This window comes from Spongorhabdus nitratireducens (assembly GCA_947387575.1).
In the GTDB taxonomy this organism is placed as follows: domain Bacteria; phylum Pseudomonadota; class Gammaproteobacteria; order Pseudomonadales; family Endozoicomonadaceae; genus CANDOC01.
This window is the reverse complement of the sequence record CANDOC010000008.1, coordinates 230,193-287,863: the sequence shown is the minus strand read 5'-3', so window position 1 is coordinate 287,863 and position 57,671 is coordinate 230,193. Positions and strand designations below refer to the sequence as shown.

Here is a 57,671-nt window from a genome sequence, read left to right as displayed (position 1 = left end):
ATATTCTGGAGGTCAGCACAGCTGTCAATCAGCTTCAGGTAACGGGAGCCGGGGGCTTTTCTCTGCCACAAAAAACAACGGTGCTCTATAGCGGAGATCACAATCCCCCTGCTAATCCTCTGATTAATGTTACCCAGACACTTACAGCCAGTGCAGGCTCAACAGTTGAGACAAAAGCCGCTGATAAGTCGGCTCATCAGGAAATTCAGGCTGCGGGCAACAAAACTGTAGTCGTTGCCCGTGCCGCAAATATCGTCGGGGGAGAAAACATCTCCGTTCGTTCATCTACGGTGTTGCTGGATGCTACCAAAGATCTTCAGGGTAATGAGTTGAGGGTTGTTTTACAGCCTAAAGCCTCATCCGATATATCCAGAGATATTGTCGCTGCAGGTACATCTGACAACCATACAACAGCATTTATCAAAGCTTATGAAGCCGTCATGGCTTCTACCGACAATCGCTCAAACCAGGCATTCAATATATTGAATGTTGACAGCCAGGCTGTGAAATCAGTTGCCGATGCAATTGCTCCGGATGACAGTGTGGCAGTGCCTGAAAGCACTCTACACCTTGGCAGGCTGGCAATAGACAGTGTCGCGCTGCATCTCGATGAAGAATCCGATATATACAGCTTCCATCAGCCCAAATCTGTTTATTTTTCTGACTGGGATGTTCAGCAAAGCAGTAATGAAGATTCAGAAGATAAGAAATCAACCGCCAAAGGAGGCTTCTGGGCACGGGTCATAGGGAGTCAGGCCGGACGTGATAGCCATGATGGCTTTTATGGCTATAAGACTGAGATCAGGGGTGTGACTATCGGTGCTGATACCGGCTCCGGCAAAGACTATATCCTTGGCGGAGCTCTGACCCATGCAACGTCAGGGATTGACAGTAAACAGTCCGGACGAAAGACAGACACAACCAGTTATCTCGGTACACTCTATGGTGCAATGAAAACAGATTATGGCTTTACCAGTGCCATGTTGAATTATGGTTTTGGTCAAAATGAAACCAGAAAATGGCTTGGTGGATCAAAAGTGACGGGTAATTATGATAGCCACCAATGGGGAGTGAATCTGAAAACCGGTTTTAATTTTACCCTGGGAGAGAACTGGGTCTGGAGACCGTTGACGGCACTGAACTGGCAAACTGTGTCGTTTGATAAATACAGGGAAAAGGGCAGTACTGGTCTGGAACAGGAAATCAAGGCCGACCGATACTCTGTGCTTGAGCTTGGAGCCGGTGTTGATATGAAAGGCAGCATGTCGTTGGGAGATGGTGTGTTAATACCATCGGTCAGCCTGATGGGATGGTATGGCTTTGATGGGCGCAAGAACGGCGTTGAAGGTCGTTATCTGATTGGTGGTGACGGCTATAAGCTGAATGGTCCTCGCCGTAAACGCTGGCGTTACCAGGGTGGTATCGGCGTGGACTATATGGTGAATGACCAGCTCCGGGTGGAGCTGGATTATACACATGACCGCAGTTCAGGCTTCAAGGCGGATAATGTGAGCCTGAAGTTGCGGTATGATTTCTAGAACAGTTTTCTATTACCGATAGTAAGTCTTAGATCTCTAGTAATAGTTTTGCGGTATGAGTGCATCACCGTCACACTGCAGTGTGAATGTACTGTTTCCTATACAACGATCCAGTCCCAAAATAGCATGAATCGCCAGCACATATTCAAGGGCATCTTCCCGATCTTTAAAGATCACAGTTCTTATAAATGGATCCATAACAAACGTTTCTCCTTCCGGAGAAGTGTAGATATGAATACTATAAACTCTGGGAATGACAACAAATTCCAGAAGCATTATAGGCTTCCTGTTTGCTCCGCCAGCTGTAGTTGCTGAGAAATTCGATGGAGTACAGAATTTACTTGCAGCAGAGTCCAGAGTTTTAAGGATTACCGTCTTATTTGACTCAGACAGCCTATAAACATCCCACTGGTTTTTAAAATAACTGAAATTGCAACCAACTTCAGTAATGCCTGTATTATCCAGTGACTGCTCGCCATGCTTGACTCGAGTGCGTTCACGTCCACCCTCTGATTTTAGCTGCATTGAAACAAATTCAAGCATGGGGCAGGAAAGTGCCTCAAACCCTTGAGGGCTGGCGATTACTCTGGTCATGAGCATTAGCATCTCATCAGATTCCAGCTCAGTTCTTTGCAGGGCACTGAATTGAATGATCTCCGGGAATGCTGATGCCTCATCATATTCCTCCATACTCAGGCCTCGTAAAGAACCTGAGTATTGTTCGGCGGTATATTCCAGAAAATTCATTACTCCAGTTTTTTCTCTTAAATATTTTTGGAACAAATCCAGTAACTGTCGGTATATATCTTCAGCAGCTGCGTAAGTATTATTGATTTTATCCTGTGGTATCGGATCTGAATAGACACCTCCGGTTATGCCTGATATGTCATTACCAGTAGAGGCAAGTAGAGCCATTTTAAGCTCGATATCACCGTCACCTAATAAGGACCTCATATTTATGAGTTCGCCATTGGCATCCTCAATATGCCTGATCGCATTAAGAATTTCTCTTATACGTCTAAGTGCATCAATTAGCAGATGAGCATAATCAACACCACTTTGGACTCGTTGACTTGTATAGAATGGTAATGCTGAGGAACTGTTCACAGGCTCATTTACTGAGCAGCTAAAAACATACTCACTTGGGTAACTGCTCCATGTATTGGGCATTCCTCTAAGCTGCACTGAGAAATGACCTTGAGCAAGCGCACGAATAGCTGACCTTATTTTTGGTACAGTATCAGTCATTTCTTGAACTTCAAGTTGTATTGCAATCAGAGCATCTGCGTGATTGTTCTGGGTAATATCCTGTACTGTTATTTCCTGTACTGTCATTTCCTCTACCGCAGGAGAGTCGAAGTGAACAGGCTGACTTGAAGCCACAGGAGGCTCAGATGCTTTAAACTTTTTTGGTATTGATTTTAGAAACTTATGGTATTCGCAGTGCCTTCCTTCATTACATTGAGGACAATAAAATTTAATACCGACATGTCGCCCTATTTTTCCCGCTATTACGGAGCTACTTGTTGATTGAGGCTTGGCTCTTTTTCTGGGACTCACTTTTTTGGAGCAAAACTCGCAACTTGGAGATGCTTGATAGTCTTTATCTTCTACCAATAATTGCTCTGTTTTTATGTTATGTTGTGTCAGACACTGCTGGCATAAAAGCATCGAGAAGGCATGAGAAGAAATAAGCAGGCCAAAAATTATTGAAACTGATTTTTTTGAATTCCTGATTAAACTCCATTGGTACATCTGCTAACCCTCCGGCATACGATCTTGTTTATTTTGATTTCAATAAGTTCTTGTAATAAGACATTGTGTGATTTGGTTTGTTTTCGTAATTTTGGGGTTTTAATATTCGTTTTTAGAATAAATAAAATCAGGCATATTCATTAGAAAGCGGCTAGGCTCTTGAATTTAGGCTGAATCAGGCTTGAGTTGATGTCATTACTGGAATCCAAATTAAAACGGCATACTGTGTTGCCAACGGTTAGACAGTTATTTGATCCTCAGTCGAGCACCTATAGCTATTTTATTACGGAATCTGTTCATAACTGGGCTGTGATTATTGACCCTGTGCTTGCCCATGTAGATTCCTATCTGGAACTTTGTGAGCAGCAAGGCTTGGAACTTCATGGGGTTCTCGATACCCATGTTCATGCTGATCATATTACCGGAAGTGGTCGTCTCTATGACCTGACCGACTGTGATGTTGTTATGGGAGGAAACTCCCATGCTGAAGGAATAACAAGAATACTGAAGCATGGGGAAGTCTATTACTGTGGTCGTTTGGGGTTAACCTGCCTCCATACCCCCGGGCACACAGCCGAGTCGTGTGTTTACATGCTGGCACATGAAGGCCAAACCTGCCTGTTTACCGGGGATACTCTGTTGATTAGAGGAACCGGGCGCACTGACTTTCAGGGCGGAGATGCCGCAACCCAGTATCACAGCCTGTTCGATATTATTCTTCAATTGCCGGACGAAACGCTGGTATACCCCGGGCATGATTATCATGGCCGCAGTGTCAGTACGCTGGGTGAGGAAAAACGACACAATCCCAGATTACAGGTTGCCAGTGAAGCTGAATATGTGAACCTGATGAATAGTCTGGATCTGCCTCCGCCTGCGATGATAGACAAGGCCGTGCCTCTGAATATGTTGGGCGGGCGGGAGGCTCATATTAGTGAGGTAGATGAAAGCCCACTGCTGGCGATCAGTCGGGACTAATTGCCAGCAGTCGGGAGATATCGCAGACCGTTTTAGCAGGAATTTACCAGTGCCAGACCTGTTGATATTTATCCAGAGTTCCGGCGAGCTGCTCCCGGTGGACAAGGTGTAAACCATCCATCAGCTCTGTGGGCTCAATGCCGCGGTCAGTCAAGTCTTCCTGCACAATATAAACATTTATATCTTTATCCATCATCCGTTGCAGATCTGCTGCAATTTCCGGAGGCTGGGTTTGTTTGAAGTGGCCGATATTCAGACCTGAAGCATCCTGACTTCGGACGCCGTAGCTGACAGCATTGCCCTGTAGCAATACATCAATATTAGCGCCGGCATTGGCCATGGCCTGAGATAACCAGAGAATAGTATCGTCTTGTTCTTCCAGTGTGGCACGATAAGCCGTTTCAATAATATTCAGTACTTTCATCATATCTTCCTGGCTTTTTCTGGTGGTTTCCTGGCTTTTTCCTTAGTGACTTCCTTAGCTGTTTCCCCACGATCAACAAGTGGGAATAACCAGTGTATTGTCCGCTGTCTGAGCAAACTCCCAGAAGTCGGCTGGCGTCCCTCGCCGAGTGCCTTCAATGGATTCGTTCATGCCACGCTCATCGACACATAAGCCACAATTTACCCATTCCAGACTTCCACCTTTCTGCTCTACTGTTGTCTTCAGGGCACAGACCCATTTGCGGGGAAGCGGGTGATTTTCTTCAGCGGCATCACGGCCATGAACAGCATTAGGGTGTGCCTGCTGATGGATAAATGACAAGCCGACAGCACCTTCATAGGCAAAAACTTTCAGGTGATAACCCCGGTTGGCTGCAATATCAAGCAGCCTGAAGGCGGTTGTAGTTCGCGCATTTTCAAAAGGGGCATCCATCAGGGCAAAGTTCAGGGTTTTTCTTTGCTCACTCATAGCTTCACTCCTTTAAATCAGTGCCACATGACTTTGTGGCCTTCAGCCATACGGTCAATTACGAAGTCGAGGGGAGCAGCCTGAACACAGGTATTCATATGGTCAGGTGCAATGCCTCGCTCCCGCAGGGAAAAGTCATCGGCCATAATTTTTACGCCGGCATCTGAAACCAGTTCCAGTTGCTCGAAACTGCTGGAATCTCTGGCTGGAAATACGCCGTTCTGAACCAGAAAAAGCGTGACATCATTGCCTTCCTTTACAAGATCTATTGCCAGCTGATGAAACCGTGAACAGTTATTTTCAAAAGGGTCGCGGGACTCTATCAGCAGATAAGCAGACATGCGGATATACCCTGTTAGTATTGGAAACTAAAAGGTAGTCAAAGAATCACTGTTATGTATTACTGGCGAGTAAAGGCAGGGTTGTTCTTGTGTAAAAATCATGTGAAAAAGAATATTAGTGCAGCAGCAACTCGTGCTGGCCACCACGTAATTTGAAGCCAACCCTTTGCAAATACTGGGCATGTATGTCATTGCCGGCATCCGATACCAGTCGTTTGATACCCTGATCGCGGAAGAAGTCGATATTATCCCTGAAAATAAATTCTCCGGGCTTGAGATCACGGTACTCTGGTAAAACATAATCCAGAGTGACTTCCATTGTTCTGCTGTCGATCTTGCGACCGATAAAAACCCCGGCCAGGGACAGGTTTCTGTGAATCATCATGGCGGTATAGGAAGAGTCACGCAAAATGCGAAAAGTTGGGAAAAATGTTCTGATTTCTTCCTGGTGTAATTTCAGAAACTCTCGAATATAAACATCATTTACCGAAGCAGCCAGCATGCGAAAATGTGTTTTTTCGGTATAAATTTTCCACAGATAAAAAATATTGGCGCAGCAGATAAAGTAGTTGAGTACGGCTACAGGAGGCGCACCAATCATCACCCCATAGGTACCAAAGCAGAAAGCGCCTGTCAGATTCATCCAGCGCAGCCTGATAATCGAACTCATAGTAAGGCTGATACCGGTGATGATAGAGGCGGCATAGCCAAACATTTCAAGCCAGTTAATGCCTGTCATGGCTTTGCTCCCGAAGGGTAGAGGTGACAGATAACAGAAGGCTGGAGTAGGGGCGGCTCCTGCAGTCCTGGCCATTATGATTAAACAAGATAGCAGGAGCCGATTCATAAAGGGGAGGGTTGTAGATAATTAGATAATAGCGGCCAGACGGCTTCCCTGATCGATAGCTCGCTTGGCATCCAGCTCTTTGGCTTCATCAGCTCCGCCAATTAGATGCACCTTGATGCCCGACTCTAACAGTTCCTGCTCCAGTTCCCGCTGTGGGTCCTGTCCGGCACAGAGGATGACATTGTCGACCTCAAGCACTTTGATTTCTTCTCCCTGACGTATATGCAGACCGTGATCGTCTACTTTCAGATACTCAATATCATTCAGCATCTGAACGCCCTTGTTTTTCAAGGTTGCCCGATGAATCCAGCCGGTGGTTTTGCCGAGATTTTTACCAACTTTGGACTTCTTGCGCTGACAGAGGAAAACGTCTCGTGGGGATGCAGCAGGTTCAGCTTTTACACCTTCAACACCACCACGTACGTCCAGATTGACACCCCACTCCTGCAGGAACGCCTGTTTATCCAGACTGGTAGACTGACCTTCATGGGTGATGAACTCTGCGACATCGAAACCGATACCACCGGCGCCGATAATGGCTACTTTCTTACCGACAGGTTTTTGTTGTTGCAGCACCTCAAGGTAAGACAGTACCTTCTCGTGATCTATACCCTCGATTTCAGGTGTGCGGGGCATGATCCCTGTGGCGAGAACAACCTCATCATAATTTTCGGGTAGCAAATCACTGGCACGAACTTTCTGTTCCAGTTGCAGGTTTACGCCACTCTTTTCGACCTGCTTACCGAAGTAGCGCAGGGTTTCATAAAATTCTTCTTTCCCGGGTATCTGCTTGGCGATATTAAACTGACCACCGATTTTGTTAGCTGCATCAAACAATGTGACCTGGTGACCGCGTTCAGCAGCAACAGTTGAGAAAGCCAGTCCGGCCGGGCCTGCTCCCACGACTGCAATTTTCTTTACGGGCTCTTCGGTTTTCAGCGGGATATAGTTCAGTTCCGTTTCATTACAGGCTCGCGGATTGACCAGGCAGCTGGAGAGTTTCATTTCGAAGGTATGATCAAGGCACGCCTGGTTACAGCCTATGCAGGTATTGATTTCATCTGCTTTACCCGCCTCTGCCTTGGCAACAAACTCGGGATCTGCCAGAAACGGCCGGGCCATGGATACCATATCGGCTTCGTTCTGGCTCAGTACTTCTTCAGCGATTTCCGGCGTATTGATACGGTTGGTGGTGACCAGCGGAATAGATACTTCACCTTTCAGCTTGGCGGTAACGCCGGTGAAGGCTGCACGGGGTACCATAGTAGCAATGGTCGGGATACGGGCTTCATGCCAGCCGATACCGGTATTGATAATGGTGGTTCCGGCTGCCTCTACAGCTTTGGCCAGTTGCACGATTTCATCCCAGCTACTGCCGCCTTCAACCAGATCCAGCATGGACAGACGGAAGATAATAATGAAATCAGTGCCGACTTTTTCCCGGGTGCGGCGAATTATTTCAAGCGGCAACCGAATCCGGTTTTCGTAGCTGCCACCCCACTGATCTGTGCGCTGGTTAACTCGTTCTGCGATGAACTGGTTAATCAGGTAGCCTTCAGAGCCCATGATCTCGACGCCATCATAACCGGCACTTTGAGCAAGGCTGGCACAGTTTACGTAGTCTTCGATCTGCTGCTCGATTTCATCAGCACTCAGTTCGTGAGGTTTGAAAGGATTGATAGGGGCTTTTACTGCGGAAGGACCAACACTTTTCGGATTATAGGCATAGCGACCGGCATGCAGAATCTGCATACATATTTTGCCACCTTCCCGGTGTACAGCCTCGGTAACGATCTTGTGAGCCTCTGCTTCCTTCTGTGTCGTCATCTTGGCGGCTCCCATCGCAACCGCGCCTTCAGCGTTAGGGCCAATACCGCCTGTGACGATCAGGCCTACTCCGCCGCGAGCGCGTTCGGCATAGAAAGCTGCGAGGCGTTCAAAGCCACCGGGACGTTCCTCCAGACCTGTGTGCATAGAGCCCATCAGAACCCGGTTTTTTAATGTGGTGAACCCCAGATCAAGGGGAGCAAGAAGGTGTGGATAAGTTACCTGAGACATTTTTATTCTTCCGTTATCTCGTCAAGCTGGTATGGCTAAAACTTACCGTTGGCTTGAACGGGCAACAATGACCGCTTGGAACAAAGTCATGATCAGTCAGAGCGGGTACCCAAAGTGCATCGATATAAAAAAAGCTGTTTCTCGGGATTTTCTGCCAGAATTGGAACATTAATCTCTCCGGGCTGTGCCGGATGCTGAATTTTAAATAGAACAGCCCGTTGTCCTCTTGTTATCGGGAGTAAGGGATAAGCATGGGACGATTTCTTGCCATACTGGGCTTTGCCCTGCCCGTCTGGGGGCTGGATCTGTTTAAGGCCATACCGGAGCAATATGAGCATATGGTCTGGTGCGGGCATCAGGTTCCGGATACTGATGCTGTCGTCGCTGCTATTGGTGCGGCTGAACTTTATGGCGGGCAAGCAGCTATTGCAGGAAAACTCAGCGCGGAGACGCTGTTTGTCCTGAAGACATGTCGGGTAGAGCCTCCTCCCTTCCTGAAGGATGTCACTTTCAAACAGGCTGGTCTGATCGATTTTAACCAGATTGCCCAGTTACCTGATGGTATCCGTCAGGATCAGGTAGTGGCGATTATTGATCACCATGAAACCGCCAGTGAGACTATCAATACGCATGGGCCGATCAGTATCGATATTCGCCCGTGGGGAGCCAGTTCTACCATCGTGGCTGATCATTTTTTCAAGCAGGGTATTATTCCGGTTCGGGAAACATGTTGTGCACTGCTGGGCGGAATTCTGTCAGATACGCTGACTTTCTCCAAAACCACTACAACCGAATATGATCGTAATATCGCCGCCAAACTCGCCAAAATTGCAGATGTTAAAGATCTTGAAGAGTTTGGGCACAGTATGCTGGTTGCCAAATCGGATCTGGACAAGCTTCCGGCGGCGGATATCTTGATGACTGACTACAAGCGTTATGTGGTTAAGGGTAAAAAAGTCGGTTTTGGTGTTGCTGAAACACTGGATGCCCCGGCACTGTTAGCCCGGAAAGATCAGTTTTTGAAAGCGCTGGCAAATATAAAAGCCAACCAGCAAGTTGATTTTATCTTTTTCTCTGTCACTGATGTGAAGCGACAGTGTGCAAATATTTTGGGGGTGGATGCTGAAGATAATAAAGTGATACAGGCTGCTTTTGATAAGAGTGCACCCGGAGAGTGGGTGAGATTGCCCGGCCTGACGTCGCGTAAAGTGCATTTAATGCCCCGGATTCGTCAGATAATTGAAGCGTTTTGATGCTAAATAACTCGCTTTAAAAATAAAAATAGTGTTGCACCAAAATCCTGTTTCTATAACAGTCAGCCTTAGAGCCTGTTCACAATCTTATCGTGGGCTGCAAATGCCGATAAAAACCTCAGGTGCTCCGCTTTTCCTCGTTACATAGCACCACTATGCGCCTCGAAAAATCGAAGCACCTGAGGTTTTTCTCAACATTTTCACTATCCACGAAAGATCATGAACAGGCTCTTAGAATAAATTACTTCCTGACCAGGTCTGCTGGCAGGATACACTGCCGGAGCTGTATATCATGGGGCTGGGGAAAATTGCACAGGGCTTTTTGCTGCCACTGATTGAGGCGAGTGAGATTCCGGATGACAAACTAACTCGATTATTGCAGCGCAATGCACTGTCTGAAATTGACTTCAGCCAACCAGAACAGTGGGTATCTATCACCCGTTACATGAAGCTTGGGCAGGCACTGATTGAGTATGGCAACTGCCCTGAGATTGGACTTGTGGCTGGCTCAAGGAGTGGGCTGCAGGGGCTTGGTTTTGTTGGCTCTCTTGTTATTACCGCACCCACCCTGAGGGCGGCTTTGAAAGATCTTGTGTACTTTGAGAGGCTTTACTCCAGCTGCATTCGAGGACAAAGCGTATTTCGTCAGCTGGATTTGCAAGGGAGTCTGCAACTCTACTCAATCAAACCTTACAATGAATACAACCATTTCATCGTGGATTATGTCCTTAGTCACTGGTATCACCTGAGTGTACTGCTAACCGGAAACGAACGTGTTGTTGCACAAGTAGAATTTGAATTTCCGGCACCGCCCTATGCTGAAATGTACAGTAAATTTTTTCATTGCCCGGTTTACTTTGGGCGACCGCATAACCGACTGTTGATTAGTAACAGCGGACTGGATCAGAAATGTCTTTTGGCTGCACCGGCTGAGCATCAGCTCTACTTGGAGCTATGTGACAAAGCCTTACTGCAAGTTGGGCAGGATGACAGCTGGGAATCCCGAACCATGCGAGTGTTGTCGGGTATGCTGACGAAAGAGTCTGCCGGTCTTGAAGGCGCAGCAAGGGAACTACGTGTACCCTCCTGGACGCTGAAGCGAAAACTGCAGGAAGAGGGAACCAGTTTTACTCAGGTTCATGATAAAACACGCCATAGCCTTGCTGTAGCTCTGTTGAAAGAGTCCGGGCATGCTATTTCTGAAATTGCCTGGCTCACTGGTTTCTCTTCTACTGAAGCTTTTTCCCGAGCCTTCAAGCGCTGGACGGGCCTGTCACCTGGCGAGTTCCGGCGGCAGGATGAGTTTGCATCAATTCGTTTATGATGCACCGGGTGTGCCGTCAGTAAACTTCTGCTCCTGATGAGCTGAGGAGATCAGAAAGAGCTCATTGCTTTTTATGGCTTTCCGAAAATACCCTTCAGCGCCATAACGGTTTGGTCGACGACCAATCAAACGTTGAAGTTGGACTCGAATCATTTTTTTCAGCTTCTGCGGGCGCTTCAGGTCATGCATCATTTCCAGTGCATAAACCTTGTCTTTCTGTTGCTCAATTGTCATTGGCCAGGAGACAACACTATAAATTGAAGGTTTTAATTCCATACAGGGAGGAACGCCGCCAATGGCATGCTCGGGTCCAAAAGGAAACATATCTGTGGTGTGATAATGGTTGGCGTAGTGAAGGATTTTTTCCGGTTGTACGGCTGCTTTTGAAAGTGCTTCATAAAGTGCATAGGAGCCATAAATATGATCGGGATGTTTATCTAGCTCGGTTAAGGGCGTAATAATCACTTCAGGCTTAATGGCATCAATCAGCTCTGTCAGATCCTGCACCAAATTGCTCCATGTTGGCTGTCCGTTCTCATCTGAGCTTAATTGACGGGAATTGTATTCCCTGAACAGTCGGGTATCCGTCAGAGAGGCTGTCAGAGAAGAAAAGGGCTTATCTGGCGCTGAGTGCATGTCTTTCAGGCGTTTGCAAAAGTAGCCAAGATTGATGCAGTTTTCCTGTGGTACTTTGCCCCACAGAGGAACGGCAATGCTGTCCAGCGCCCTCAGACGACCTTTGAGGCGAGAAGCCTGATCTGGATTCTCGTATACGTGCTGGAAATGCTCCATTTGTATCTCACCTGCAGTCAGCGTCACGATATGTACATCGCTCGACTGGCTGTACAACCCGAAGGCTGCAATTTCTGCATCGTCAGCATGCGGGGAAATAATCAGCATCCTCTTTTTAGAGTAATCGGGATGCTTGAACCCCAGTAACTTGGCGTCGAACTTAGATGCTTTACAATGCTTGAAGTCCAGCGAAATACTGTCGCCACTGTTCAGTGCTTCGGCAAAGCAGGAAAGATTCAGGTAACGTAACCCGTTGGTTCTGCGCTCAAGATATTGCCGCTTCTGTTTATTTCTAAAAGAAATAACTATATAGGGATCAAACCAGTAACCGCTGATGGTTGTTTCCAGGGGTAGGGCAAGAAGCCAGGTTGAGCATTTGAAGGGCGGATCTATAGAGACTTGATCTGTTGGCGTTGATTGGCAATAGTCTGCCTGAAACTGATATTGATAATCGCTGGATGGCAGGTAGAAAAGATGATCGGCATCCAATAACTCATAAAGAGCATAAGCAAACAGTAGAATGAGTAATCCAAGCTGAATACTAAAATATGCAGTAATTATGCTGCTACAGCATGCAGATAATAGAAGTACTTGTACCAGTCTTCTCTGCTTTAGCTTTTTATATTGTAGAGACTTCGCTGTCTGATTTTTATCTAAGCCAGCCATTACAGTGTGACTTCCTTGCGTCTTTTTCGGTTTTTAAACCGGATGCTTCCACAGTGAAGTATAGACACTGGCTTTTATTATGAAGTGAATTCGTTTTACGTAGAGTAAACAGGGATACGGGAGCACCAGCGATCCTTGTATGAACGGTCCGATCGACCAAAAGAAAACCGTAGCTCTTTTTCTTTTCTGATTGCTTCATCTTCTAATGTTTTGGTATTCAGGTAACTTAGAATACTGCCGGGGCTATAGCTGGAGTAGTCCGGCTCAATGCCACCATTAATATATTCACAGGAAATCCACTTTGGAGATTCAACTTTAAGTATCCATTGCACTGCAATTGCTTGATCGCATTCGTTGAAAAGTACATACCCTGTTTGTAATGGACGTACTTTCTCTAAAAATATTGTGAAATACTCATGTCCTTTAATATTGAAGCCCCAGCGTCGGAAAAATAATGATGTATAAATATTGCTGAATTCGGCTGCTGCAAGATCGGCTGCTGAACGATAGTAGCCCCCGGATTCTTCAAATAACCGGAGTTCCCGGCGTTGATTATATTTGAATTTTTTAGACAGGCTGTTTTGTTGATTGGGCTGATGGCTACGAGCAAGGCTTAGACATGTTTGTCCCATAGACTTTATATTTGAAATACCATCCTTGTGCAGTTGAGAAAGAAACTGCCCTTTAAAACGAAGGTTAAATTGATGATGAGGGCTCAAAGGTAAAATAACTTCTGCATTGCCAGTATCAATGACTCTTCCCTTTCCGGCTTTCCTTAACGGGATTTTTGAACCAGCCAAATATTTCCCCCAAAGCGGTATGGCACCAATCAAACAGCTGTTTTCATATTGAGCCAGATAGCGTAACGGCATTCCTGTTATGGCCGAAACAGCCTCAATAAAATCAGGATGAGTAAGAACACTGCAGCCAAATTTATTACATGCTTCTCTATATACCTCAGGCCGGACTTCTTCCCACTTGGCCTCCCTCCAGACTTTGAGCAAATCCATTATTTAACCATTCATTCATTTGAGTTGCTGGTGCTTTGATACGGTTTAATGAAGCTAAGTTCCCAGAATTGCTTGCGTATTGCGTGGTCAGAAAAGTAGTCCACAACCCTTTTCATCATTTCAGGCTTTAAATTCTCTCTATCACTCAGAGGCAGGTTGTAAACCATGCTCATTTTTTGTGCCATGGTATCGACACAGCCAAATGGAGCCAGGAAGCCGGTGTTGCTGACAACTTCAGGTGCGCCGCCACAGTCTGTTGCTATTACCGGAACCCCCGCGACCATGGCCTCCAGCAGGACCATTCCGAAGGGCTCCCGGTCTGAACTCAGGGTAAAGCAGTCAAAAGCACGGAAATAGCGCCAGGCGTCTTCGACCTTGCCAAGAAATTGAACATGGTCACTGATTCCAAGTGTCCAGGCTTCATCTATAAGGCTTTTTTCAAGTCTGCCCTGACCGATAATGACCAGTTTGCTGTCGGGAAGATTTTGATAACAGGCAGCAAAGGCTTTCAGAAGCGTTGACTGATCTTTATCCGGGTGCAGGCGACCAACATTGGCAAATATAAAATTGTCATTATCCAGCCCAAGCTTCTCTCGCGCGGCACTCCGGCTATACAGTTGCTGGATGATGCTTCCGTAATCAATTCGGTTATAAAGGGTCTGGATTTTTTCTTTCGGAAAATCAGGTAGATAACTGCGGATATCATCTCTGACAGAGTCGGAGTTTGCTATCAGGTTGATTCGGTCTTTATGCCATCGGGCATGCCAACGGCGACTGTACCGGGAATAATCACCAAATGCATGAAACACCCCGACCAGAGGCAGGCCTTTGATATAACTGGCGATGTAGAGCGGTTTGAAACGGTGCGCAATAGCAAAGCTGAAGCTGCGGTGACGACAGATTTCTCGTAACTGGCGAATCTGCTTTATTTTCAGACCTCTGACATCCCGGGAAGTGTTTTCAAGAAAAATAACCTCCCCTCCAACAAGGTCGACCACTTGTTGGTTTTTTTCTCCTGTCAAAAAAACAGTTACAACTTTATAAGGTGTTCCTTCGAACAAGGCTGCATATTGGCGGGCAACATCCGCGAAAGGCATACCGTATCCGTGGCAGAACTGTAACACGTGTTTTTTTTCTGCAGACACATTATAAACCTTGTAATGCTCAGGATTTTTGTTAATCAAGAATTAAGATAAACCAGAGATGCAGTGGGTGCTAGTTGAAATGACTTGGAGCGGGGTTCTATTTATGCGTTAAAACACAATAAATATATACGTCAGTTGACTTTTTTGTAGTAGAGTTCCAGTGTGAGATGAAATTCCTGATGGCTGGAGCAATCCGGGGGGATTGTAAAAACAACAATAAATAAAGCACCAAAATCCAGCTTTGGTGCCTGCAGGAGCCTGAAAGAAGCCAATGCTCTTTCAGCTCGGTTCAGGGATAAAAATAATGAAAAACAAACCAAAAATCGCTCTCGCAATCTATCTGGCTGTTGCAGCCTCAACCGCTTCAGCGCTCGACCTGAAGCCTGATGCCATTGCTGTGTCCTATGGTAAATATACCGAAGCATTTCGAAGTGACTTGCCCGCAAACCTTGAAAATACCCGTCTTAGCGTTCGCTGGGACTGGAATAAAAACTGGCAGCTAAGCGAAAACTGGAGTGCCGGTGGGTATTTCGATCTGGGGTATAGTCAGTGGCGCAGCCGGCTTTCACGAAGTGATAACCCTTCTGACGGAGCCGAAAAAGTTTGGCAGGTTGGATTTTCTCCAGTACTACGACTGAACTATGAAATGAATAGTCTGGTCACACCTTTTATCGATCTGGGAGCCGGGGTGAGTTACCAGTCAAAGAAAGATATCCAGAAAGAGAAACCAACAGACCTGAATATGGGAACCCATGTTCAGTTCGAACTGAGAGGCATGGCAGGCCTGAAGTTTGATACAAGCCTGCCATTTGAAGTGTCAGCGGGTTTTATGCACTACTCGAATGCTGATCTGAACTCGGATAATGAAGGTGCGGACTTCTTTATGGTCAATGTTGCCTTTCCATTCTGAAGCACAGAGTTAAACCTTCGTGGGTCGAATATGGCTCCAGCTATATTCGACCTTTATAGCTGACCTGATAGCTGCCATCACTTTCAGGCTTGCCGAGATAGCTCAATCCACGTTGCAGCTGCTTGTCGAGGTTAGCCTGGGGGGTAAGTTGCCCTTGCAGCTGATAACTGCTGCGACTGAGCAGATTCAGTTTCAGGCTGGAAGTAACTTCATCCGAATTCTGGGTGAGTTTTGCCGCAAGCTTACCGCCTTCACAGCTCAGCTCCAGCTTTCCCTGCCCCAGGTTTACCGATCCAAACTTGCTGTCTACTACTAGGTTCTGCAGTTGACCCTGACCGTCGAAGCTCTGGCAGCGACCATTCCAGAAGCGCCACTCATCAAGGGTTAACCGGATCTGGCCATCAATATTAATGGGCAAGCGGTTGCCCATCAGTCGAGTCAGTTCCTGACCACCAATACGCCCTTTGGTATTCAGAATGGCTACTTCGCCTTCACTGATCTCTATATGCGCATTGAGGGACAGTTGAGAGCGGCTCTGCCCCAGCTGCAGATCAAGCCCGATTTGTCTGTCGAGCGGTGATACTGATGTCAGTTGCCAGCGGGGCTGGGGGAATGTCTTGCCCCTGAAGGTGATGCGATCAGCGGAGCCGGACCAAAGGGTGCCATCAACACCTTCCAGCTGAACTCTGGCTGTCTGTTTGGGAAAATAAGTCTGTGCTTGTTGCCATAACACTGCAGCTGGCACCTGAAAGATCAGAGATGCTGTGAAAGCAACAAGTGCCAGCAGAGAGAGCAGAATTGCCTTTTTCATCAGTAGTCTCCCTCACGGCTGACCCGCAGCTGTTTGATTTCAACCATACCGGATTGTGCTGTCCTGCCCAGTTCAACGGTTTCAATCACAATACCGTTGGCTTTCAGTGTTTTCAGCCAGGTCAGCAGATCGGCAAAGCGAAGCGTATCTACTTTAATCTGAAGGCTGTTCTGCTGCTGGCTCAGGCCTTTAACCGGAATTCCTGCTTTGGCTGCTAGTTTGCTGACCAGGGCATCCAGTGGCTGGTTAGCATCAATCAGCGCCTGTTGGTTGCCGCTGATAGTGCGCAGTTGAACTATTTCTGCCGCAGCGGCAGATGCCTGTTCAAAGGTGGAGCGGCTGTTCTGCAGCTTTTGATATGCTTGCTGCTCGGCCTGTTGTACCGGTTTGATAATCCCGAACACAACAGTCCATATCAGCAGCAGGCTTCCGGCCAATGCGAGTAAAAGCCGTTCTCTGGCAGCCAGACCATGCCAGTAATTGGCAAACTTTTGTTTGAGCTCGATTACCGGTTGCAGGTTTGAAGTTGTCATGATTTTTCCTCACCGATAATCAGCACGCCGGTTACCTTGTTCTTGCCCTCTGATTCCAGCTGTTCTAGTGAATCGAGCCGGACTTCCCTGACCGCAGAAATACGGTCACGCAGGCTGGTAAAGCTGGCCATGGTTTCAGCTTCTGCCACGATGCGCAGCTGTTGACGGTTATGGTCATAACCAATACTGACCGGAGCAATGGCCTTCTGTCCCTGCAGCTCCATGGCGAGATGATTCAGATGATCCAGCATGCTGGCCTGTTCAGTCTGGTTTCCTCGCAGTTGTTTCAGCGCTACTTTCATTTGCGACAATGGACGAATAGAGCGTTTGCCAGGGAATGTCTGTTCAAAAATGGCCTGCGTTTGCTGCTGGTAAGCATCTGCCTGCTGGTTAAGTTGCCAGGTGTTGAACAGGGTTGATCCAATCCATGTGGCACTGATCAGTACTGTGGCTGCAATACTGATGCCCCAGGTTTTGCGCACTTTGGTCCATGCTGAAGCTTCTCTGGCGGGTTCCCATTCGCCCTGCAACAGGTTTGCTTTCTGTCGTGTCATGAGATCAGTCAGCTGTAACCAGTAGCTTTGCTGGTCAATGTTTGTCTGCTCTACAGCGCCTTCGGCCTCAATATCACCCAGATACAGCGCAAGCCAACTGTCATCACAGGTCGCCCCCTGCCATTGTCCATGACGAATAAGCCAGCTTTGATCATCACGCTGAAGCAGAGAGCATGGTTGAATAGCCGTATCTGTTGGTTCACTCAGCGGCAAAGTCAGGGTTTCCGGTAACCACTGGCGGCTGATAATACCGGCGTTACTCAGCCATTGTTGCCATTGCTGCATCCGGTGTTTATCCACAACGGCCAGATTGAGCTGCTCTCCTTCTCTAGACAGAACTGCAATATGAACGGTATCAGCATCGCTACCAAGATCTTCTTCCAGTCGCCAGGGAAGGGATTTAAGGACGGCCTGATTCAGGCTGCCGGGGACATGCAGTCGGGTCAGGGTTACGTGTTCCCCGGGCACCATCACAACTACACGGTTTTGGTTGCATAGATCAGAAAGCGTGTGCAGTTCTTCAAGTGGGAGCGAGCCGCGGGATGCTTCTGACTGGAACCATACGACAGGTTCTTCAGGGCAGGAGGGCAACCGCAGCACTAGCAGGTTGTTATTGGACATATTCATCATATTTCTCCTGTCCGGCGGCGTATAACAGACAGTTGGTCTTTTTTGTCTCGTACCAACAGGCTGCGCATATGGGTCTGTGTTGCTCCAACCTGGATTCGGGCATCAAGTTCAAAATAATGGCTGTTAACCGTCAGTAATTTACTGACATCGGTAGTGTTGGCATTACTGAGCAGGGGCTCGGCCAGAAACTCTTCCACTGAACGCCAGCCGTCACGGGGGCGCTCCTTGAGAATATCCAGCGCTTGATTAACCGAGATCTGATTCAGAAAAACAGCAGCCAGCAGTTCCGGCTGGTTCTCGGGAATGGTGTTGATATTGATCTTCAGCTCGGCGACTGGAATGGTGCAAAGCGCAGGCATCACCCTGTGGATAACCTGAGGTGTTACCCCCAGCACTGCCCGCCATTCGCTTTCATCCCGCATCAGGGTATTACCAGCCAGATAGGGGACAGGTAGAGCCAGATAATCATTGTCATCAGCTCCGCCGGGGCCGGCAGGCTCGGTCGGGCTGTAGACCCAGTCACGGGTAGCATCGGCAATGTTGTGGTTATCGATGTTGTAGTTATCCAGCAGGGCTTTCAGAATCTGCAAGCTTTGCAACTTGCCGGTACCTTCTTCCCCGGCGGCGGCAAGGCTGTTGAGGTTAAAACAACTCTGCAAATCCCGAATACGGCCGTCGAGTTTGCCCTTTTCCAGTGGAAAGTTTCCCTGCTTTTTCGACCAGTACTGATCAAGATGAATGATGTTCTTGTCATCTTTAAAGTCCTGTTTCAGGACTTTCATCACCAACTGTTCGGCAGAAATCTGATACCACCAGGCCTGCTCCCGGTTCTGTAGGCCTTGGGTCAGGCGGGTTTGACGTTGCAGGCTTTGCGTTATGCCTGCAGCCAGCAGCACTGCCAGCGTCAGTGTCAGCAGTACACTTAGCAGAGCAAGTCCGCGCTGCTTACCGTTGAATGGTTTATTCTTGAAAAGTTTATTGCTGCTAGGAACTCGCATTCTGTTCGCTCCACTGTCCGGGAATCAGAATACGACGCTCGATGACTGAATCGTCGTCATCAGTAAAAATGTTGTGGGTATCAGCATCCTGCATAGTCATGCGCAGCGCTATTGCGGCTGGCCAGCTGTCTTCCTTTAAGGTGTCTTGCCACTGACCGGAATGCTGTTTGTCGTCGATATAATAGAACCGGAATTTCAGACTGTTGAGGCCGGATAATAACGGCTGATAATCAGGCTCGGTTCCCGGTTGTGCATCAAGCACCCGGTCATAACCTCTTTCCAGCTGGCCATCGTACAGCCGGTAGTACACTCGCTGCAGCTCGGAGCGGGGCAGACGGGATTCAGGATTGATCCAGCCGGCGCGTACAAAAGTCAGCCCCTGATCATCGGAATCCAGAATCTCTCCGGCAAATATGGCTTGCTTTGATACTTTGCCGTTTATTCTGACGCCACGACTGACAATTTGTCGTATATCCTGCTTGATCACCATATAGGCATAGTCCATGGCTTCCAGCTTCTGCAAATGTTCACTCTGAACATTGCGGGCATTGACGACTGTATTCAGCACCTGCCAGGAAGACATGCCAATCAAGGCAAAAATTGCCAGTGCCAGCAGCATTTCCAGCAGGGTAAAGCCCTGGCTGGATGCAGGCTTTCGGTTTGATCTGGATATAAGACTACACTGGCTCATGGCTTCAACATATGGCTCTGAAGCATGGCGAGTGCTGCCTGCCGGTTGTCTTTTGTAGATCGTACTTCGACTTCAATCATGCGCAGATCATCAGACACCGTCTCAACACTGCGGCTGCGCAAATACCAGGTTTTTCCTGCCAGTTTTACAGGCCGGGTACGCCATTGCATCGGGGGCCATTGCTTTGACAATTGATGGGATAAGACAATATCGGTCATGGCGTTTTCGGCTACCCAGTATGCCGGGCGTTTGTCTGCCAGATAGCGGGTATTGCTGATGGATTCCCTTACCATGCCTACAACAGACAGACCGGCAATGGCCAATACCGCCATTGCAACCATAACTTCCAGCAAGGTAAAACCGGGTTGGCGCTGTTTGGGGCGACCGGGTCTAGGCATCAGCAGCGACCTCGGTACCAATCTGGCCGGTTTCTTCCAGAGTGATTTGTCGACATAACTTGCGGCCGGGCTTGATGCAGAAACTGACCTGCACAGGAGAGATTTCACCACTGCTCCAGAACACGATATCCGGTGACTTCTTTTGGTCGGGTGAGTGACTGAACAAAGATTCCGGTTGGCTGTTCTCTGTTGGCTCAAGGTCAAAGGTCACCGGTGTCCATTCTGCCAGCGTATGGTCGTCAGACTGTTCCAGCTCAATGGCTTCCTGCCAGAAAGAATCACCCGGGGTAATGGCAATTGAAATATCATCAGGTAGCGCCGCTGCTTTAAATAAGCGGCTCTGGTTTATCTTTTTCCACTGTCCGTGCTCTACAGACAGAAAATGATAACCGTGGGATTTGTTTTCAACAGCAATACCCAGGCTGCGCCCTTCTATCAGTGCCTGCTGACGAGCGGCTCTTGCCAGTGATGCAAACTTGTCAGCCTGCTCTTGCAGTTGAGCTGAGCCGCTGCCGGTGGGCAGGCTGGGGATGATCAGACTGGCTGACAGCCCCAGCAGCATCAGTACCAGCATGATTTCCAGCAGGGTAAAGCCCCGGGAGTGGGGCAGCCTTGAGTGAGGCATTGAAATTACTGATCCCAGTTACCGATATCCTGATCGGTACCCGGCTGGCCGTCGGCGCCAGCAGAGAAAATATCGATCGGACCATATTCACCGGGTGCCTGCATGTGATAGTTGTTGCCCCACGGATCGGTTGGCAGGCGGCGAATATAACCGTTATCACGCCATGCTTTAGGTTCAGGGTAACCGGAAGGTGTCTTTGCCAGTGCTTCCAGTCCCTGTTCGTTAGAGGGATAAAAGCCATTATCCAGGTGATACATTTCCAGCGCATTTTCCAGCGCTACAATATCGCTGATGGCTTTCTGGCGGTCAGCTTTGGCTTTATTGCCCAGAACGTTGGGAGCAACCAGGCTGGCCAGTACACCCAGAATCACAATAACAACCATGATTTCCAGCAGGGTAAAACCCTGCTGGGTACGGCGTGCCTTTAAACGCTTTGAAGACAGGTTTCGCATAAACAGAAACTACCTAAATAAAAACTATCATTCTCTGGCCGGTTAAACGCCGACCAGACTATTCAGATCCATCATCGGGGTAAGAATGGCCATCACGATAAACAGCACCATGCCGGCCATCAGGACAATCATTGCCGGGCCAAAGATGCCCAGTGCGATGTTGACCTGATCCTCAAATAACCGGTCCTGGGCATCTGCAGCCCGTTCCAGCATCGGAGGTAATTCTCCCGAACGTTCACCACTGGCAATAATGTGCAGCATCATGGGAGGAAACTGGTTGCTGTTTTCCAGTGCCGTCCATAATGCGCTGCCTTCCCGAACCTTTTCCGCTGCAGCTTTCATCTTCTGACGTATAAAGCTGTTACCCAGCACATTGGATGAAATTGACATCGCCTCGACCAAAGGCACTGTGCTACTGGTCAGAATGCTCAGGGTACGGGCAAAACGGGCGGTTTCCACCCCGGAAAATACGGCGCCAAACACGGGCAGGCGCAACATTATCCGGTCATTTGTCAGGCGGCGTTTGTCGTTACGTAACAGCCTCTGCCGAATAACGAGCAGCATTAACACACTGGCCAGAACGTACAGTCCATAACCCCGGACAAAATCACTGGCAGAAATCAAAGCAAGTGTCATGCCCGGCAGGTTCTGTCCGGCATATTCAAACTGTTCAATAACGGTGGGGACAACCGTGGTCAGCAGTGCGGCAACCACTCCGACAGCAACCAGCGTCAGAATGGCCGGATAGATCATGGCCTGAATCAGCTTGCTGCGGATCTGCTGACGTTGCTCGGTATAATCTGCAAGCCGCTCCAGAATGATATCCAGATGACCGGACTTCTCACCGGCTGCCACCATGGCACGGTACAGGCCGTCAAAGACTGCAGGGTAGGCTGCAAGGGCGTCCGCCAGTGTATGACCCTCAAGTACCCGTGTACGAATCGCCTTTACCATGGCCTGAAGGTGAGGCTTGCTGATCTGGCGACTCAGAGCCTGAAGACACTCTTCCAGCGGAATGGAAGCTGCAACCAGTGTCGCCAGCTGGCGAGTGATCATGGCAACTTCAGCAACACTGGCTTTACGGGCAAACAGTTGCCGGCCGCCTTTGCTGGTGGCAGAAGGATTACTGGCTGTTGCCGGTACGACCTCAACCGGGGCCAGCCCTTTTGACCTGAGTTGCTGGCGCAACAACCGGGGAGAGTCAGCTTCCTGTACGCCCTTGCGGGTTTTGCCTTTGGCGTCGAGCGCCGTATAGGAATACAGCGCCATCTATCGATCCCGGGTCACACGCAGGACTTCTGACAGGGTGGTAATACCTGCCAGTACCTTGTTGTAACCATCCTGCTGAATAGCAGGCCACTCATTACGGATAACAGCTTCTATCTCTGACTCGCCGCTACCGCTGTGAATCAGCTGGCGAATGTCGTCATTAACCAGAAACAGTTCGTAAATTCCGCTTCGGCCCTTATAACCGGTATTTCGACATGAGCTACAGCCTTTGGCCTGCCACAGTGGGCGAGTGTCACTCGGCAACATATTCAGCCGTTGACGTTCGGTATCAGAAGGCTGGTAAGGTTCACGACATTCAGTACAAAGAGTTCGTACCAGACGTTGCGCCAATACACCCAGCAGGCTGGAAGAGAGCAGGAATGGCTCAATCCCCATGTCCCGCAAACGGGTAATGGCACCAATAGCGGTATTGGTATGCAGGGTGCTGAGCACCAGGTGACCGGTCAGAGAGGCCTGCACTGCGATTTCTGCAGTTTCCAGATCCCGGATTTCACCGATCATGACCACGTCAGGATCCTGACGCAGCATGGCCCTCAGTCCGCGGGCAAAGGTCATATCGACCTTGGGATTAACCTGGGTCTGGCCAATGCCTTCCAGATCATATTCCACCGGGTCTTCCACGGTCATGATATTGCGACCGGGTATATTGATTTCACTGATGCCGGAATACAGCGTGGTACTTTTACCGGAGCCTGTCGGCCCGGTCACCAGTAGAATGCCATGAGGCTTCTGCAGCTGTTCCCGAAAACTTGTGCAGATCTGGCTGGACATTCCCAGTCGGCCCAGCTCAAACCGGACGCTGCTGCGATCCAGCAGACGCATTACAATCCGTTCACCATGGCGGGTTGGCAGGGTAGAAACCCGCACATCAACCGCTTTACCACCGAGACGCAGGGAAATTCGGCCATCTTGTGGCACCCGCTTCTCGGCGATATCGAGTTTCGCCATAACCTTGATTCGGGATACCAGTAGCGCCGCCAGCTTACGCTGGGGACGCAGAATTTCTCGCAACACACCATCAACCCGGAAACGGATAACCAGCTGATTCTCAAAGGTTTCGATATGGATATCCGATGCACCATCACGAATGGATTCGCTCAGCATGGCGTTGATCATGCGGATAATGGGTGCGCCGTCGTCTGCTTCCAGCAGGTCTTCACTATCAGGTAGTTCTTCTGCCAGAGCCTGTAACTCTTCATCACTGCCGATATCATTCATTAGCTGTCGTGCAGATGAAGAGTCCTGCTGATAAATAGCTGCAAGCCGGGTTGCGAACTCATCCTCTGGCAGTTTTTTGACACTAAAAGAAGTGCCCAGTACCCGGCGCACTTCTGCAAGGATTCCTGCCTTGGGATTTTGTTCGCAGCAAAGTACGGGAGCAGATAGGTTATCCCCATCGCTACCCGTGTAGTCGACAAAAACTCTAAACCGGTTGGCGAACGGGAAAGGCAGAGGTCTTCCTTCTACCCGGGATGTGGCCGCTTCCATCAGCTATTACTCTCGCCAGGAAATACTGTGTCAGCAGGATCATACAAACCGCGGGCAGCGGCTGTTGTCGGCGCAGGCTTGATTTGCTTCTTTTCTTGCTCCTGCTTCAGGTTCTGCATCAGTTCTTCAGCCTGGGTCATCTTCTTGGGCAGAACCGGTACATCGTGATCTGGCATCATATTGATGCCTTTCTCATTCTGAACCAGCTGCTCGGCACGAATCAGACTGTATTTGCTAGCACTGACGGCTTTGAGCATATCGTCATCACGAATAATGGTGGGACGGATAAAGACCATCAGATTACGCTTGGTCTTTTTGCTGGAAGTAGAGCGAAATAATTGCCCAACATAGGGGATGTCACCCAGTAGCGGAATCTTGGAGACACTTTCCTGAACGTCGTCGTCAATAAGGCCGCCGATAACAACGGTATCACCGCTGCGCACCATAACCGATGTTTTAACCTGACGGGTCGAGAAGGTAACGTCGACAGGGGTACGACCATTAACCTTTGATACTTCCTGTTCGATATCGAGACGAACTGCATCGCCCTCGTTGACCTGAGGAGTAACCTGCAGTTTTACACCGACCTGACGTCTTTCAATGGTCTGGTAAGGGTTATCGTTGTTACTGCCTGACGTTGAACCGGTCAGAGTAGGGACTTCGTCACCAACGATGAAAAAAGCCGGCTGGTTATCGAGAGTCATCAGGCTTGGTGTAGACAGTACATTGGACTTGCTGGAGGTGGAAACCGCCTGCAACAGTGCGGCCCAGTTACCGGAAGTGACCGCAAACGCAGCGCCTGAAAGTCTGCCCAGAGCGCTGGACAAGGCGGAGTAGTCTCCATCCTTGTCCGGTGTCGTCTGGGTTATAACGGTGCCATCACTTTTGGTCGTGGTAGTGGTTGTTCCTTTTTCACCTCTTGCCTTGACTGCAGCAGCAGCGATTTCACCAATGGGTACAGTGGAGCCGTCCTGAAACTGGATAACAGAACCGTCCTTGCTGGCCAGCTGTAGTGACAGATTAATACCGTCACCCTCACCGACTTCAGCAATAATGGCTTCAACCATGACCTGGGCACGACGAATATCCAGTTCGTTAATCAGGCGCTCCAGAGTATTCATCAGCTCCATCGGCGCGGTGACAACCAGAGCATTATTCTGCTCGTGAACCTCGATACTCACCTTGCTGCTGGTTTTCTTGCCGGCAGCGCTTTGCATATAGGATTCTGCTGCACCTTCCAGCACGGGTTCCATATCCTTGGCGCGCGCATAGCGCAGATAAAATACACGGCTGTTACCGGCACCGACTGCCCGTTCGGAGTCCAGTTGCAGAGCCAGCTTTTTCATTCGGTCAATCTTGACGGCGCTGCCGGACAGAATGACCTGATTACCCTGTTCGTTGGCTACCACGGTGGTCAATGTGTCAGTTTTGCCCAGGTATACACTGGTCAGAATCCGGGCCATTTCCTGTGGGGAAGTATGCTGCAGGCTGACAACTTCAACTGATTTGGCGCCGACCTGATCGATGCGCTCAACAATGCTGACCAGACGCTCGATATTGGCTGCCCGGCCGGTCATGATCAGAGTGTTTGAAGGATTGAAGTTAACGACAGCGCCATAAGTTTCATTCAGCTGTCGCAGAATCGGAGACAGTTCTCGCACGGGTACGTTGTTAACCGGCAGTACCCAAGTAATCAGGCGGTCATCGGCATTTCCGGTATCAGACGTCAGTGGAAGTGCAGATGTTTTACTGTCCTTGTTACGAACGACTTTAAGGATATTGTTCTGTTGCTCCAGAACCGCAAAGCCGTGAACCTCCAGTACCCCAAGGAACAGCTGGTAATACTGCTCTTCGGTCAGCTCGTCATAGGAGCGAACAGTGATTTTACCTTTGACGGCCGGGTCAATAATGATGGTGCGACCCAGTGCGGCACTGACGGTGTTGATAAATTCACCGATATCTGCATTGTTGAAACTGGCAGCATAGCCGGCAGCCCAGGACGGCAGGGTAAACAGTAGCGAAGCCAGCAGGCAGCCTGCACGCAGGCCTTTGATAAAGGGAGCTTTTATTTTCATAGTGACAGTTCAACCTGATGCAGCATTCCTTCACGCTCAACCGTCAGGTCGACTCGTTGCAGGGTGTCAATATTGTTAAGAATCTCAAGAACTGAGGCCGGATCTTTCAGGTCATGGCCATTCATTGCCACAACAATGTCATTACGCTGTAAGCCCGCTTGCTGGAAAAGTTCCGGATGCTTTTTCGGATTAACCCGGTAACCGTTACGTACCGGAGAGATGGATATCAGTTCAGTGATTTTCTTTGGGTTCTGCGCCAGCTCTTTCAGGGAAGACGGGCGATTATTAACCTGAAGTACCGTTGATGTTTTCTGGTTGGGATAAAGCATCAATGCTTGGTCTTTACCCTCAACCTGAACAATCACCCGGTCGGGATGTATGGCGATGACTTTGGCCTGTTGCGGCCTGATGGTTTCACCGATGCGGTAGCTACGCTGGGATCCTCTGTTCTCTACAATAGCGAGTGCATGTTGTGGATTTGGATGGGCCAGTAATCCAGTTAGACGCAGAGGCAGGCGAGATCGGGGAATTGCTGCTATATCGGCCTGCTTGGCGGGTTTGACTGCAACAGCTTTTGGCGCCGCGCCAAAAAACTCGAAACTATCAAGGGCCGGATAGCGGGGCTCACTTTTAATATGAGTACTGGAAACAGACGCCAGATTATTGACACTGCTGGTCGCCGGTTTTTCAGAAAGGGTTTCGAATACCTGCCAGAACAGCCCTGCCAGCAAATACATCAAAACTATAATCAGCAGGCATTCAATGACGGTTGCCAGTGATTTCTGTTTTGAAGCAAGCCAGGTCATGACACGACGGTATTCGGAGTTATCAAGACGTGTCATATCAGAACCGGATTTTAGAGATAAGGGGGCTGTGAGAGGCGCACATAAAATGGTCTCGTCGAAACAGGCGTCATCAAATCATGCCAGGCTGTTGTTAAATTGTTGTGATTAGTAAAACAGCTCGATCAGGCGAAAAATATACAGAAATGCCGTAGACAAAAGTAAATAGCTGACAATGTACTGACATTTCACGCAAAAGTTCGGGATTAGAACATTTATCAGCATAAAAAAACAGCCACCCAAACGGGCTGAGTGGCTGTCAATAGGGGTTTACCAAATGTAAGGCATCTGGCTGTTAATTAACGCTTTTTACGACGCAGACCCAGCAGGGACATCAGACCCAGAGCCAGCATCGGGAAGCCGAAGCTGCCGCCATCGCTGCCACCGCTGGACGGAGGGGTCGGTGTCGGAGGTGTCGGCTCGGAGCTCAGATCAACATCAATGAGTACCGGATCGTGGTCGGAAGAACGGAATGGAGAGTTGGCATCTACCAGCTTGGCGAACCATTCACGAGAGCCGTCTTCAGTTGTTTTCAGGTCAACAGTCTTGCCATCTCGGCTGCGGTAAAACTCGTCATTGTAATCCTGACCGCGCAGTTCCATAGCGTTGATGGACCAGTCATACACCTTCTTGACTTTACCTGCCAGAGAGGGGCTGCCGATTGCATGGTCCAGAGCTCCGGTCTCACCGCCATACACGTATGAAGTCGGGTTGGTACCGGCCAGGTTGGTGTAACCCAAATGGTAGTCTGTTGCTACAGCGCTGTAGACGTTGCTGTCATCGCGTACAGACTTTTCGATAGCACGGTTGCTGTCGTCTTGAGTCAGAACCAGAACCGGATCTTCCTTGGCGTAAGCATTCAGGTCACCGATGATCAGGACATCATCGTTAGCATGTTCCTGCTGCAGGAACTTGCCCAGTGTTTCAGCTGCAGCTACACGCTGACGGTTACAGTTGCCCTGACCAAACTTGTCTTCAGGGTCTGCCAGACTGTTACAGTTTGAACCCTTGGACTTGAAGTGGTTGATAACAACAGTAATTTCCTTGTTATCACTCTTCTGTTTGAAGGTCTGGATCATCGGCGGACGATGCTTGGCAGTTGTTTCATCGAACGGGTATTCAGTCAGAATAACCGGATTGCCAACTGGCTCTACAGCAGCCTTGTTGTAGATGATGGAAACCTTGATCACGTCACTACCGATGAACTTCTCAGTAGTCTGAACGAAGGCGTAATCCTTGCCGGTAGCCTTTTCAGAAGAAGCATTCAGTTCGGTTACCAGGTTATGGATAGCACTGGTGTCATCCCAACCGTCGTTTTCCATTTCCAGAATACCAACAACGTCTGCTTCCATGCGTGCCAGAGCGGTCACGATCTTGGAGCTTTGACGCTTGAATTCTGCTTCAGTGTTGGCACCACGAGAGTTGCCCTTGTCGGACTTGGCCCAGTCAATGGTACCGTCTTCATTGCGGAAACCATTAAAGTAGTTCAGTACGTTGAAGCTACCTACACGCAGCAAACCTGAAGCAGGAGAAGCCGGGTTTTCAACGCGCGGATGGGCGCTGCTGTCGACAGTAATGTTGCCAGCAGGAATCAGGCGGTAGCTACCGAAGCCCTGACTGATAATGCCTTCCATTCCGGAATCAATGCGGTCACCAACACGTACCGGGTGCTGGGAATCCAGATCTGGCAGGTAAGAAATCTTCGCCAGATACTGACGGGAATCGCCGTCATCAATGATCAGCTTGTTCTTGTCGTTACGGGCCTGCTCGTCGATAGCGGCCTGGCTGCCAGCCGGGTTTTTGTTGGTCGGCTTGTGCAGGTTGCTACCACTGGATACAACGAGGTCGGCGTAGCGGTTCAGGTTGTACATTTCGGTGACAAAGAATGCTTCGTCATTCTTGCCGTCGCCGTTGCCATCTCCACTCATCGGGTTCAGTACAACGTTCATGCTTTCGAGGGCTTCGAAATTGCCATCGGCCGGCATGTTTACAGTGGTTTGCGGTACAGTTTGACCAGTTGCACACTGTTTGTATCTGCCATCTTTAACGTCAGTCAGCTGGGTTACGTCGTAACGTTCTTCAACTTTACCCTGAACGGTGACACGGTCACCTACAGCAGGCTTATTCTTGGCATCGTATACACGGACAGCAACAGATGTGCCTTCTGCATCACCTGAACCACGTACCTGCTCGATGTAGTACTGATTGTACAGAGTGCGGGTAACAACACCTTCAACCTGTACGTAGTTGCCTTTTTCCGGAGATTCAGCACTGTTGCCCTGAACGGCAGAAATACGCAGGGTGGATGCGCCACAGTCAACAAAGTCGGGAATTTGTGGGCCAGTGCCCTGTTCGCCTGGCTTGAAGCCAAAACCAAGTACATCAGTCTTGTCCTTGGTTTCCCACTGAGTAGCATCATATTCTGTTGCCGGTGTCAGGCCGTCAGTCTTACGGGACAGAACTTTGTCTTTACCAAAGTCGACATCACCGAAAACACCCAGGGTATCCACAACACTGTTGTCGCTTACAAGCTGAATTTGCAGCGGGTCATCACCACTAAAGTTGGCAACACTGTTGGTAGTGTCAGGTGTTACACCTTCAATGTCTTTATTAACAGCAACAACGTAAGTTTTGCCTGCTTCCAGTTCACCAGTGAGAGTCAGAACAGTTTCTTTTGTCTTGTCGCCATTGGTGAACTTGACCACTTTGTAGTCAGCCAGGTTAATTTTGGTGGATCCACTGTTGTAAAGCTCGAAAGCTTTGTTATCGGTGCCTGAACCTTCAACGTATTCGCTGAAAATCAGCCCCGCACTGGCAGCAGATGAGGCAGCCATTACGGCTGTGGCCAGCGCGCTCAGCGCCAGTTTGTGTGTGGTTTTCTTATTCAGCACAAAAAACTCCGGAATTGTGCGGCATAGCAAAATATCAACTCCACCGAGAGGGGTCGGGATATAAATACCAATGGAGCGATGTAAACTGGCGGGTGATACTACGTGTTAGAAAATGTAAGGAAATTGCTTTGTGTCAGTAAGCTGGGAACACTTTCTGTTAACTCGCACCTTCATTGATGAAGGTCAATTTTTTACGGTCTTTTCCGGACACTTTGTGCATCTGAGCCCGATACATTTAGGGCTGAATATGCTTGGTACAGCTTTTGTTGGTCTGATTAATCACCGTTTTTTATTCAGCCGCTGCAGTGTTCTGGCGGTTTTGTTTTTATGCCTGTGGGTCAGTGCCGGTATTTTAATATTGAACCCGGAGATCTCCCGGTATGGTGGTTTTTCCGGCGTGCTGCATGGCCTTTTTGTACTGGCTTTTTTGCTACAACCTGCATACAGCAAGGGCTGGAAGATGCTTCTGACTTTGGCAGTTATCGCCAAGGTTTTTTCTGAACAAACCGGTTTATATGATGTTTCTTCTCTTGCTGGCAGTATTGGTGGCAGGGTGGCAATTGATGCCCATATGTATGGTTTGGCAGGGGGCTTGTTGTTGTACTGGCCAATGAAATTAGCTCTCTTTGGCAGGGTAATTGTCTGTAAAGATTTTGTCAGCTCGGAGCTTTCTAAGTAACAACATACTGACACATCTCATAAAAAAGCGACAAAGATTACGTATAATGCCCTTCATAAAACGAACGTTTCTGTGCTTGAAATAACTTTTTCGATCATAGGGGGAAGGTGTTTTCTGACTTCGGAAGCTTTCGTTTTTGTTTGATATTTGTCCTGTGTCTTCTGCCCCTCCAAGGTCCTGTTTTGAAGAAAACCCTGATTGCTGTACTGGTTGGCTCTGCTGTAGCCCTGATGTCCGGCTGCGACTCTGACGATAACGATAGTCCTGCTCCTGCTAAAGTTACTGCCCAGTTACGGGTAATGGAAACATCTGATATTCATGCCAATGTCATGGATTTTGACTACTACAAAGGCCGTGAAGATATCACCATTGGCCTTGCCCGCACCGCAGCTGTTGTTGCGACAGCCCGTGATGAAGTAAAAAATGCCGTATTGGTGGATAACGGTGACCTGATTCAGGGTAGTCCGATGGGTGACTTTGTTGCTGCTGAATTCAAAAAGGGTAACGAATTCAGTGTTCATCCGGCACATAAAGCCATGAATACCATGGACTACGTGGTAGGTAACATTGGTAACCACGAATTCAACTATGGTCTGGATTTTCTGAAGAAAGCCATTGATGGCGCTGATTTCCCCTACATTAATGCTAACGTTATCTGTGGCAAGGGCTGGGATTGCTGGGGCAAGAAGGAAGGCGACAACCTGTTTACGCCTTACCAGATTGTAGAAAAAACCATCAAAGACGACGCAGGCATAGATCGCACTATTAAAGTGGGTTACATCGGTTTTGTTCCGCCGCAGATTCTGATGTGGGATAAGCAGAATCTGACTAATGATGATGGCTCAACCAAAGTCACTGTGCTGGGCATTCAGGAAGCAGCGAAAAAGTTTGTACCTGAAATGAAGCAAAAAGGTGCTGACCTGATCATCGCTATTCCGCACTCAGGTGTTGGTACTGCTGAGAACCCGTCCGATGTGACCAGTGAAAACGCGACCTATGCGCTGACTCTGGTTGATGGCATTGATGCCATTATGTTCGGCCACAGCCACTCTGTATTCCCGGGTAAAACCTTCTCCGGCGACAAATATGCAAATCTGAAAATGGATTTGGAGAAAGGCACCATCAATGGTGTACCTGCAGTTATGCCAGGTCGCTGGGGTGACAATATGGGACAGGTGGACTTCCAGCTGGAGCTGGTTAACAACAGCTGGAAGATCGTTTCCGGTACTGCCAAAGCCCGCTCTATCTATGAAAAGAATGAACAGGGTCAAAAGGTTGCAACTGCTGATGTAACCGGAAAGCAGCAGGTTGTCGACGCAATTCATGGCATCGTTGAAGCTGACCACACGGGCACATTGGCTTATGTGGACGCGCCGATCGGCAAGTCCGATTACGACATGTATAGCTTCCTGTCTCTGGTTCAGGACGATCCAACCGTACAGATCGTAGCTGATGCCCAGATTGCCTATGCCAAGAAGAACCTGGATAAAAAGTATGCCGCACTGCCAGTACTGTCTGCTGCTGCACCGTTTAAATCCGGTGGTCGCCACAGCACTCTGGCGGATGCTGATTCCTACGTTCAGGTCGCCAAGGGTAATCTGAGTTACAAGAACGCAGCTGACCTTTACCTGTACCCGAACACTGTCGTTGCCCTGAAAGTGAACGGAGCTCAGGTCAAGGACTGGCTGGAATGTTCTGCCAACCAGTTTAACCAGATCGATCCGGCCAGCACCGCTGCGCAGACCCTGATTAACTGGGATGGTCACCGGACTTATAACTTCGATGTTATTGACGGTGAAAAGGTTAATGATCAGCCCAGTCTGACCTACCAGATTGATGTAACCCAGCCGAGCAAGTTCGATGGTAGCTGTAAGGTTGCTAATGCCGGCGCCAGCCGTATCGTTGACCTGACCTGGACCAAGCCGGACGGCACCAAGGTGCAGGGCGATGAACTGGCTGCACAGGAGTTTATTGTTGTCTCCAACAACTACCGTGCGTTTGGTGGCAAGTTTGCCGGTACCGGTGCAGAGTTTGTAGTGCAGGAATTCCCGGATATGAACCGTGATGCGGTAGCGGCCTACATTACTGAAGAGAGTCAGCCGAATAGCGGTGGCTCCTATGACAGCAGCGTTGACCCGCGTGCGGATAACAACTGGAAGTTTAAGGTGATTGAAACCAGTACAGCACTGGATGTCCTCTTTGAAACCCAGAACAGTGATCTGGCCAGCCAGTTTGTAGAAACCTACAAGGCTCGTCCGATGACTAAAGTGGGTAAAGATGAGCTGGGCTTTGCCCGCTATCAGATTGATCTGAAAGCGGGTAGCTGATCAGGCAATAACCAGTGATTAAAAAAAGGCGTCTTCGGACGCCTTTTTTAATGGAATGTTCTGGCTCGGTATCATTTCAAATGCGTTTTTGATTTATTTTTTAAAAGTGAATTTTTATTCGAAATAAGCCTCCAGGTTGAATTGTATTTTTTATTTTTAGTTCTCGTGGTTTTTTTTCAAAAAATCGTATTTTGGGAGGATTTAATTAAAAAATTTTTTTGCCGAATGGTGAACGTTATATTTGTTAATGCTTTGCCAAATGCTTTACAAGCAGATTAATCATCTATATCTAGTTTAATCTGGCTTCTTTTCCACTTTTACCCAAGTGTTCAAATTTAGCCTTTAAGTGAATTTAAATAACAAAATAATAAGATACGATGATTATGAAAAAAGCTGCCCTTACCATGGGGCTTGCACTCCTCAGTCCATTAACCATGGCAATGAATGATGCAGGACTCTCAGAGACCGGAACCAACAGGTTGATTGTGAAGTATGCATCGAATATTAGTAACGACAGTTTAATGTCGAATCAATCGCTGGAATCAGCAATCGGAGCCAGAGTTCTGAATGTCCGGGCAATGGCGAACGGCTCAAAGGTGCTTGATCTTGGTTTGCGCAAGTCCAATGAAGAAATGCGCCAAATCGCCAATGAAATCCAGAACCAGCCGGGCGTGCTTTATGCCGAGCCTGATTACATTATGAAGCCGCAGGCGGCACCTAATGATACCCAGTACAGTAATCAGTGGCATTATTTCGAAACCGCGGGTGGTATTAATCTGCCGGCAGCATGGGATATCACCACAGGTTCATCAGATATAACTGTTGCGGTGATTGATACCGGTGTTGTGAACCATAGTGATCTGGCAGAAAACCTGCTGCCGGGTTATGACTTCATCTCCGATGTTGATGTATCCCAGGACGGCAATGGCCGGGATAGCGATGCCCGTGATGCCGGTGACTTCACTCCGGCCGGTGCCTGCGGTACCAATCCTGAAACAGGCCAGCCAGAACCTCCGCGTGATAAGAGCAGCAGCTGGCATGGTACCCATGTTGCCGGAACCATTGCTGCCGTAAGTAACAATGGTCAGGGTGTGGCTGGTGTCAGCTGGACATCCCGTATTCTGCCGGTTCGAGTGCTGGGGCGCTGCGGTGGTTATACCTCTGATATTACCGATGGCATGCTTTGGGCTGCCGGTCTTTCTGTACCGGGTGTTCCCAGTAACCCGAATCCGGCCAAAGTGCTGAACCTCAGTCTGGGTGGCGGGTCTCCATGTTCCCAGACCTATCAGAACACCATTAACCGGGTTCGTGCCGCGGGAGCCACCATTGTTGTGGCTGCTGGTAACTCAAATGACAATGCAGACAAGTTCTCACCTGCCAGTTGTGATGGTGTTATTACCGTAGCAGCCAACAAGCGTGATGGCGGGCGATCTTACTACTCCAACTATGGTGGTTCTGTTGACTTGGCTGCACCGGGTGGTGAAACCATTGTCCAGACCGATGGTATTCTTTCTACGCTGAACAGCGGAAAGAAGCAGCCGGAAGGCGATTCTTACGCTTACTATCAGGGAACCAGTATGGCGGCCCCGCATGTCGCAGGTGCGGCATCTCTGATGTACGCAGTCAATGGTGACCTGACCCCGGATCAGGTTGAGAGCATGCTGAAGTCTACTGCCCGCTCGTTCCCGTCTGTGAGTCAGCGTCAGTGCACAACAGCACTGTGCGGTACCGGTATTATGGATGCCGCTGCAGCGGTTACTGCTGCACGCGATGGTGATGGTGGCACTCAGCCGAATGATTCCGTTCTGACCAAAGGTGAAGCGAAAACCGGTTTGAGTGGTAGCAAGGGCGAGTCCCTGACATTTACCTTTGACGTGCCAGCAGGTGCGACCAATCTGTCATTCGTAATGAGTGGTGGCAGTGGTGATGCTGATCTTTATGTACGACACGGTTCAGCACCTACGACATCGTCCTATGACTGCAGATCGTGGGCTTCCGGTAACAACGAAACCTGTAACAGTTTCTCGTCTCCGAAGTCGGGAACATGGCATGTGACCGTCAGAGGTTACACCAGTTTTAATGGCGCCAGTTTGATTGCGGATTATGAGGAAGGTTCTTCCGGGCCATCTGAAGTTAAAGAGTTTACCAACAACCAGAGTGTTGCCATTCCTGACAACAGAAGCTCCGGTGTAACCAGTACCATCGATAGCACCTATACAGGGCAAGCTGGAAACATTACGCTGGGTGTCAATATTACTCACACCTTCCGCGGAGATGTCAAAATTGTGCTGATTGCACCCAATGGCACTGAGTATTCGGTGAAAAACACCAGTAATGATTCGGCGAATAATATTGTCGGAAGTTATCAGGTAAATGCGCAGGGTGTTTCTGCCAACGGGACATGGAAACTGAAAGTGAGTGATCATGCCTGGAGAGATACTGGCACACTGAATAGCTGGAGCTTGAGCTTCAACTGATCAATTGCAAACTGAGGCTGGTGACCGCAAGGTTACCAGCTCGGAGCATACTATGAATAAAAATATATTGGCTCTGCTGCTTGTTTTTTGTATTCCGTTTTTTCTTGGAATGAAGGAGACTGAAACGAGCGCTCCACTGAAACGCTGGGTTGTTGTGTTCAATGAAAAGGTGGTTGATTGTCGTCAGGAAAATCTGAATAGAATTGTTTTGGAATACTTTAAATCAGTTCAACTATCAATCATCCGGCCATATCAGAATTGTGGCTTGATCATCGAAATTCCGGGTCCAGAATCAGTCTTGGAAGACTTGCCTGAGGAGTTTCTTTTCATGGAACCTGATCAGAAAAATAACATTTTAATCCGATAAGCTACTGGTAGCTTTATATTCAAGATAAGCTTGGATGAGCTGGTTGAAGGAATTGATCAACCAGCCATAGCGGAATAAAGGTTTACCAGGAAAATAGTCTTCTTACTGGATCTGCTTATATTTTTTATTTGCTAACGATAAAACCTGATCTTGACATCTCTTTAGTTAGAAAAACAGGCTTGTCACTCTTACTCTCCCAGGTCAGTTCATAGCTATGCTTTTCAGCTCCAAACTCGAATGTGCATGTAATTTTTTTTTGAAAAGCTGGCGCCACTTTGACTCGAAGGTCGCACTTATTTCCTGGGAAAGACCAACCGAAGCTCATTGTATCTACAAGGTAGAATAGTGCGTTTGTGCCTGTTAATGGGGATGTATCACCATATTTTACAGGTTTTTTGCTTTCTAACTCCTGATTGAACAGCATTCGGCATATCAACAAAATAGCTGAGATCTCGTCTTTTCCGCGCTCATCACCGACATCTGAATGAAAGCAGAAAGTTGAAGGCCTCAACTGAGGCGAAGGCACTAAAACTGAGATTTTTCCTTTTCCTTCGCTTTTCTGGTCTCCACTTACAGTCCAGCCAACCTCGAAGTCTGAAGGCTCTACAGGCGTTGCGGTATCTTGTGAGGAAGTTGCTTTCTGTTTGATTACAGGTTTTGTACCTAAGGCTAAGTGACGTTCTGTACCTGTGTTTGTATTTTTGAAAGTCAGTTTTTTTTCCCAAGGCAGGTTTTCCAACGGAACAGCAGCATCTGCTGATGTAATGGTTAGTATTACTGCAAAGCTGATCAGAAAAAGTCGGAGTGCTTGTATCCCGGACAGTGTGAAAAATTTCATACGAACTAGGTTCCTGATGAAATCTGGAATTGGCAGCATAGCCAGAGACTTTCAGTTTCGCATGATACTTTTTCAGGGATCCGATAAAAGAACTGATAGCAAAAACAAGAGGTCTTACGTGACCATCAAGCAGCAGCGGGTAGATCACAAATAAACATATGCCCGGGCTGGTGAGTAATAGCCCAGTCGATGGATTTGTTAAGAAGTGCATGGCGTATAGCCATCTGGGCGGTTACACCACAAGCCCAGTAAACAGGGGTCTCACTCTTCCTTATTGATACCGGCTCACCAAAATCCGGCCTGTCCAGACTTTCGATACCCAACTGATCAGGAGAGCCAATAGCAACAGGTTCACCATGAGCGTAAGGATAGCGTCGGGTCAGATTAATAACCTGCTGCAATACCTGGTGTGGAACAGGGCGCATAGAGACCGTCAGCGGACCGCTGAAAATACCGGCAGGCTGCGTTTTGCGATTGGTAACAAACATTGGAACGTTGGTCTTTTGCTCGATATGGCGTGGGATAATGCCGAACCGGATAAGAGCATGGTCAAAAGTAAAACTGCAACCTGTCAGAAATGTGCAGCAGCTAACGTTCCAATGTTCGCAGATATCTACCAAAGCCTTCACGGTCAACTTGCCATTGTGATGCTTAAGTAACAGATAACGGGGTAAATCAGTTCTGATATCTGCTGCCTGTGCCAGCTGGTGGGGGTTAAAATCACCGTTCGACAGTGCAGCAAGTAGCGGGCAGGCTTGTGCATTTCGACGACAGAAGAGAGCAAAGTCAGTTGCTGCAGAAGAGGGAATTACAGTCAGGTTTGCCTGCTGGTAACCGGGGCAGAGTTCTGATGTCACTCCGCTATAAAGTCCCTTTCGTATTTTTAACCGACACTGCTGCGGTTTCAGAGACCAAATAGTTTCAGGCATTGATTGAGGCTCAGAAAGAGAGTGACTGTCAGGGCAGCGATTGCCAGAATATTGGCCGGTAGACGATTTTCCAGCCCGTTCATTGCCTGTTTATTATTGAGAGCGATAATCAGGAAAAATGTCATCAGGGGAATTAACAGGCAGTTGCTGGCCTGAACAAAAATAATAAGACTAACTGGCTTATAGTCCGTTAGAGATATGATCAGCCCCACCAGATTAACCAGTGCCAATACGGTATAAAAACCGGGGCTACGAATATGACTCTGCCAGCCAAGTACTCCACATATTGCAAATGCTGCTGCGACCGGAGCAAGCAGAGCACTGCTGAGTCCTGCGGCAATCATCCCCGCGGCAAACAACAGTCGACCATGATCCCCCAATAATGGGTATAACATACCGGATAGATAGCTGAATTCGTTTTCAGTATTTTTTCCTGCCAGAGTAAAGGCCGCGGTACTCAGGATACACAGTGTAATAAAGCCTCCGATGGCAATAGAAATAACAGCATCGAGCCGGAGCTGTGCCAGTTTATGTTTTAAGGAAAGGCCCGTTTTTTTTAACGGTGCACAGGCACTGGCATGGAGGAAAAGATTGTAGGGTACAACTGTCGTTCCGAGCAGGGCTGTAATATAGAAAGGTTGTAAACCAGCTTCTTTGACCCCCGAAAGTGCAGATAGTTGGTTGCCCGCTCCGGGAATGACTGTCATCAGAGTTATAAAAAAAATGGCAGCCATTAACAGTACCGTTGCCATCAGAATATCTTCAAGTACTGCAAGACTTCCCAAAAGCGGGAGTGCAAACACAAGGACGGCCAGAATAATAAGTCCTGTGCGTGGCGAAAAATTAAAGAGCAGGCTAAGCCCTGACATGGCACCGGTGAGATTCCCTGCCTGATAAAGGCTGTTGCTGACTCCCAGGGTAATAATGATGCTAGTGGCCACTGCATATTTTAATGGGCGGTTGTGACAGTGCTGACAAAGTGATTCGGATAAACCTGATCCGGTTGCGAGCCCCAGTCTGGCGGCCATTTCCTGCAGAATAAACGCTATCAGGGTTGCGAGAATAACGGCCCAGGCCAAAGAAAGTCCGGTTTCGGCTCCGGCCATGGAAGCTGTGGTTAATGTTCCGGGGCCTATGAATGCTGCGGTTACCAGAAAGCCAGGAGAGGATCTGCTCATGGAATATTATTCAAATCCTGTTAACAGCCACTTCAGTAGTAACAGCCTAATTCGGACAGTCGTAAACATCATAGCAACAGGCTTTGATGTCAGGGCTGAATAAGCTTTATATGCTTAGATAAATGTTCAGGGAATAGCAGCGCAGGAATCAGGCTGGTTACGATTTGGGAGCTAGCAGCAATGCACGATACGGAGATATTAAGGGGCTGGCTGTCAGTCTCTCTGACAGGGACTGCTCCATAAAATAGTGTATGAGCTGTATGGCCGACAGCCCTGACAGAAGAAAGCAATTCCTGCTCTTTTGTACTGTCGTCTCGCATGGCATGATCACCGCACAGCAGAACAAAGCAGTGCGGAATGACTTATGACAAATAATAACAATGGCTTAACCGAATTTGCGCCAATGCCCAATACTGAGGGCTATTTTGGGGAATACGGCGGTAGTCTGGTGCCGGAACAGTTGCATCAAGTGATGCAGGATATTGATAAAGCCTATCGGGAAATTCGAGAAACCCCCGAGTTTAAGAAAGAGTTGCAGCAACTGCATAGTTATTATGTGGGTCGTCCCAGCCCGCTGTATTACGCACGACGCCTGTCTGAGCACTGTGGTGGTGCAAAAATTTATCTGAAACGGGAAGATCTGAATCATACCGGTGCTCACAAAATCAATCACAGTCTGGGTGAAGCGCTGCTGGCCAAGCATATGGGTAAGACCCGGGTTATTGCTGAAACCGGTGCCGGCCAGCATGGTGTTGCTATGGCAACCGCCTGTTCACTGGTGGGTATTGATTGTGAAATCCATATGGGTGAAATCGATATTGCCAAGGAAGCGCCCAACGTCGTCAAGATGAAAATCCTGGGAGCCAAAGTCGTACCGGTGACCCGTGGCACCAAAACCCTGAAAGACGCTGTCGACAGTGCTTTCGAAGAGTATATAAAGGATACCGAGAACACTCTCTATGCCATCGGTTCTGTCGTTGGTCCGCACCCGTTTCCGATGATGGTGCGTGATTTCCAGCAGGTTATCGGTGAGGAAGCCCGAGACCAGATCCAGGAGCTTGAAGGACGACTGCCGGATGCGCTGGTTGCCTGTGTTGGCGGTGGCAGTAATGCCATGGGACTTTTCACAGCCTTCCTGAATGATCAGGATGTAAATATCTACGGGGTTGAGCCTGCTGGTAAGGGACTGGATACGCCTGACCATGCCGCCACGCTGACGCTGGGCAAGCCGGGTGCCGTTCATGGCTTCAAATGTTATGTCCTGCAGGATGAACAGGGTGAGCCGCTGCCGGTTCACTCTATTGCTTCCGGCCTGGATTATCCGGGGGTTGGCCCGCAACACTCCTATCTCAAGGATGTGGGCCGGGTGGAATACATCAGCGCCACTGACGATGAGTGTCTGGATGCCTTTATGACCCTGTCCCGCAAGGAAGGCATTATTCCTGCATTGGAGAGCTCACATGCCATTGCTGCCGGCATGAAACTGGCTGCTGAGATGGCGTCAGACAAGGTTATCGTGGTCAACCTGAGTGGTCGTGGTGACAAGGATGCCGACTATGTTGCCCAGCGTCTGGGTCTTTAAATAGTCAGTTCCCAAGCCTCTGCTTTGTCATCTATTTGCCGTACTGTGTTGATGGACGGAGGCTATATCTTCTGAAGGAAGGATTGCTATCTGACCCGCTTTAGTGGAATCTTTTGGTAATAAAAATAACAGGGAGTGTGAAAGTCATGGCTGTAATTCACCTTGTCCGGCATGGACAAGCGTCTTTTGGCAAGGACGATTATGATCAGTTATCAGACCTGGGACGCACCCAGGCCGTGCTGCTGGGCGAATGGCTACGTAAGATCAAGCGTCAGCCGACACATATCGTGACCGGTTCGCTGCGGCGTCATAAGCAAACCCGGGATGCTTTACTGGATGGTTTTCAGGCCAAAAGTATCGAGCAGTCATGTGATGACGGTTTTAATGAAATCGATCATATCGGGATTATCAATGCTCATCGCCCGGAGCTGGCCGACCCGCAAGTGATGCGGAACTGGCTGGAAGACCATAAAGAGCCTATACCCGCCTATTTTGAGCTGTTTACCGAAGCGATGAAGCGCTGGATTGTACGGGGTGAGAACCGGGACGAGTATCAGGAAAGCTGGACTGACTTTAAACATCGTACTCTTCGGGCCCTGAACCGGCTGGCCAATGAGATGAAACCTGGTGATGAAACCGTAGTCGTAACTTCAGGTGGCCCGATCGCCATGATTGCACTGCAGCTGATGAATATGCAGGATCATGATTTTGCTTTGCTTAACCGTCAGGTTATCAATACCTCGGTTACCTCAGTGATTCGGCGGAATGATCAAAATGCCATCCACCGGTTCAATAATTACTCCCATCTTGAGGTGGTGACAGACCCGGGTGTTATTACGGCAATTTGAGCCGGAGTGTACCTTGAGACAAAGTACTACACTTTTATTAAGCACTACATACAGGCAATAGCGCTCTCTCGATCTGACGGCCAGGGATAAGGCTTATGTATCGAATCTGGAACAGGCTCAGGTATTCAAACTCATTGCTGGCAACGCTCCCTGTGAGGGTGTTCAAGGCATTGAGGAGACTGGAGTTTCCGGTCATTCCCGGTTTTCACTATGCGCTTTATCATACGGTAACCGGGCTGAGGCTGTTCTGGCGATACCTGCTGCGGTTGTTATTGTGGACCCCGCTGTTTAAAACCCGCCTGAAAAACAAACCGGATAGCCTGTTTCTCGATGGTGGCCTGCCTCAGCTGGTGGGCGAGCTGGGTATCTGGATTGGTAATGAATGCACCATTTCAGGCCAGATCGCGATCAATGGCCGTTCCGATCAGAACCATATTGCAGAATTGCACATTGGTAATAACGTCAGGATTGGCTGGCGCTCGGACATTCTGGTTGGCAAGAAAGTGATGATTGCTGACGGCGTACAGATTGGTAGTAAAGTGAGGCTAATGGGCTATTCCGGTATGACCCTGAGTCCCGAGCTGCATGCCTCCGGGTTGCATGACGTGATGGAGCAGCATGGAGATATCATCCTGCAGCAAAATGTCTGGTTGGCAGACTCGGTTACCGTTATGCCGGGTGTAACTATTGGCGAAGGTACCGTTGTGGCACCGGGTAGCATCGTTATTGAGGACATTCCCCCCGGCGTCCTTGCAGGAGGTGCGCCTGCCAGAGTGATCAGAACGCTCGAGCCCGGTGCTTTTGCGATCTGGCCACTGTCCCGCTAAGACTTAGTACCCCCCCCCAGCTTTGGCGGAAACTGCCAGCTTGATGCTTTTTCATAAGTCGCCTGACATGCTGTCTAAATTGCTTACACAATCCAGGTGTGCAGCAACAGCAGCAGACTGCAGCGTCATCCTGCATCAGTGTCTCTTGAATGATCCAGTGTTTGCCAATGTCATGTGTCTTGCAAAGAGAGAATAAATGGCTGATTTGGTGTTGGTTGTGGTGACTTTGTGCATCTCTCAGCTTTATACCGGTGTATGCTGAAATGCCTGTTGTAGATGGAGCCAGAATACTGATTAATCGAGCTGCCAGTACCTGACCGCCGGTATAAACAAGAAATTGGCTATATTCCTGCACTCTTTTCAAATAAGACGCCGAAACTGGCCCATTCGGATCTATCCCGCTGTACACAACGTCCTTGGTAGCCATATATAAGGTATACGAGTGATCCCAGGGGTCCAGCCTGGTTGCAAGGTCAACCAGCTCAATAGGTGGCTTGTAGGTTTTGTTAAATGCCACAACAGTTTGAGCCATTGTTTTTACTTTCTGCAGGCAATCAGAATCCTCCCAGGATAACGGAGGGAATAAATCACCCATGTGGTCCCATAAGGCGTGCAGCTCATCTTCTTCACTCCTTCCTGTAATCTTGAATGAGTTACCGCCATTATCACCTTTTGGAAAATCCTTGTTGAACAGCTCCATGTTGTGAAGGGGCTGCTGTTCATCACCGTCAAAGTGTTCTACTTCCAGAATGGCAAGGCAGGCAGCATCACCAGGAGGCTTGTCATCCAGAATATCATCTCGGGCTGCGCTCAAAATGCCACTGCTTACAGCTAGCTGGACTTCTATGTTGGGAGCCAGTGATACGGCTTTATTAAGGGATTCAAGCGTTACATAGTTGATCTGCCCGTCAGGTATGTAGGGCGTATTGATATAGTGCCATTGAGCTGTATCGCTATGTCCTTGGGTATAGCGATATGTGTCCATGAAGGTTGCTGCCTGAACAAAAGTGGCAACCTGTCTGTCGTCCATTCCTATTTTTGATACATAACTCTGAACTGCTTTTTGTAAAGCTTCAAGGTGAGGAATAAGGTTTGGACATTTTTGCTCGATGATATCCCAGGCAATTTGAGCAACGACCATATGTCCAGGTTGACTCCATGCCTGAACAGAAAGAGAAAACGAAAGTGCCAATCCTGCCGCAAAAGCGCGCAAAGCTGCCCCCCGGAACCAGCGGCCCCGAAAAAAGTGTCCATGCATCGCTAACATCCTCTGACGCTGAGTGGATTATTAAAATCAAATCGCTGCGCTCATGGACAAAGTAGATGCTTATGGAAAAATTTCTCAATTATTCCAGATGAATATTTCAAACAGCGTTTTATATATCGAGGAGCTTGGATAAATAACGTAGAGGAAAGCTGGAGTGAAGTGCTCCCAAGAGCATCTCACTCCAGTGATAAATATCATGCAGGTTCAGCTATCTTTTTTTTTGAGTTTTCCTCTGCTCTAAGCTCTTTACGCAGTACCTTGCCCACGGGCGTCATGGGAAGTTCTTCACGGAAAACAATTTTGCGTGGTACTTTGTACGCTGTGAGATGCTCGCGGCAATATGCCTTGATCTCGTCCTCTGTCGCGGAATTATCAGAAGGTATAACAAACAGTTTTACGGCTTCTCCGGTATTGTCGTCGGGAACCCCGATAGCGGCACAGTTCTGTACTTTTTGATGTTTAACAACAATATCTTCAATTTCATTCGGGTAAACATTAAAGCCGGAAACTAGCACCATATCTTTCAGTCGATCAACAATGCGTACATGGCCGTCTTCTTCAATGGTTGCGACATCACCGGTTTTTAGCCAGCCATTCTCAATGCATTCTGCAGTTGCATCAGATCGCTGCCAGTAACCCTTCATTACCTGCGGCCCTTTGATGCAAAGTTCCCCGGGTTGGCCAAAGGTTGTTTCCTGACCATCGTCGTCAATGATTTTAAGCGCTGTTCCCGGCATGGGAAGGCCCACTGTATCCAGTTGGGCTCCATCACCTGACGGGTTGGCCGTTACACCGGGGGAGGCTTCTGTCAGGCCATAACACGCAGAGACATTACAACCTGTCTGTTTGGCCCAACGCTCACCTACAGCTACCTGAAGTGCAGTGCCACCGGAAATAGTGGTTTTCAGCCGGGAAAAATCCAGTGTGCTGAACTTCGGGTGATTCATCAACCCGGCAAACAGGGTATTGATGCCGATAAACATAGAGAAACGCCAGGGGCGAATCGTCTTGATAAAGGTATCCAGGTCTCGTGGGTTGGCAATGAGGATGCTGTGAGAGCCCAGCTCAAACAAAGCAAACAGGTGGGCGTTAAATGCATAGATGTGGTAGAGCGGCAGAGGTCCGATCACCACATCGCCGCCCGGGTCAGTGACCGAGCTACCGTCTGATTTTATTTCGGAGCGCTGAGCCTGAACCTGCAATACGTTGCTCAGCAGGTTGCCTTCGGTCAGCATGGCACCTTTGGCAACACCGGTGGTACCACCGGTATATTGCAGAACCGCAATATCATCGGCCTGCCGCTGCGGTGGCTCGCTGTATGTTGCCACTGCACCCAGCTTCATTGCTTCCCGGAATGGTACGGCATTTGGCAGGTTGTAAGCCGGCACCATTTTTTTTACATGCTTAATGACATTATTTACCAGTGTTCTTTTAAGCCAGGGCAGCATATCGCCCAGTTCGGTCACAACAACGTGTTTAACCGGGGTGTCGAGAACGACTTTCTCTACCAGATGAGCGGCAATATTGGCGCAAACCAGTGCCTTGGCACCGGAGTCGTTAAACTGATGCAGCATTTCCCGCGCAGTATAAAGCGGGTTGGTATTGACGATAATCAGCCCGGCCTTGATGGCACCATAAACGACAATTGGATATTGAATCAGGTTGGGCATCTGGATGGCAATCCGGTCGCCGGGCTGCAGGTCGGTATGATTTTGCAGGTAAGCAGCAAACTGTGTGCTGAGTTCGTCTATCTCGCGATAACTGATGGTCAGCCCAAGGCTGGTATAAGCAGGGCGATCGGAAAACTGTTTGGTGGTCTGGTTTATCAGGTCTCGCAGGCTGGTATAGCGGCCGGAATCAATCTGGTCAGATATTCCCGGGGCACGCTTACCGTTCCAGAAACTGGCTTCCATGATGAATACTCTGCTTTTTCTTATTGTTGTGTTGAGGATATTAGCCTGATTGTTATGCCGAGTTAAACCCCGAAAAGCCTTTGAAAATGTATGGAAATACAGGGTTAATTACGAATTGAAGTTAATTGCATTGACCAATATCATGCACGCCAGACCTAAGGGTTCCAGCTGGGCAAAGTTGGAAAAACAAGACTGTATAAACTGTAGAAACGCTTTATTCGCCGATATTTCGGGAGTGTTTCGGAATGCACGATACACTGTATACGATTAGCCCTATATTGTTACCCGATAACACGCGATCTGTATTGGCAAGATACAGATAAAGCGACTTTTCCGGTCAAACTGCTGTCTTCAGCTATCCGTAGGCGCTAGAATGCGCCGCTTTTCCCAATTTCAAGGCGCTCTGGCATGTCAATTTCCGATGAAAACACTACATCAGACACCGCAGTAACTGCAGAAAATACGACCCCCCTGTTCTCCGAACTGCCGCTGGCTCCGGCCGTACTGAAGGCGGTGCAGGATGTGGGTTATGAAACACCGTCTCCGATTCAGGCCCAGAGCATCCCTCACCTGCTGGAAGGTAAGGACCTGCTGGGTCTGGCCCAGACCGGTACCGGCAAGACCGCGGCATTTGCCCTGCCGCTGCTGTCCCGTATTGATATTAACCGTGCCGAGCCTCAGGTGCTGGTGCTGGCTCCGACCCGCGAGCTGGCAATCCAGGTTGCTGAAGCATTCCAGCGCTATGCCCGTCACCTGAAAGATTTCCACGTACTGCCGATTTACGGTGGTCAGGATATGCGTGCCCAGCTACGTGGCCTGCGTCGTGGTGCTCACGTTATCGTTGGTACTCCGGGTCGTGTCATGGATCACCTGCGTCGTGAAAGCCTGAACCTGGACAGCCTGCAGACCGTCGTTCTGGACGAAGCTGACGAAATGCTGCGCATGGGCTTTGTAGACGACATCGAGTGGATTCTGGATCACACTCCGCAGGAGCGTCAGGTTGCCCTGTTCTCTGCGACCATGCCGCGCGACATTCGTCGTATTGCTGATACGCACCTGAACGATCCTGCCCGGGTTGAAATCAAGGCCAAAACTGCAACTGTTGATACCATTACCCAGAAAGTATGGATTGGCAGTGGTGGCCACAAGCTGGAAGCACTGACCCGTATTCTCGAAGTTGAAAACTTCGATGCGATGATCATCTTTGTGCGTACCCGTACTGCAACTACCGAACTGGCTGAAAAACTGGAAGCCCGTGGTTTTGCTGCTGCCGCCCTGAACGGCGATATGGGTCAGGCTCATCGTGAGAAGGTTATTGACCGCCTGAAGCGCGGTTCTCTGGATATCGTAGTAGCAACTGACGTTGCGGCTCGTGGTCTGGACGTAGAGCGTATGAGCCACGTTGTTAACTACGACATTCCTAACGACACCGAAGCTTACGTTCACCGTATTGGCCGTACCGGCCGTGCCGGTCGTCAGGGTACTGCGATCCTGTTTGCAGCGCCGCGTGAGCGTCGCATGCTGTTCTCTATTGAGCGTGCAACCCGTCAGCGCATCGAACAGATGAAGCTGCCGACTCTGAAAGATGTGCGCGATATTCGCATCAGCCAGTTCAAGGAACAGATCACTGAAACTGTAGAGAACGAAGATCTGGATATCTTCCGTGAGGTTGTGGATAACCTGATGGCAGAGAAGGATCTGAACCTGAATGATGTCGCTGCAGCTCTGTGCTACCTGGCTCAGAAAGAGCGTCCGTTCCCGGATGACAAGCGTCCTGATCCGCTGGAGCGTATGGAACGTGAACGTCGCGAGCGTCGTGACCGCGGTGATCGTGGTGATCGTCCGCGTCGTGAGCGTGGCGAGCGCAGCAACGAAGGCATGACCCGCTACCGTATCGATATGGGCCGTGACCAGAACATCACCCCGGGAGATATCGTTGGTGCCATTGCCAACGAAGGCAAGATCAACGGCAGCTCTATTGGTCACATCCGCCTGTTCGATCGTTTCTCTACCGTATACCTGCCGGATGGTATGAGCGGTGAAACCCTGGAACTGCTGAAAGGCGCCAAGATCCGCAATCGCTCCATGGGCCTGCGTCCGTACGAAGAGCGTGGTGGTGAACGTGGCGAGCGCGGCAATGGCCGTCGTCACTCTGACCGTCGTCGTGGTGATCGCGGTGACCGTGGTGATCGTCGTGGTAATGATCGTGGTGATCGTCGTTCTGCTCCGCGTCGTCCGCGGGCTGAGCAGGACTAATTAATCCCCTGGTTTTAGCCTGTTTACAGGCTATGAAACCTATACTGTTTTCCTTGCCTCAAGCAGGGAAAACAGGCTGTTTCATTTAATAAAGATGTTGCTTTAACCAGTTTTTCATTTCATGCCAGAGTGATACGTCACTGGTTAAAGCCATCTAAAAATCTGTACGTTTGTAGCAATCTTTCATAAAGCATCTATATTTCACTGATAATTTTATCAGTCTTGTACGGAATAATAGATGCAGCATCAGCGTGTCTTGCGTGTAGTTTGTCTTTTTGCTCTGTTTTTGCTTTTCCCTCTTTATGCAAGTGCACTTGTCACACCGAAGAAAATTATAAGAACAGCTAAATTTCCTGTTTTGATTTATACACAGAACTCTTCAACTCTGCGTGGACGAGGTACCCCTGATTCTCTTGCTCTGGAAAGAGTTACGGAATATGAGGTAAAAGCAACTTTTAAAGCAGAGTCAGGCTCGGCAGTTGGTAGAGAAGCTCTTCTCGAAGAAGAAAAAATATCATTTCTTGATACCTTATCTCTAATGCAACCAACTTCAGATGCTGTTTTGAGGTATATGAATTTTGAAACAGGAGAGGTTAAAGAAAGAGTTGGAGATCTGTGCAAATATCTTTGCTCTGATATTCCTGAAGATGAGAAAAGCCGGATGGAAGCTTCTTTGTTTCCCGTTGTGATTGACTCTCTTCGAAGAGGTGATATAGATCTAAATTTTCTGGCAACAGAATTTAAGGATATTTATGAGTATGTCGGAAGGGTATATAAGATTATTCAAAAATATCTTTCAGATGACGTGTTCATAAAAGAACGATTTAGCAGTGGTATTGTAAGGTTGTTAGTAGGAGATTTCGGGGAAGAGATTTTCAAACAAGGCGTTAGCTTAACCCTACGAAGGTATCTTCAATTTATTAGTCAACATTCGCATGGTAATTGGTTTTTATTTAATCCAGAGTATTATCATCTAACCCGTTTTGAAGCTTCACTCGACAATAGAATATTATCAGGTCAACGGCTGATTTTATTAAAAAATCCGGGGTGTAGTAAGGATGTAGATACTGTGCATATGAAAGTGGGGTTTGAAAAAAAAGCAGACGTTAGGGATACGTTAAAACAATTTCGCTGTTCCGGTATGATTGAGAGTGCTCCTGTGCTTATTGCAGGGACTAATGGTTCTTTTGGTAGGCTTGCTTGTATTGATGGCTCTATGAAGCACCTCTGCCAGCCCTTGCCTATGACCGGTAAGAGCAAGGTTGACGCCCTTACGATGTTTGATATCAGGTCGATTATAAAGAAGCATGAGCTTTTTGGCCTGAAAAGAACATTTAGTAGCGATAATGCTGGAGCACTACTTCTTGAATCATCCGCTTGTGAAGTTGCAAAATATCATCCTGAGCGCACAGGTAAGTGTTTCACTGCTGATATGAAGAGATCAGACCTTTTTCCTACCCTTACAGGACAACTTGTTCCGGATGGAAAAAAGCAACTTTTTTCAAGACAGGTTTGTAGTGTTCTCTCTACTTTGTTGCTACAAGCTGATACGCCTGCCCACCCTCTAAAAGATTCTTCTTGTCCGCTTGTAATGGATGTGCATTCGAGAAGTGCAACAGTTATGGATTTTCCATGGTTATCTGTCGACTGTGCCTCTGTAGACTACTGGTTTTTTGATATTCTAAATGTGCTTGGTTGTGAAAAATCTCCGGGCTTGGTTATTCGACTAAATCCAGCAGTAGAGACTTCAAAGCCTTTGGTGCTAGTGATTCCCTTGTCATTGGCAAAAATCACATGGCACCTTATGCTACTGGAGGATAGTCAAGCTGTAGCTGAGTCGCATTGTAAGGTGTGTGCATTTCTTAAAAAGAATGGAAGCAGATGCTCTAAATGGAAAAGTTTGGTCAGAGAGTCAGGATATTATTCTTCTAGTGGATCCATTTTGAGTGTAAGTGCTGCGAGTCAAGATGGTTCTGGCTCTCTTAGTTCCACTTTGGGGGTTGGTTCAAAGTTATCTGCCAGTGATACTTTCCTTAGCCAAAAGGATTCGAAAAGGAAGAGTGGAAAATCGTCCCTATCACCAGTTTGTGAACACAGATCTCAGGTAATGTCAGAAGAATTATTATTTTTTAAACCGGGTAAATTAAGTCGGCATCGTAGTTTAAAAGCACTTAACTATCTGGAACGTGAGCGCCAAAGAAGAAAAGACAATGCTAAAGAGGGGCATGAACGATTTTTATCCGGTTCTAAAATAAAAAAATCATGGTGTGGTGGCTCTGTTTCAGAATTAGCACGAGCTCAGATTTCAGAACAGATACATTTATTCCTGAGAATAACCGTTAATGAATATGATGATATTTGTGACAAACCTTCTGTATCTATTTATCTCTCTTCAGAATCGAGAATGAAAGTTGTTGGATTGTTAAAAGCTCTTGAGGTCGATAACGCTCACGGCTTTTGTTGTAATGCCAGAGAAAGCGTAAAAGGAAACAAACGGAGGAGTACTATTGATCAAGAAACAGAAGAAGTACTTACAATATTGGATGCTTTTGAATACGTGTACCGAGAAGTAGCCCAGAACCGTAAAAAAATGGCTATTTATCTAGCATCGTTGATTAAAGATATGGGGGTGCTCAATAAAATAAAAGAGGAGGTTCTTTACCCGGACAGTGATGTTGAAGAAAGTAGTGGTGATGAGGACTGTGAAGTTGAGGTATTAAATAGTCTCGGCAATAGCGATTTTAGGCGGGAGACTAGTGTATAAAGTGGCTATGCCATAAATAAATTATCGCATAGCCGGAAACTTAATACTTAGCGTGATGTTTTGGAGTAATGCTGGCATAGAAAGCCTGAATATTAATCAGGTCGGCATCATAGTCACCAGTTGGCTTAAACATAGGGCCAAAGCCGCCTACTTTACGCTTGAAGTCCAGAAACCCCAGGGCAATTGGAACACCTGCACCATCAGCAATCCGGTAAAATCCACTCTTCCATTTTTGAACTGCACTACGTGTTCCTTCCGGCGGAATAACGACTACCAGCTCCCGCGTAGTGTGATAACAATCAACTACTTGCTGCACCAGTCCCCCAGGCGCACTGCGATTAACCGGAATCCCGCCCAGCCATTTCATAATGGGACCCATGGGGCCACGAAACAGGGTGTCCTTGCCCATCCAGAAAACCTTGATGCGGAAGCAGAACGCCATGGCAATCATTAGCGGGAAATCCCAGTTGCTGGTATGGGGTGCTGCAATCATCACAAAGCGGCGCTTTGCTGGTAGTTTACCTTCCAGTTTCCAGCCAGTGAGCTTGAGTCCGATCCAGGAAATTAAAAGAAATAATTGTCGTACGACGGGGGTGTCGAAAATTGTATGGCGCATTGATGGCACCCGGTCTCATTATCAATCGAGGGGCAATTATAAGACCGGATTGCGCGAAAGCCAGTAATCCTGCGGAATAGCCCGGTTTGTTACCAGACCGGGCTTGTCTGGAAGGTGTTTACAGGCGACGAACCTTGAACTTGCGCCCTTTGATTTTGCCGCGCTCAAGTTGTTGCAATGCCTTGCGGGCCGATGCCCGCTTGATGGCAACGTAGGCAGCGAAATCAAAAATATCGATCTTTCCGACCTGATCACCGGCAATACCGGCATCTCCGGTCAGAGCTCCGAGAATATCGCCGGGACGTACCTTGTTTTTGCGACCGCCATCAATGGCCAGCGTTACCATCGGTGCTTTGATCAGTGCGTGCTGTTCCATACCAGCCGGGTTGGCTGGCTTGAGTCTCATAGGGTCAGCGGCTTCAAAGGTCTTGTTCTGATATAAGCAGATGTCATCCAGCTTGTAGTATTCCGCTGGTGTATGCAGGCTCAGAGCGATACCTTCCTTTCCTGCTCGTCCGGTTCGACCGATACGGTGAATATAAACTTCCGGATCACGGGTCAGGTCGTAGTTGATCACAGCAGCGAGATCATCAATATCCAGTCCCCGGGCGGCGACATCGGTCGCAATTAGCAGGCTGGAACTCTGGTTGGCAAAGCGCACCAGAATCTGGTCCCGGTCCCGCTGTTCCAGGTCACCATAAAGTGCCAGCGGCTTGAAGCCCTGTTCATAGAGGAACGTTGCCAGATCTTTACAGGCTTGTTTGGTGTTGCAGAAAATCACGCAGGATGCTGGCAGATAATGTTCCAGCAGCTTTAACAGCGCTTCATTCTTCTGGGATTTATCGGTTTCGTAGAAATGCTGGGCAATATGGTTATGGCTGTGCAGCGACTCGACAGATACCTCGACCGGATCATGCTGAAATGCACTGCTCAAAGACTTGATGCCTTTCGGGTATGTTGCTGAAAACAGCAGGGTCTGACGATTATCCGGGGTATGACGAATGATATTCTCGATTGGCTCGATAAAGCCCATATCCAGCATCCGGTCAGCTTCATCTAGTACTACAGTATTGATGCCATCCAGAGACAGGGTGCGTTTTCGCAAATGATCCTGAATACGTCCAGGTGTGCCAACCACAATATGAGCACCATGAGCCAGAGAACCAATTTGTGGCCCGATGGGCTGACCACCACACAGGGTCAGTACCTTGATATTCTGTCGATAGCGGGCCAAGCGGCGGATTTCCTTGGCAACTTGGGTCGCCAACTCGCGGGTCGGACAAAGCACCAGCCCCTGACAACCAAAGAAGCGCGGATTAATCTTTTCCAGCAGGCCAATAGCAAAGGCAGCGGTTTTACCACTACCGGTTTTGGCCTTGGCGATCAGGTCCCGGCCATCCAGAATAGCGGGCAGGCTTTGCTGCTGGATCGGGGTCATCTGGTGATATCCCAGATCACTCAGGTTTTTGATCTGACTCTGGGGCAGTGACAAACGGGAAAACTGAAAATCGCTCAAAATCGGCCTGCTATCTCATGTGGGTCTGAAAGCCGGGCATTGTAACAGTCATTGGCTTTGCAAGAAGGCGTAGTAAATACCAATTCCAACCCATGTCAGTGTCAGCAATATCCATGGAAGAGGGGACTGGCGGTATTTGATTTCGGTTTTTATTTCTGTCCGGACTTCTTCTGTGCTGTTTTCTCTTTGCTGGCTGACTTTTTTACGCTGCTTGTCCAGCTCGCGGGCTTTGGCTTTCTGCTGTTTTTTATACTGGTCGATACCTTTCTGAATGCCCTGGGCAATCAGGCGAGTTTGCTCTTTGGTCTGTCCCGGACGCTGGGTGGCTTTGGCGATGGCCTGGGCTTCATCAACAGTTTCTTGGGAAATACGTGTTTTTGCCGGGACTGACGGGGAATTCTTTTTACCCATGATATTCCGATAATGCAGGAAGTGATAAGAGGGGCTTGTTGAATCAAGCCCATCAGATAATAAAGCGGTCAACAGTCCCTGAGCAATGAATGATTATCGGGTAACTGGCGGGATATCCACAGGGCCAGTTTATGTTTCATATTGGGTTCGGTTTCTTCACCTTTGGCCAGAGGCTGGATGAGTCGGTCATTCACCAGCAGACGGTACAGGAAACGGGTTTTTTCATTAGCTGAATGGGTATCGTCAAAACTGCCGACACCACCCCGCTTTTCCATATAAATGGCGCCAATACGTAGCGCTTCCTTCACCAGAGCGGCTTCATTTCTGAGCTTTTTGGTTTTAGGCATTTGAGCTCCTCTGCGAATGTTATTGATTTATTCCATCGTGAGGACTTATGTCAAAGTGACTAGGGGCTGTTCACAATTAGACATACGACCAGCCGCTCATGGTTTACGCCAGGTTAGGCGCGAACTGTGCGGTGTGGTTATTCCACATAAACAGTGAGCAACGCGGCATGGCGTAAACCATGAGCGGCCCTTCGGGTTCATCACACAAGCCCTCATGCCGCGTTGAACGACTTGAACATGGAACCACCATGCCCTTCGCCTTACCTGAGGGCTTGTGTGATGAACTGGTCGAATGTCTAATTGTGAACAGCCCCTAGAACAGCATGGCCTGATTTTTGTAAAAACACCACTCTTGCACTGCACTTCTATAATCACCGCAGTGAATTGGTTACCCGATAAAACAGCGCATAAGTGTCTCGCTGTGATATAAAGGGCGGCGAAATCACGACAACAAAAACAAGAGGTTCAGTGATGCAGTTGAATGACAAGGTTGCCATTGTTACCGGTGGAGCCTCGGGTCTGGGCCGTGCGACCTGCACGCAGCTGGCTGACCAGGGTGTAAAGCTGGCTATCTTTGATCTGGATGAAAAAGCTGCCAAGCAGGCGGCTGCCGAACTGAGTGAAACACTGGGTTCGGACAAGGTCACCTACGCTCTGGTCAATGTAGTTGATGAAGAATCTGTCGCATCCGGTGTCAGCCATGTGCTGGAGACCTTTGGTGCGATTCACATGTTGGTGAACTGTGCCGGTATTGCTCCGGCAGGCAAGGTGCTGAACCGTGACGGTGATGCACTGGCGCTGAGTGCTTTCAGCCAGGTGATCAACGTCAATCTGATCGGCTCTTTCAATGTCGCCCGACTGGCTGCTGAAGCCATGGCTAAAAATGAGCCTATGGGTGAAGCCGGCGAGCGTGGCGTTATTATCAATACTGCTTCCGTTGCTGCCTATGAAGGCCAGATGGGACAGGCTGCCTATGCGGCCAGTAAGGGCGGTATTGTAGGTATGACCCTGCCAATGGCCCGTGATCTGGCCAAATTGGGCATTCGGGTGAACACTGTAGCTCCGGGCATTATGGGAACCCCAATGCTGCTGAGCATGCCGGAAAAGGTTCAGGAAGGTCTGGTTGCCGGTATTCAGTTCCCGAAGCGTCTGGGCCTGCCTTCCGAGTTTGGTGATCTGGTTGCTCACATCTGCAGCAATGCCTACATCAATGGCGAGACCATTCGTCTGGATGGCGGTATCCGCATGCAGCCGCGCTGATAGTTTCTGTCTGCAAGAAAACAAACCCTGTAATGCAGCTCTGCAATACAGGGTTTTGTATTTTAAGCGTCAGTTTTTGCTTATCGCATTTGGTATAGTGGCGACAGTTGGTTCCATCGCCAGGTTTGAATAATAAAGTGGAACGCAGTATTTCATTTTCGTCGTTTACTCCCAAGCGCCGTATCCGGTTCTGGGAGAACAGTATTGTTCGGCGCTACTTTCTGATTTCCCTGCTGGTGGCACTGGTTCCTCTGGTTATTGCCATCTTTTTGTATGACCGCCTGACAAGTCAGCTACAGGATAATATTGTCAGCCAGCGCTACCGGTTTCAGCTGGAGCAGGTCAGGACGGAAATGATTAACCGGCTGCAGCATCATCAGCGTGCGCTTAAAGCCATAGCCTCATTACCGGATATCGAACAGCTGGTCAGCACCGGCTCAGAATTGTCACTACCGGCGGGCACCCTGAACCTGATCTATTTCGATATCGATCAGCCCGAGATATACGGTGCCCTGTTTTTTGACCGGGACTGGCAACTACAACGAGCAATTCCAGGTCAGAGCGCCAGTGGTTCCCCCTATTGGGGACAGGGTGAATTTTCCCTGCAGAACTTACCCCGCAGCCGTTTGGGAAGTGACTGGTTGATTGGCCCTCAACCGCCGAAAAGAGGGCTCTCCGGTTGGTATCTGATTGCCCGACCCTTGCCTGCAGCTGATCCGTTTGGCCCTTCACCCGGTTATGTTGCTTTTCAACTGCGGCTTGCCAGTCTGACAACAGCTCTCTCCGAGCTGAACAGCACTGAACATACCGGCTGCTTTGCGGTTGCAGTACATCAATGTTTTAACCAGCTGGGAAAGAATATTGCTCCGATCCAGCAACCTGTAGCCCAGTTACCCGTGATCAATAACTGGCGGATTTCGATGCTGCCGGACTCAGATGTGGCAGATGTATGGATTGATGATCCCCGCTGGCTTTATCTGGTGCTGGGTGCCATGGCACTGTTGCTGGTATTACTGTTCTTTATCGTACTGGTACACCGTGCTCGCCAGCGGCTTGAACCGCTGATTCAGGGAGCTGATGCCATTGCCAGAGGAGAGTGGGCTCACAGAATAGAACCTTTCGGCCATGATGAAGTCACCCAGTTAACGGTGTCGTTCAATAAGATGGCCGATCAGCTCGACGAGCTGATGGCATCGAAAGTAAAAATGGAAAGAAAAGCGGTGCAGGGTGATTTTGCGACCGGTGTCGCACATGAAATCCGTAATCCACTGGCAACCATTAAAGTTTGTATTCAAAGTCTCGCGATACCGTCTGGGCAGACTGATGCCGCAGAGTTGAAGCAGCTGATGCTGGAAGAAATTGACCGGATTAATCAGCTGATTCAGAACCTGCTCAATTACTCCAGGCCACCGGAACCTGAAATCCGTGAGATCAATGTCCGGCAATTGCTTGAGCGGGTAGTAAAACTGTTACGGCCGCTGGCAGCAGAGAAAAATGTTGCATTGGAGTATCATGCCGGGGAGCCGGTACGGTTGAGTATCGACCCGGAACAGATTCAGCAGATTCTGATGAATCTGGTACTGAATGCGATTGAGGCTATTGAGTCAAAAGCGACAGAAGGCAGCATTCTGCTTCAGTGTGAACAGCAGCAAGAGCTGGTAAACATCAGTGTAAAAGACAACGGTCCGGGTATTCCTGAGGGTTCCCTGCAGCAGGTACTGGACCCGTTCTATACCACAAAAACGACAGGAACCGGGCTGGGCCTGGCGATATCTGCCCAGCTGGCAAGCCTGAACGGGGGCAGGCTGGATCTGGAGAGCGAGCCCGGACTGGGAACAACGGCCAGTTTAACCTTTGGTTGATGCTGTAAGCCGGCGTTCCAAAAATAATAACGAGAAGGTGACCAAGGTGGTTGAGGTAGTTGAGGCTAAAAGCAAACCCGTCCTTCTGATTGTTGATGATGAAAAGCGACTGGTACGCTCACTGGAAATAGCGCTGGCCAGTAACAGCTATGACATTGTCACCGCACATACTGCAGCAGAAGGTATTGATCAGGCCATGGCCGTACGGCCGGAAGTGATTCTGCTGGATCTTCGGCTGCCGGACAGTGATGAACTGGAGCCATTAAACCGTCTGAAAATCATGTTGCCGGAAAGCCGCATTCTGATGATGTCGGCTCATGGTGATATTCGTATTGCTGTAGAAGCGGTTAAACAGGGCGCCTACGACTTTATCACCAAGCCGTTTGATGTGATGGCAGTCAAATCGCGTATCGGCCCATGGCTTCAGGATACTGGGGAGGCGGAGCCAGTTACAGCAAGCCGCTTTGTCGGCTCCAGTCCGGCTTTAACCGGTTTGATGGAACAGGTCTCCATGGTGGCCCGCAGTCCGGCGCGAAACATTCTTCTCAAAGGTCCTTCCGGTACCGGTAAAACAGCGATTGCCCGGGAAATTCATCAGCAGAGCAGCGCTGCAAATGCCCCCTTTGTTGAGGTGAACTGCGCAGCATTGCCAGAGTCCTTACTGGAAGCCGAGCTTTTTGGTGCTGAAAAGGGTGCCTACACCGGTGCACATAAACGACGTAAAGGTCTTATTGAGCAGGCTGATGGCGGCACATTGTTTCTGGATGAAATAGGTGAGCTCAGTCTTCCAATGCAGGCCAAGTTGCTGACTTTTCTGGAGAGCTATCGCTATCGTCCGGTTGGCAGCGAAAAGGAACTGGAAGCAGACTTACGCGTTATTGCAGCAACCAACAAGGATTTGCATGCAGCTTCGGAAAGCGGTGATTTCCGTTCAGATCTTTATTACCGGCTGACGATTATGCCGGTCAATCTGCCACCACTGGCAGAGCGGCTGGAAGATGTTCCCGCATTACTGGATTACTTCGCAACCCGCATTGCGTCAAAACAGGGAACCGAGCCGGTCAGTTTCAGTGAAGATGTACTGGATATCCTGCAGCAGTTTCAATGGCCGGGTAATATTCGTGAGCTGAAAAACACGGTTGAGCGTTTGTCTGTACTCTATCCGGGCCAGTTGGTAACGGTAGATAAATTACCACCGGAAATTCAGGGTGTTGAGTCAGAATCTGCGGTAGAACAGCAGGCATGCAGCATGAGTGAGTTTCATGATGAAACCGGCAGTGGTTTACCTGAATCCATGGATGAGTATCTGGCATCCGCTGAAAAAGCGATCATTCTGAAAGCACTGGAAAAAACCGGTGGTCACAAGAGCAAGGCCGCTGAATTGCTGCATATATCCCGCCATGCATTTAAACGGCGGTTGCAGAAGCTGGGCATTGATACATGAAACCCCTGCTTCTTTCATTGGCTCTGTCACTTCTTTTTACCGTGTCAGCGACCAGAGCCGAGGAGCTGGTGTTTGGCGCTTCAGAGGCTGAGGCTGAGCTGCGGGTGGGATGTCTTTACCCTCTGACCGGCGCTGCAGCCTTGTGGGGCCGGGAT

Annotated in this window: 49 protein-coding genes (2 of these 49 cut by a window edge); 18 read left to right on the top strand and 31 right to left on the bottom strand. The window is 48.8% G+C overall.

Features of this window, described 5'->3' with window-relative positions; all coding sequences use genetic code 11:
- Nucleotides 1-1,538: the 3' portion of an autotransporter family protein gene (locus ACYZZ0_RS16100; RefSeq protein ID WP_461537667.1), read on the top strand. It extends 526 nt beyond the left edge of the window; the window shows 1,538 of its 2,064 coding nt (coding positions 527-2,064); the start codon falls outside the window, past its left edge; its stop codon occupies nucleotides 1,536-1,538.
- 36 nt (nucleotides 1,539-1,574) lie between these two features.
- On the opposite strand, the gene ACYZZ0_RS16095 is transcribed toward ACYZZ0_RS16100, so the two are convergent.
- Nucleotides 1,575-3,293 (bottom strand): hypothetical protein, encoded by a 1,719-nt coding sequence (locus tag ACYZZ0_RS16095; protein WP_461537666.1) that lies wholly within the window; start codon nucleotides 3,291-3,293, stop codon nucleotides 1,575-1,577.
- Nucleotides 3,294-3,482: 189 nt separating this feature from the next.
- Between ACYZZ0_RS16095 and ACYZZ0_RS16090 the strand changes: the two genes are divergently transcribed.
- The gene (locus ACYZZ0_RS16090; RefSeq protein WP_461537665.1) at nucleotides 3,483-4,271 is read left to right on the top strand and encodes an MBL fold metallo-hydrolase; all 789 of its coding nucleotides are present in this window, start codon (nucleotides 3,483-3,485) and stop codon (nucleotides 4,269-4,271) included.
- Nucleotides 4,272-4,314: 43 nt separating this feature from the next.
- Here the strand turns inward: ACYZZ0_RS16090 and ACYZZ0_RS16085 are convergent, their stop codons facing one another.
- The 5 genes from ACYZZ0_RS16085 to ACYZZ0_RS16065 all read right to left on the bottom strand — a co-directional run bounded on the left by ACYZZ0_RS16085 (nucleotide 4,315) and on the right by ACYZZ0_RS16065 (nucleotide 8,430).
- A complete protein-coding gene (locus ACYZZ0_RS16085; protein WP_461537664.1) occupies nucleotides 4,315-4,698 on the bottom strand; it encodes a hypothetical protein in 384 nt (127 codons plus the stop codon).
- A gap of 69 nt (nucleotides 4,699-4,767) precedes the next feature.
- Nucleotides 4,768-5,184: a DsrE family protein gene (locus ACYZZ0_RS16080; RefSeq protein ID WP_461537663.1), complete on the bottom strand. Its 417-nt coding sequence runs from the start codon at nucleotides 5,182-5,184 to the stop codon at nucleotides 4,768-4,770.
- Between the two features lie 17 nt (nucleotides 5,185-5,201).
- Complete coding sequence (locus tag ACYZZ0_RS16075) at nucleotides 5,202-5,525, bottom strand: DsrE family protein (RefSeq protein ID WP_461537662.1); 324 nt, start codon at nucleotides 5,523-5,525, stop codon at nucleotides 5,202-5,204.
- A gap of 115 nt (nucleotides 5,526-5,640) precedes the next feature.
- Entirely contained in the window at nucleotides 5,641-6,264 is a 624-nt protein-coding gene (locus ACYZZ0_RS16070; RefSeq protein ID WP_461537661.1) for a hypothetical protein, read from the bottom strand.
- A 129-nt stretch (nucleotides 6,265-6,393) separates the two neighbouring features.
- Nucleotides 6,394-8,430: an oxidoreductase gene (locus tag ACYZZ0_RS16065; protein ID WP_461537660.1), complete on the bottom strand. Its 2,037-nt coding sequence runs from the start codon at nucleotides 8,428-8,430 to the stop codon at nucleotides 6,394-6,396.
- A 251-nt stretch (nucleotides 8,431-8,681) separates the two neighbouring features.
- On the opposite strand from ACYZZ0_RS16065, the gene ACYZZ0_RS16060 reads away from it, so the two are divergent.
- Together ACYZZ0_RS16060 and ACYZZ0_RS16055 are read left to right on the top strand one after the other, a co-directional pair.
- A complete protein-coding gene (locus ACYZZ0_RS16060; protein ID WP_461537659.1) occupies nucleotides 8,682-9,683 on the top strand; it encodes a DHH family phosphoesterase in 1,002 nt (333 codons plus the stop codon).
- Between the two features lie 292 nt (nucleotides 9,684-9,975).
- Complete coding sequence (locus ACYZZ0_RS16055; RefSeq protein ID WP_461537658.1) at nucleotides 9,976-11,007, top strand: AraC family transcriptional regulator; 1,032 nt, start codon at nucleotides 9,976-9,978, stop codon at nucleotides 11,005-11,007.
- Here the strand turns inward: ACYZZ0_RS16055 and ACYZZ0_RS16050 are convergent.
- The 3 genes from ACYZZ0_RS16050 to ACYZZ0_RS16040 form a co-directional block, all read right to left on the bottom strand.
- Entirely contained in the window at nucleotides 11,002-12,465 is a 1,464-nt protein-coding gene (locus ACYZZ0_RS16050) for a PIG-L deacetylase family protein (RefSeq protein ID WP_461537657.1), read from the bottom strand. The two genes, ACYZZ0_RS16055 and ACYZZ0_RS16050, sit on opposite strands and share 6 nt — an antisense overlap.
- A gap of 95 nt (nucleotides 12,466-12,560) precedes the next feature.
- Nucleotides 12,561-13,475 carry a GNAT family N-acetyltransferase gene (locus ACYZZ0_RS16045; RefSeq protein WP_461537656.1) on the bottom strand — a complete coding sequence of 305 codons (915 nt, stop codon included), beginning with the start codon at nucleotides 13,473-13,475 and terminating at the stop codon, nucleotides 12,561-12,563.
- A gap of 11 nt (nucleotides 13,476-13,486) precedes the next feature.
- Nucleotides 13,487-14,572, bottom strand: coding sequence for a glycosyltransferase (locus ACYZZ0_RS16040; RefSeq protein ID WP_461537655.1), 1,086 nt, complete (start codon nucleotides 14,570-14,572; stop codon nucleotides 13,487-13,489).
- A 352-nt stretch (nucleotides 14,573-14,924) separates the two neighbouring features.
- Here ACYZZ0_RS16040 and ACYZZ0_RS16035 point away from each other — a divergent pair, with 352 nt between their 5' ends.
- On the top strand, nucleotides 14,925-15,530 hold the full coding sequence (locus ACYZZ0_RS16035; protein WP_461537654.1) for an acyloxyacyl hydrolase: 606 nt from the start codon (nucleotides 14,925-14,927) through the stop codon (nucleotides 15,528-15,530).
- Between the two features lie 40 nt (nucleotides 15,531-15,570).
- Here ACYZZ0_RS16035 and ACYZZ0_RS16030 read toward each other — a convergent pair whose 3' ends face one another.
- The 13 genes from ACYZZ0_RS16030 to ACYZZ0_RS15970 form a co-directional block, all read right to left on the bottom strand.
- On the bottom strand, nucleotides 15,571-16,341 hold the full coding sequence (locus ACYZZ0_RS16030) for a type II secretion system protein N (protein ID WP_461537653.1): 771 nt from the start codon (nucleotides 16,339-16,341) through the stop codon (nucleotides 15,571-15,573).
- Nucleotides 16,341-16,874 carry a type II secretion system protein GspM gene (gene gspM / locus ACYZZ0_RS16025; protein WP_461537652.1) on the bottom strand — a complete coding sequence of 178 codons (534 nt, stop codon included), beginning with the start codon at nucleotides 16,872-16,874 and terminating at the stop codon, nucleotides 16,341-16,343. Before gspM ends, ACYZZ0_RS16030 begins: the two co-directional genes overlap by 1 nt.
- Nucleotides 16,871-18,058, bottom strand: coding sequence for a type II secretion system protein GspL (gene gspL, locus ACYZZ0_RS16020; RefSeq protein ID WP_461537651.1), 1,188 nt, complete (start codon nucleotides 18,056-18,058; stop codon nucleotides 16,871-16,873). The genes gspM and gspL overlap by 4 nt, the downstream gene beginning before the upstream one ends.
- Nucleotides 18,055-19,056 carry a type II secretion system minor pseudopilin GspK gene (gene gspK / locus ACYZZ0_RS16015; protein ID WP_461537650.1) on the bottom strand — a complete coding sequence of 334 codons (1,002 nt, stop codon included), beginning with the start codon at nucleotides 19,054-19,056 and terminating at the stop codon, nucleotides 18,055-18,057. The genes gspL and gspK overlap by 4 nt, the downstream gene beginning before the upstream one ends.
- The gene (gene gspJ / locus ACYZZ0_RS16010) at nucleotides 19,043-19,747 is read right to left on the bottom strand and encodes a type II secretion system minor pseudopilin GspJ (protein WP_461537649.1); all 705 of its coding nucleotides are present in this window, start codon (nucleotides 19,745-19,747) and stop codon (nucleotides 19,043-19,045) included. The genes gspK and gspJ overlap by 14 nt, the downstream gene beginning before the upstream one ends.
- Nucleotides 19,744-20,145: a type II secretion system minor pseudopilin GspI gene (gene gspI / locus ACYZZ0_RS16005; RefSeq protein WP_461537648.1), complete on the bottom strand. Its 402-nt coding sequence runs from the start codon at nucleotides 20,143-20,145 to the stop codon at nucleotides 19,744-19,746. The genes gspJ and gspI overlap by 4 nt, the downstream gene beginning before the upstream one ends.
- Entirely contained in the window at nucleotides 20,138-20,770 is a 633-nt protein-coding gene (gene gspH, locus ACYZZ0_RS16000) for a type II secretion system minor pseudopilin GspH (protein ID WP_461537647.1), read from the bottom strand. Before gspH ends, gspI begins: the two co-directional genes overlap by 8 nt.
- 5 nt (nucleotides 20,771-20,775) lie before the next feature.
- Nucleotides 20,776-21,222 carry a type II secretion system major pseudopilin GspG gene (gene gspG, locus ACYZZ0_RS15995; RefSeq protein ID WP_461537646.1) on the bottom strand — a complete coding sequence of 149 codons (447 nt, stop codon included), beginning with the start codon at nucleotides 21,220-21,222 and terminating at the stop codon, nucleotides 20,776-20,778.
- 42 nt (nucleotides 21,223-21,264) lie between these two features.
- Nucleotides 21,265-22,491, bottom strand: coding sequence for a type II secretion system inner membrane protein GspF (gspF, locus tag ACYZZ0_RS15990; RefSeq protein WP_461537645.1), 1,227 nt, complete (start codon nucleotides 22,489-22,491; stop codon nucleotides 21,265-21,267).
- Nucleotides 22,492-24,000 (bottom strand): type II secretion system ATPase GspE, encoded by a 1,509-nt coding sequence (gene gspE, locus ACYZZ0_RS15985; protein ID WP_461537644.1) that lies wholly within the window; start codon nucleotides 23,998-24,000, stop codon nucleotides 22,492-22,494. It lies immediately after the preceding gene.
- The gene (gene gspD, locus ACYZZ0_RS15980) at nucleotides 24,000-26,075 is read right to left on the bottom strand and encodes a type II secretion system secretin GspD (protein ID WP_461537643.1); all 2,076 of its coding nucleotides are present in this window, start codon (nucleotides 26,073-26,075) and stop codon (nucleotides 24,000-24,002) included. The genes gspE and gspD overlap by 1 nt, the downstream gene beginning before the upstream one ends.
- Nucleotides 26,072-26,917, bottom strand: coding sequence for a type II secretion system protein GspC (gene gspC / locus ACYZZ0_RS15975; RefSeq protein ID WP_461537642.1), 846 nt, complete (start codon nucleotides 26,915-26,917; stop codon nucleotides 26,072-26,074). Before gspC ends, gspD begins: the two co-directional genes overlap by 4 nt.
- A 299-nt stretch (nucleotides 26,918-27,216) precedes the next feature.
- A complete protein-coding gene (locus tag ACYZZ0_RS15970; protein ID WP_461537641.1) occupies nucleotides 27,217-29,808 on the bottom strand; it encodes an ExeM/NucH family extracellular endonuclease in 2,592 nt (863 codons plus the stop codon).
- A 130-nt stretch (nucleotides 29,809-29,938) separates the two neighbouring features.
- On the opposite strand from ACYZZ0_RS15970, the gene rrtA reads away from it, so the two are divergent.
- From rrtA to ACYZZ0_RS15950, 4 genes are all read left to right on the top strand, one after another.
- On the top strand, nucleotides 29,939-30,487 hold the full coding sequence (rrtA, locus tag ACYZZ0_RS15965; protein ID WP_461537640.1) for a rhombosortase: 549 nt from the start codon (nucleotides 29,939-29,941) through the stop codon (nucleotides 30,485-30,487).
- Nucleotides 30,488-30,669: 182 nt separating this feature from the next.
- Entirely contained in the window at nucleotides 30,670-32,814 is a 2,145-nt protein-coding gene (locus ACYZZ0_RS15960; RefSeq protein ID WP_461537639.1) for a bifunctional 2',3'-cyclic-nucleotide 2'-phosphodiesterase/3'-nucleotidase, read from the top strand.
- Nucleotides 32,815-33,197: 383 nt separating this feature from the next.
- Nucleotides 33,198-35,291 carry a S8 family serine peptidase gene (locus ACYZZ0_RS15955; protein ID WP_461537638.1) on the top strand — a complete coding sequence of 698 codons (2,094 nt, stop codon included), beginning with the start codon at nucleotides 33,198-33,200 and terminating at the stop codon, nucleotides 35,289-35,291.
- 52 nt (nucleotides 35,292-35,343) lie between these two features.
- A complete protein-coding gene (locus ACYZZ0_RS15950) occupies nucleotides 35,344-35,658 on the top strand; it encodes a hypothetical protein (protein ID WP_461537637.1) in 315 nt (104 codons plus the stop codon).
- A 124-nt stretch (nucleotides 35,659-35,782) separates the two neighbouring features.
- Here the strand turns inward: ACYZZ0_RS15950 and ACYZZ0_RS15945 are convergent, their stop codons facing one another.
- The 3 genes from ACYZZ0_RS15945 to ACYZZ0_RS15935 all read right to left on the bottom strand — a co-directional run bounded on the left by ACYZZ0_RS15945 (nucleotide 35,783) and on the right by ACYZZ0_RS15935 (nucleotide 38,603).
- The gene (locus tag ACYZZ0_RS15945; RefSeq protein ID WP_461537636.1) at nucleotides 35,783-36,496 is read right to left on the bottom strand and encodes a hypothetical protein; all 714 of its coding nucleotides are present in this window, start codon (nucleotides 36,494-36,496) and stop codon (nucleotides 35,783-35,785) included.
- A 125-nt stretch (nucleotides 36,497-36,621) separates the two neighbouring features.
- On the bottom strand, nucleotides 36,622-37,353 hold the full coding sequence (locus tag ACYZZ0_RS15940; RefSeq protein ID WP_461537635.1) for a D-glutamate cyclase family protein: 732 nt from the start codon (nucleotides 37,351-37,353) through the stop codon (nucleotides 36,622-36,624).
- 47 nt (nucleotides 37,354-37,400) lie between these two features.
- Nucleotides 37,401-38,603: an Nramp family divalent metal transporter gene (locus ACYZZ0_RS15935; protein WP_461537634.1), complete on the bottom strand. Its 1,203-nt coding sequence runs from the start codon at nucleotides 38,601-38,603 to the stop codon at nucleotides 37,401-37,403.
- Nucleotides 38,604-38,967: 364 nt separating this feature from the next.
- Here ACYZZ0_RS15935 and trpB point away from each other — a divergent pair, with 364 nt between their 5' ends.
- The 3 genes from trpB to ACYZZ0_RS15920 all read left to right on the top strand — a co-directional run bounded on the left by trpB (nucleotide 38,968) and on the right by ACYZZ0_RS15920 (nucleotide 41,860).
- Nucleotides 38,968-40,185 (top strand): tryptophan synthase subunit beta, encoded by a 1,218-nt coding sequence (gene trpB / locus ACYZZ0_RS15930; protein WP_461537633.1) that lies wholly within the window; start codon nucleotides 38,968-38,970, stop codon nucleotides 40,183-40,185.
- Nucleotides 40,186-40,331: 146 nt separating this feature from the next.
- A complete protein-coding gene (locus ACYZZ0_RS15925) occupies nucleotides 40,332-41,033 on the top strand; it encodes a histidine phosphatase family protein (protein ID WP_461537632.1) in 702 nt (233 codons plus the stop codon).
- A gap of 95 nt (nucleotides 41,034-41,128) precedes the next feature.
- On the top strand, nucleotides 41,129-41,860 hold the full coding sequence (locus tag ACYZZ0_RS15920) for an acyltransferase (RefSeq protein ID WP_461537631.1): 732 nt from the start codon (nucleotides 41,129-41,131) through the stop codon (nucleotides 41,858-41,860).
- On the opposite strand, the gene ACYZZ0_RS15915 is transcribed toward ACYZZ0_RS15920, so the two are convergent.
- Both ACYZZ0_RS15915 and ACYZZ0_RS15910 read right to left on the bottom strand, forming a co-directional pair.
- Nucleotides 41,811-43,073, bottom strand: coding sequence for a S1/P1 nuclease (locus ACYZZ0_RS15915; protein WP_461537630.1), 1,263 nt, complete (start codon nucleotides 43,071-43,073; stop codon nucleotides 41,811-41,813). The genes ACYZZ0_RS15920 and ACYZZ0_RS15915 overlap by 50 nt on opposite strands.
- A gap of 248 nt (nucleotides 43,074-43,321) precedes the next feature.
- A complete protein-coding gene (locus tag ACYZZ0_RS15910; RefSeq protein ID WP_461537629.1) occupies nucleotides 43,322-45,040 on the bottom strand; it encodes an AMP-binding protein in 1,719 nt (572 codons plus the stop codon).
- 408 nt (nucleotides 45,041-45,448) lie between these two features.
- Between ACYZZ0_RS15910 and ACYZZ0_RS15905 the strand changes: the two genes are divergently transcribed.
- Together ACYZZ0_RS15905 and ACYZZ0_RS15900 are read left to right on the top strand one after the other, a co-directional pair.
- Nucleotides 45,449-47,296: a DEAD/DEAH box helicase gene (locus ACYZZ0_RS15905; protein ID WP_461537628.1), complete on the top strand. Its 1,848-nt coding sequence runs from the start codon at nucleotides 45,449-45,451 to the stop codon at nucleotides 47,294-47,296.
- Nucleotides 47,297-47,534: 238 nt separating this feature from the next.
- A complete protein-coding gene (locus ACYZZ0_RS15900) occupies nucleotides 47,535-50,060 on the top strand; it encodes a hypothetical protein (RefSeq protein ID WP_461537627.1) in 2,526 nt (841 codons plus the stop codon).
- A gap of 40 nt (nucleotides 50,061-50,100) precedes the next feature.
- Here ACYZZ0_RS15900 and ACYZZ0_RS15895 read toward each other — a convergent pair whose 3' ends face one another.
- From ACYZZ0_RS15895 to ACYZZ0_RS15880, 4 genes are all read right to left on the bottom strand, one after another.
- Nucleotides 50,101-50,676: a lysophospholipid acyltransferase family protein gene (locus tag ACYZZ0_RS15895; protein WP_461537626.1), complete on the bottom strand. Its 576-nt coding sequence runs from the start codon at nucleotides 50,674-50,676 to the stop codon at nucleotides 50,101-50,103.
- Nucleotides 50,677-50,794: 118 nt separating this feature from the next.
- Nucleotides 50,795-52,192, bottom strand: coding sequence for an ATP-dependent RNA helicase DbpA (gene dbpA, locus ACYZZ0_RS15890; protein ID WP_461537625.1), 1,398 nt, complete (start codon nucleotides 52,190-52,192; stop codon nucleotides 50,795-50,797).
- A 48-nt stretch (nucleotides 52,193-52,240) separates the two neighbouring features.
- Nucleotides 52,241-52,603 (bottom strand): DUF2956 domain-containing protein, encoded by a 363-nt coding sequence (locus ACYZZ0_RS15885; protein WP_461537624.1) that lies wholly within the window; start codon nucleotides 52,601-52,603, stop codon nucleotides 52,241-52,243.
- Between the two features lie 68 nt (nucleotides 52,604-52,671).
- A complete protein-coding gene (locus ACYZZ0_RS15880) occupies nucleotides 52,672-52,950 on the bottom strand; it encodes a DUF5062 family protein (protein ID WP_461537623.1) in 279 nt (92 codons plus the stop codon).
- A gap of 471 nt (nucleotides 52,951-53,421) precedes the next feature.
- On the opposite strand from ACYZZ0_RS15880, the gene ACYZZ0_RS15875 reads away from it, so the two are divergent.
- The 4 genes from ACYZZ0_RS15875 to ACYZZ0_RS15860 all read left to right on the top strand — a co-directional run.
- Complete coding sequence (locus ACYZZ0_RS15875) at nucleotides 53,422-54,210, top strand: SDR family NAD(P)-dependent oxidoreductase (RefSeq protein ID WP_461537681.1); 789 nt, start codon at nucleotides 53,422-53,424, stop codon at nucleotides 54,208-54,210.
- Between the two features lie 137 nt (nucleotides 54,211-54,347).
- On the top strand, nucleotides 54,348-56,072 hold the full coding sequence (locus ACYZZ0_RS15870; RefSeq protein ID WP_461537622.1) for a sensor histidine kinase: 1,725 nt from the start codon (nucleotides 54,348-54,350) through the stop codon (nucleotides 56,070-56,072).
- Between the two features lie 46 nt (nucleotides 56,073-56,118).
- Nucleotides 56,119-57,516 carry a sigma-54-dependent transcriptional regulator gene (locus tag ACYZZ0_RS15865; protein ID WP_461537621.1) on the top strand — a complete coding sequence of 466 codons (1,398 nt, stop codon included), beginning with the start codon at nucleotides 56,119-56,121 and terminating at the stop codon, nucleotides 57,514-57,516.
- Nucleotides 57,513-57,671, top strand: partial view of an ABC transporter substrate-binding protein gene (locus ACYZZ0_RS15860; protein WP_461537620.1) — the 5' portion only. Its footprint extends 1,125 nt past the window's final position; only the first 159 of its 1,284 coding nucleotides appear in the window; it begins with the start codon at nucleotides 57,513-57,515; its stop codon lies off the right edge, out of view. The genes ACYZZ0_RS15865 and ACYZZ0_RS15860 overlap by 4 nt, the downstream gene beginning before the upstream one ends.

Coding starts and splice junctions, on each gene's coding strand:
- ACYZZ0_RS16095 (WP_461537666.1), bottom strand. CDS start 3,293: ATGTACCAATGGAGTTTAATCAGGAATTCAAAAAAATCAGTTTCAATA.
- ACYZZ0_RS16090 (WP_461537665.1), top strand. CDS start 3,483: ATGTCATTACTGGAATCCAAATTAAAACGGCATACTGTGTTGCCAACG.
- ACYZZ0_RS16085 (WP_461537664.1), bottom strand. CDS start 4,698: ATGATGAAAGTACTGAATATTATTGAAACGGCTTATCGTGCCACACTG.
- ACYZZ0_RS16080 (WP_461537663.1), bottom strand. CDS start 5,184: ATGAGTGAGCAAAGAAAAACCCTGAACTTTGCCCTGATGGATGCCCCT.
- ACYZZ0_RS16075 (WP_461537662.1), bottom strand. CDS start 5,525: ATGTCTGCTTATCTGCTGATAGAGTCCCGCGACCCTTTTGAAAATAAC.
- ACYZZ0_RS16070 (WP_461537661.1), bottom strand. CDS start 6,264: ATGACAGGCATTAACTGGCTTGAAATGTTTGGCTATGCCGCCTCTATC.
- ACYZZ0_RS16065 (WP_461537660.1), bottom strand. CDS start 8,430: ATGTCTCAGGTAACTTATCCACACCTTCTTGCTCCCCTTGATCTGGGG.
- ACYZZ0_RS16060 (WP_461537659.1), top strand. CDS start 8,682: ATGGGACGATTTCTTGCCATACTGGGCTTTGCCCTGCCCGTCTGGGGG.
- ACYZZ0_RS16055 (WP_461537658.1), top strand. CDS start 9,976: ATGGGGCTGGGGAAAATTGCACAGGGCTTTTTGCTGCCACTGATTGAG.
- ACYZZ0_RS16050 (WP_461537657.1), bottom strand. CDS start 12,465: ATGGCTGGCTTAGATAAAAATCAGACAGCGAAGTCTCTACAATATAAA.
- ACYZZ0_RS16045 (WP_461537656.1), bottom strand. CDS start 13,475: ATGGATTTGCTCAAAGTCTGGAGGGAGGCCAAGTGGGAAGAAGTCCGG.
- ACYZZ0_RS16040 (WP_461537655.1), bottom strand. CDS start 14,572: ATGCCTTTCGCGGATGTTGCCCGCCAATATGCAGCCTTGTTCGAAGGA.
- ACYZZ0_RS16035 (WP_461537654.1), top strand. CDS start 14,925: ATGAAAAACAAACCAAAAATCGCTCTCGCAATCTATCTGGCTGTTGCA.
- ACYZZ0_RS16030 (WP_461537653.1), bottom strand. CDS start 16,341: ATGAAAAAGGCAATTCTGCTCTCTCTGCTGGCACTTGTTGCTTTCACA.
- gspM (WP_461537652.1), bottom strand. CDS start 16,874: ATGACAACTTCAAACCTGCAACCGGTAATCGAGCTCAAACAAAAGTTT.
- gspL (WP_461537651.1), bottom strand. CDS start 18,058: ATGATGAATATGTCCAATAACAACCTGCTAGTGCTGCGGTTGCCCTCC.
- gspK (WP_461537650.1), bottom strand. CDS start 19,056: ATGCGAGTTCCTAGCAGCAATAAACTTTTCAAGAATAAACCATTCAAC.
- gspJ (WP_461537649.1), bottom strand. CDS start 19,747: ATGAGCCAGTGTAGTCTTATATCCAGATCAAACCGAAAGCCTGCATCC.
- gspI (WP_461537648.1), bottom strand. CDS start 20,145: ATGCCTAGACCCGGTCGCCCCAAACAGCGCCAACCCGGTTTTACCTTG.
- gspH (WP_461537647.1), bottom strand. CDS start 20,770: ATGCCTCACTCAAGGCTGCCCCACTCCCGGGGCTTTACCCTGCTGGAA.
- gspG (WP_461537646.1), bottom strand. CDS start 21,222: ATGCGAAACCTGTCTTCAAAGCGTTTAAAGGCACGCCGTACCCAGCAG.
- gspF (WP_461537645.1), bottom strand. CDS start 22,491: ATGGCGCTGTATTCCTATACGGCGCTCGACGCCAAAGGCAAAACCCGC.
- gspE (WP_461537644.1), bottom strand. CDS start 24,000: ATGGAAGCGGCCACATCCCGGGTAGAAGGAAGACCTCTGCCTTTCCCG.
- gspD (WP_461537643.1), bottom strand. CDS start 26,075: ATGAAAATAAAAGCTCCCTTTATCAAAGGCCTGCGTGCAGGCTGCCTG.
- gspC (WP_461537642.1), bottom strand. CDS start 26,917: ATGACACGTCTTGATAACTCCGAATACCGTCGTGTCATGACCTGGCTT.
- ACYZZ0_RS15955 (WP_461537638.1), top strand. CDS start 33,198: ATGAAAAAAGCTGCCCTTACCATGGGGCTTGCACTCCTCAGTCCATTA.
- ACYZZ0_RS15950 (WP_461537637.1), top strand. CDS start 35,344: ATGAATAAAAATATATTGGCTCTGCTGCTTGTTTTTTGTATTCCGTTT.
- ACYZZ0_RS15945 (WP_461537636.1), bottom strand. CDS start 36,496: ATGAAATTTTTCACACTGTCCGGGATACAAGCACTCCGACTTTTTCTG.
- ACYZZ0_RS15935 (WP_461537634.1), bottom strand. CDS start 38,603: ATGAGCAGATCCTCTCCTGGCTTTCTGGTAACCGCAGCATTCATAGGC.
- trpB (WP_461537633.1), top strand. CDS start 38,968: ATGACAAATAATAACAATGGCTTAACCGAATTTGCGCCAATGCCCAAT.
- ACYZZ0_RS15925 (WP_461537632.1), top strand. CDS start 40,332: ATGGCTGTAATTCACCTTGTCCGGCATGGACAAGCGTCTTTTGGCAAG.
- ACYZZ0_RS15920 (WP_461537631.1), top strand. CDS start 41,129: ATGTATCGAATCTGGAACAGGCTCAGGTATTCAAACTCATTGCTGGCA.
- ACYZZ0_RS15910 (WP_461537629.1), bottom strand. CDS start 45,040: ATGGAAGCCAGTTTCTGGAACGGTAAGCGTGCCCCGGGAATATCTGAC.
- ACYZZ0_RS15905 (WP_461537628.1), top strand. CDS start 45,449: ATGTCAATTTCCGATGAAAACACTACATCAGACACCGCAGTAACTGCA.
- ACYZZ0_RS15900 (WP_461537627.1), top strand. CDS start 47,535: ATGCAGCATCAGCGTGTCTTGCGTGTAGTTTGTCTTTTTGCTCTGTTT.
- ACYZZ0_RS15895 (WP_461537626.1), bottom strand. CDS start 50,676: ATGCGCCATACAATTTTCGACACCCCCGTCGTACGACAATTATTTCTT.
- ACYZZ0_RS15885 (WP_461537624.1), bottom strand. CDS start 52,603: ATGGGTAAAAAGAATTCCCCGTCAGTCCCGGCAAAAACACGTATTTCC.
- ACYZZ0_RS15880 (WP_461537623.1), bottom strand. CDS start 52,950: ATGCCTAAAACCAAAAAGCTCAGAAATGAAGCCGCTCTGGTGAAGGAA.
- ACYZZ0_RS15875 (WP_461537681.1), top strand. CDS start 53,422: ATGCAGTTGAATGACAAGGTTGCCATTGTTACCGGTGGAGCCTCGGGT.